This is a genomic window from Acinetobacter sp. YH12151 (genome assembly GCF_013418355.1).
GTDB classification, from domain to species: domain Bacteria; phylum Pseudomonadota; class Gammaproteobacteria; order Pseudomonadales; family Moraxellaceae; genus Acinetobacter; species Acinetobacter pseudolwoffii.
Genome location: NZ_VPCG01000014.1, coordinates 1 through 57,671 on the forward strand (window position 1 = coordinate 1; position 57,671 = coordinate 57,671).

Sequence of the window (57,671 nt, forward strand, 5' to 3'; positions counted from 1 at the left end):
TTGATGCCATTTTTCTTTATACTGTCACTGAGGCAGGTTGGACATTTGATTTCTAGAGTTATTCGCATTTCTCTATTTTATCAAAATTCAACCTGCTTTGTTTCAGCATACTTTTTGAAACACCACCCAAAAAATATATCCTGAAAGGGCAAGCTGAAAGCAGTCATATCGAAAGAGCAGGTGATGTTGCGGTGTATGGCCAACAGTTGATTCATTTGTCTAATCAAAGGGTTAAGCTCTTGCCAATGGTCACATTACAGCAAAATAAGACCAAACAGCTGAGTTCTGCATTATTGTTGACTGAATCTAAAGCACAAAATCAAACACTTGTATTGCAAGATGGTGAATCTTGGGAGGCGCTGACCAATAGTGCTGAACGTCATGTGTATATGAATCGGATTTTATCGGCAGAGCTGAGTAGCAACGCTTTAACGCTTAAAAGTTATAGCGCTGTTCCTGTTCGAAATTTACAAATTCGCGCCAAAATCCGTCATTCAGATGATTGGGTTATACTTGCAGATTTAGATGAGCTTACGCCATTTTCCACTGCAAAATTTAATATTAAATACGCCAATCTCAACTTTTTAAGTCATTGAAATGAGAAGGACATAACCTCACTTTAATTTCGACCAAGAAAATAAAATTACAGTTATGTCCATTGAAGAATTTATCATCTTTGTCTATTTAATTATAGATGAGCTATATCCAATTGTTGTTAATAAACCACTCAGAACTCGTGGCTTTCCACCCGCTCTTACCGATATTGAAATTATCACAATGCAAATTGTGGGTGAATTCCTTGGAATGGATACAGATAAAAGTATCTGGATGTATTTTAAAAACAACTGGTTAGCTTGGTTTCCAAAACTGGGGTCATATCCTAATTTTTGTAAACATTGTGCAAACTTATGGCAGATCAATCAGAAAATCATAGCTCGCTTAACTACATATTATGGTCAGGATAATATTCATTTTATTGATGGATTTCCTATTCCTGTCTGTCGCTATAGTCGAGCAAAAAGACATAAAAACTTCAAAGAACATGCAGGCTTTAGTTATTGTGCAGCTCAACAGGAAAAATACTATGGTTTTAAGGGACATATCGTGATTAATTTTGATGGTATGGTCACAGGCTACACTTTTGCCCTGGCGAATGTTGATGAGCGTGATATTGCACCAGAAATTACAACACACATTCATGGATTATTGGGAGCAGATAAAGGCTATTTAAGACCAAGCTTAATCGAATACTATAAATTTCAATATGTTGATTTACAGACACCATTTAGAAAGAATATGCTTGATCTCAGACCTAAAGAATCAATGAGAGTGTTGATGAAGGCTAGAAGAAAAATTGAGACCGTCATTGGCCAGTTGGTAGATCGCTTTAATATCCAAAAAGTAAGAGCAAAAGATTTATGGCATTTATCACATCGCTTTATCAGAAAGATTCTGTCACACACCGTCTGCGTTGTTTTGAATAAGAAGCTTGGCCATTCGCCAATTCAACTCGAAAAACTCATTTTAAGTTGAGATTGGCGTATTAAATTGAATGATCAATCCCGCTTCCCGCTTGCAGATGGCAGTGGTTCAATTCAGTTGGCAGGTTTAAGTCAGACCACGCTGATACCAAGTGATATTTTCGATTTACATGTGACTTCTGAAACAGACGAGCATGTGAAAAAGCTCAATAAAATTCAGGCAAAATGGAAAATCTATTTTGGTAAATATGACGAACCAGGCAAATGGTGTCGAGTAACGCCTGTCTATGCGCGTGAATGGGTCATCATGATGACGAACTTAGCATACATGCTCAGTACCCCTGAATTTGAAAACCTCTGGTTTAATCATAAAGCAGTGATGGGCCATGATTTCTTTGGTAATGCAGGTCAAGTCGATGGGCCAAACGGTATTTATATGCCTGAAGACTATGTTCGTATCTACAAAGAGATTTTAAATCGTAACGAGATTAATCTTGGTATTACCAATATGGGTGGTGGTCTTGGTGGCGGTACCGTGCTGGGTGTCGATACTTGGCTATTCTATGGTCACTATCGTTTATCAGGTTTTCGTATTATTGCGCATGAATTCGGACATCATTGGGGGGGACATAATAGCGCATGGGCGATGTCATCACATGGCTTCGAGCCGATGGTGGATTGGTTGAACTTCTACTTCCAGCGCCGTCCTGGTTCACTGCCTTATATGGATCCAAATGTTAACGCATTCCACCTCACTCCCGATGCAGCGCTGTGCCAGGGGGTTAATCAAAACATTGTGAGGGGTGTAGCATCAACAGCACCTTGGAATAAAGTTGACGAATACTTTAAAAATAATCCAATGCCAATACAGTAGGTAAAAGGTATAAAAAAGCTCCTCAATCGAGGAGCTTTTTTGAATCAAGGTAGCAGCTTATTTTTCAATAATCGCTGTAACACCCTGACCACCGGCAGCACAGATCGATACCAGTACACGACCTGAACCTTTTTGAGCAATCAGTTTGGCTGCCGTCGCAATAATACGACCACCAGTTGCTGCAAAGGGATGACCGGCTGCAAGTGATGAGCCTTTCACGTTCAGTTTTACACGGTCAATTGAACCGAGTGGCGCATCCAGACCTAAACGCTCTTTACAGAATGCTGGATCTTCCCATGCCTTTAAAGTAGACAGCACTTGAGAAGCAAATGCTTCATGAATTTCATAATAGTCGAAGTCCTGAAGTTTTAGGCCCGCACGTTCCAGCATGCGAGGAACAGCATAAGCAGGTGCCATCAATAAACCTTCTTTCTTCTCGACAAAATCAACTGCTGCAGTTTCCTGAAAAGTCAGATAAGCCAAAACTTCATGACCATTGGCTTTTGCCCATTCTTCAGACGCTAGCAGAACGCAAGAAGCACCATCTGTCAGTGGGGTAGAGTTACCCGCAGTCATGGTACGCGCATCGCCCTTACCAAACGCAGGTTTAAGCTTCGCCAGTTTCTCGACTGAAGAATCAGCACGCAGGTTATTGTCACGCTCTAAACCCAGGAATGGCGTGATCAGATCATCAAAGAAACCTTCTTCATAAGCTGCTGCCATTTTCTGGTGTGAAGATGCAGCAAGTTCATCTTGCGCTTCACGGGAAATACCCCATTCCAGTGTGGTAATCGCCTGATGATCACCCATAGACAAGCCAGTACGTGGCTCACCATTTTTAGGTGCGTCCATCAATTCTTTGACATTAATTTTGGTCAAGGCTTTTAAACGGTCTTTGGCAGTTTTGGCAATGTTCAATTCAAGCAGCGCTTTACGCAAGCCGTCACCCAATGCAATGGGCGCATCAGAGGTGGTATCTACACCACCGGCGATTCCTACTTCAATTTGGCCCAGTGCAATCTTGTTTGCCACTAAAAATGCAGCTTGTAAACCCGTACCACACGCCTGCTGGATATCATAAGCTGGGGTTTCTGGTGCCAGTGCCGTATCCAGAACACATTCACGAGTCAGGTTAAAGTCACGGCTATGCTTCAGGACAGCACCTGCAACCACTTCACCGACACGTTGACCTTGCAGATTAAAGCGCTCTACCAGACCATTTAATGCTGCGGTCAGCATGTCCGAGTTAGAGGCAGTAAAATAGGCACCATTCGAACGTGCAAATGGAATACGGTTGCCACCAAGAATAGCAACGCGGCGAACTGTGTTTTGGCTCATATTATTATCCTGTTGAACAGAAGGCTGTGTTTTTGAAACTGAATCTGTTTGAGTTGATGTCGTCTGACTGCTACTGCTCGCTGTACGACGGGTACGCGGAGTTTTAGCCGGACTTTTAGCTGCAGCAGCGGCTGTATCCGTGTTTTTAGTGCTACGCTTAGCACGCGTTGATGATTTTGACACAGCTGGAGATGCGGAATTCTCGACTGCTGGATTTTCTTGAGTTGTTTTGCTCATAAGGCTTTTCCAAGCAAATTGATCGTCTTCTTGTGGCTTACATTAGCATAGATGAGTATATGCTGTATTGACTACAATGACATTGCAGACTGCGCTCAGGTCAAGTCATCTGCCAGATATCTCAAGTATGATTGGGTAGAATCTGGTAGATCTATTGCAATATAAGTATCTGGCATTATATTGAAGTTAAAGGATAACTTTAGATCGATCAAAAATTAATTTGTATGAGAGATAATAAACATGACTGATCAGTACCAAAATTTCGCAAAGTCTCCTATTGGTAAATTTGTCATTAAAAATCTGGGCCTGCCATCCCCAATTTCCCTAGACCGTTTCGAGTCTGCAACGCCAGTGGTAAAAGGCGCTGTGTTATTCGGTGCTGCACCTGCGAGTGTATTGACCGGTTCTATTGCTCAGGTGCTGGCAAATATTCATGCCAATAGCTATGCAGGCAATAATGCGGAACTGCAACAGGCAGCGGCGAAATCGGGTCTGAACCTGAATGCATTTAATACTGGCGATAAAGAATCCAAGTTTAAAGTGGTTATTTTTGATGCTTCTGGTATTGAAAATTCAGAGCAGTTGAAATCACTTTATGAATTCTTTAATCCGATTGCGCGTCAGATTCAAAGTTCTGGTCGTGTGGTCGTGATCGGCACAACACCTGAATCTGCAAAATCTGTGAGTCAGGCCATTGCACAACGTGCGCTCGAAGGTTTTGTCAAATCTGTGGGCAAAGAATTTAAAAAGGGTATTGCAGCCAACCTGATTTATGTCGATGCAGGTGCCGAAGCCAATCTTGAGTCTGTGCTACGTTTTGCAATTTCTCCACGCTCTGCCTATGTGTCTGGTCAGGTTATTCGTGTATCGGCAGCAGCACAAGTAGACTTGGACTGGAGTAAGCCACTGGCAGGAAAAACGGCAGTAGTAACTGGAGCAAGCCGTGGTATTGGTGAGGCGATTGCTCATGTGCTGGCACGTGATGGCGCACATGTGATTTGTCTGGATGTCCCACAACAGCAGGCAGATCTGGATCGTGTCGCTGGTGAAATTGGCGGCTCTACACTAGCGATTGACATTACTGCAGCCGATGCGGGTGAGAAAATCAAACAGGCGGCAGCGGCGCAGGGTGGTCTGGATATTATCGTGCATAATGCCGGGATTACCCGCGACAAGACTTTGGCCAATATGAAGCCTGAGCTTTGGGATCTGGTCATTAACATCAACCTGTCAGCAATTGAACGCGTCAATGATTACTTGCTCTGCAACGATGGTCTAAATGCAAATGGCCGTATTATCTGTGTATCTTCTATTTCAGGTATTGCAGGTAATCTGGGTCAAACCAACTATGCAGCCTCTAAAGCAGGTGTGATTGGTGTGGTGAAATTCACAGCACCGACATTAAAAAATGGTATAACCATTAATGCTGTGGCACCGGGTTTTATTGAAACGCAAATGACAGCAGCAATTCCATTTGCCATCCGTGAAGCTGGACGCCGTATGAATTCCATGAGTCAGGGTGGTCATCCTGTTGATGTGGCAGAAGCGATTGCGATGTTTGCCTCGACTGCCTCTTCAGGTTTGAATGGCAATGTGGTGCGTGTGTGTGGTCAGAGCCTGTTAGGGGCTTAATTTAGAATCCCCCTAAATCCCTCTTTGCAAAAGAGGGGACTACTCCTCCCTTTGTTAAAGGGAGGTTGGGAGGGATTTATTTAAAAAGATATTCTTCCTTCTTTTAAAAAGAAGGACGTCATAAAGATAAATATTCCAAAGGTTCAGTATGAATACTCGCCATTTTAGTCAACTTCCAAAACCTTATTTAGCCTATCCAAAAGTGATTCAGGGCTTGATTTTAAAAAAGCCAAAAGCTGAAAAAGTTCTACCGCAAGTTGAATATGTGGTGGATTCATTCAAGGTCGATCAAAAGCATCTGAAAGCCTATAATGAAGTTTGTGGTTTTAAAAATAATGGCTATATTCCAGCCATTTATCTAACAGTTCTTTCACAAAGCCTGCAAATGCATATGATGACGGCTGAAGCTTTTCCTTTTCCGGTTCTCGGTCTGGTGCATATCCGCAATCAGGTCAAACAGTATCGTAAAATCGGAGTCAATGAATCTCTCACATTGTCTTGCAAGTTTGGTGAATTGCAGCCGCATGATAAAGGTGTACAGTTTGATTTCATCACCACAGTAAAAGTCGGTGATGAAGTGGTGGTGGAAGCCTTGACCACTTATCTGTCCCGTCAAAAGAGTAAAGGCAAAGCTGCAGCCAAAATCGTCGAAAACAAGACACCCGATTATGAGCTGAATGCTGAATGGGAAATTCTAGAAAATACGGGTCGCCGTTATGCCATGACATCCGGCGACTTTAACCTGATTCATATTCATGCCCTAATGGCTAAGGCATTCGGATTTAAACAGGCGATTGCGCATGGTATGTGGACCAAGGCTAAAGCTTTGTCCAGCCTGGCATTGCCCGATGCCTATGAAGCAGATGTCTGGTTTAAACTGCCCTTATATCTGCCTTCCAAAGTGCAATTCTTAACCGCGAAAGCAGCTAATGATACGGAAATCCTGATTCGTAATAGCAAAAATCAGAAGCCGCATGTCACAGGAACTGTGACCGCAATTTAAAGTACGATAAAAGCCTGAACCTGATTTAGGCTTTTTTGTTTTTAAGAAATCAATATTCTATGGATAGAATGATGCAGCCACTCAAAGATTATTTATTTGCGGATACAGCCCATTACCAAGGAACGGTAAATGAAAATTTCCGTGACCTTGCCCATCAGTTTAGTCGCCTACAGCATGCTCGCACAGAGCAGGGTGGTGCGGCACTTGTTGTCTATTTTCAGGGACAAAAAGTCGTCGATATTTATACCGGGAAAAAATCGGAATCTGAGGCTTGGCAAACCGATACCATGTCGCTGTGTTATTCGACGGGCAAAGGTGTGCTGGCGACACTGGCACATATTCTGGCCAGTCAGGGCCTGGTTGATTATGACCAGCCTGTTGCAGAATATTGGCCTGAATTTGCGCAAAACGGTAAAGAAAATATTACTCTGGCGCATATGCTGAGTCATCAAAGCGGATTGTTTGATATCCGTAATATCATTGCCGACGCCACTGAAATGGCCGACTGGCCGCAGATGCTAGACCGAATTGCCGCGGCTGAACCACGTTTTCAAGTTGCAACAGATGCGGCCTATCAACCGCTGACCTTTGGCTGGCAGGTCGGTGGTGCATTAGAAAAAGCGACAGCTAAAACTTTAACTGAACTGATGCAGGCATATCTGGTTCAGCCTTTGATGTTGAATGGTGCTTATTTCAGTGTGCCGACCAATGAATTAGCTCGGGTAGCACTGCCGATTTTTAAAGCTAAAGCAGCCAAGTCTCAATCGCAGCCTGCGAAAAAAACAGGATCAAGAAAACCGAATCTGATGGAGCGGGCTTTGATTTGGAGTGGACAAGATCCGCAGGATTTTCAGGATGCGATGATTCCCAAAGGAATGAGGAATTTCAGTTTCTTTAGTGAGCAAGGCCTGCAAGCAATCATTCCATCCGCCAATGGAGTATTTACCGCAGAGAGTCTGGCAAAAATTTATGCCATGCTGGCCAATCGCGGCGAATGGCAAGGACAGCAATTGATCTCGCCTGAAGTTTTTCAGCGTCTCAGTCAGATTCAATGCAAAAAACGCGATCGAGTCATGCCTTTGCCGATGCACTGGCGATTGGGTTATCATCGGGTGCTTACTTTAGGTAAAGCTTCGCAAGGTTTTGGTCATATGGGCTTTAATGGTTCGGGAGCCTGGTGTGACCCTGAGCGCAATTTAAGTTTTGCCTATACCCATAATTTCCCGACAGGTTCATTGACCGGAGATTATCGTCTGTGGGGTTTGACACAGGAAACCTTACGCTGTGCTGATGCCGTCCTGACTGGACGTAAAGGTTGGCGCTAAATATCCCTGATTGGGGAGTTTAGTAAAGTCCTTAAAATATGTTATTTTGGCGTGACTCCCAGTCTGTGGTATGAAGTGATGAAAAAAGTGCTGATGATTCCTCTGGTCGCAAGCAGTGCCTTGTTTGGCTGCCAGGATCAAAACCAATCGACGGCAAATACTGCTATTGAGGCTAAAGCTCAGATTCCTGCCTGGGTCGGGAATTATCAGGGCACCACACCCTGTATGGGATGTTTTTCAAGTTGTGACGATTGTCCGGGTATGGCTGTTGCTTTGAGCTTGCATGATGATCGGACTTTTACGTTATCACGTGAAAGCTTGAGTGGGCATAACCCGATTGAAACCATTACTGGGCCGATTCGTTTTCAGGATGATACGCAACAAAAGATTGAACTGCTGAATGTCGATACCCGCAATCTGGTTTATGTGGATCTGAAAAAGCAGGTTCTGGAAATTCGTGAAGATCAAACAGGCAAACGCTACCAGATGCAAAGTGACTTTATCCTGTTTGAATCGGTCTGATTTTAAGAAAATATATGTTTTATATCCCTTTTTCAATGATTTTGATCAAGGGATTTTTATTGTTTATAAACCGGCATTCATTTCACTATTTACTAAAAAAACAGTATGCTTAGACCTGTAAAAAGGAGCATACATGTATCAAGTACTTGCGCGAAAATACCGTCCTCGTAATTTTAATGAATTGGTGGGGCAAAACCATGTTTCACGTGCTTTAACCAGCGCGCTCGAACGTGGCCGTTTGCACCATGCCTATTTGTTTACAGGAACGCGTGGTGTCGGAAAAACCACGATTGCACGTATTTTGGCGAAGTGCTTGAACTGTGAGACCGGTATCACCTCGACACCGTGTGAAGTCTGTGCGACTTGTAGCGCCGTCAACGAAGGACGCTTTATCGATTTGATCGAAATCGATGCGGCCTCACGCACCAAGGTTGAAGATACTCGCGAGCTGCTCGACAATGTGCCTTATGCACCGACTCAAGGTCGTTTTAAAGTTTACCTGATTGATGAAGTGCACATGCTGTCCACGCATTCTTTCAATGCTTTATTAAAGACTCTGGAAGAGCCACCTGCGCACGTCAAGTTCCTGTTTGCTACGACCGACCCACAAAAGCTGCCAATTACAGTAATTTCACGCTGTTTGCAGTTTACTTTGCGCCCATTGGCTGTTGATGAAATTACCGAGCATCTGGCCCAGATTTTAGGCCAAGAAAGTATTCAGTCGGATCAGGATGCCATCTGGCAAATTGCCGAATCTGCTCAAGGTTCTTTGCGTGATGCCTTGTCTCTGACCGATCAGGCGATTGCCTATGGTCAGGGTGCGATTCAGCATCAGGATGTCAAAGACATGCTGGGCTTGATTGACCGGACCATTATTTATGATCTGATTCTGGCGATTCACCAGAACCAGAAAGCACAGGTCAGTCAGTTGTTGCTGCAATTCCGTCAGCAGGCTTTGGATGTGTCACTGGTTTTAGATCAGTTAATTTCGACTTTGCATGAACTGGCTTTATTACAATATCTGCCAGATTTAAGTCTGAAATATAGTGCTGAAATCAATCAAAAGATTATGCAATTATCCGGTTTGATTTCGGCGCAGGATTTGCAACTGTATTATCAAGTCGCATGTAAAGGACGCGCTGATTTACAGTTGGCGGTGACTCAGGAACAAGGTTTTGAGATGACGGTGCTACGCTTATTGGCATTCCGTCCCTTACAGCCAAGCGAGGTTCCAGTCGTTCATGAAGCCGCAACTCAACCAATAGCAGCTTCTCCTACACGTCTACAACAGCCCATTCAGACACAATTGCAGTCTGAAACAGTCACAGCAAAAACATTTGAAGCGGAACCGACCTTCGATGATTTCTCTCTGGACGATGAGACGGATGAGGAAGCTTATACGCCATCAATGCCTGAACCATCTTCAGATGATTTTCTCCATGAAGAAAAGTCCACTAATGATCATGCACCTGAGCCTGTTCAACAGGGAGTAATTCAGACAGCGATTGAGGAAGTACAGTCTAGTGATCAGATCGTTTTTGATCCAAATGACGACAAAGGCCTGTTTGGTTTTGATGAAATCGAGAGTAGCGTAGAAGCACCGGCGACAAGCAGCAGCTCGGATGATTTCCTGCTTGAAGAGTTTATTCCTGTAGATGCTGTTACTCATGTCGAAGCAGCACAAGAAATATCTGCTGATGAGGAATTTAGTCTTGCCTCACCGGAATTGGAACTTTCACAGGAAACGATTGCTCAGCCTGTGATTGAAGAAGTCGCTCCGATTCAGACTGCGCTACCGGATGACATTTCCCAAGATTTAAATACGCAGAATCTGATGCCACAGGATATTTTAAAAATCCCTGAGCAAATGTTAGAGGGTGAGTGGAGCGTCGAAAAATGGGAATACTGGTTCCGTAACAGCCAGCTTTCTCCAGCAGTGCAGGAACTGGCACAGTATGGTGTCATGAGCGGACAGATTAATGGCCAATCCGTTTTTCATATCCCTGAGCAATACCAGCAACTTTTGACACAACTGCAACATACTCTGGAAGCTGCTTTACAACAGCAGTGGCCGCAAACTCATTTCCAGGTGAAATTTGAAAGTGTGGACCAGCTAACACCCTATACCATGCAGCATCAGCGGAAGGCTCGTGCCTTTAAACGCGCTGAAGAGCTGTTACAGGCTGAACCTGCGGTACGTGACCTGTTGCAGCAGTTCGATGGTGAATTGCAAAATATTCAGCTGAAATAGACTGGATTTTAAGGCACAACAAATCGAGATAAGGCATCCCGCATTTCGGCTGAAATCGGGGTGCTTTTTCGTGTCTCACGATCGACAAATACATGAACAAAATTACCCTGAGCTGCAGCTGTATCCGAATTGCGTTTAAAAATGGCCAGATCGTAGCTCAGTGATGAATTTCCCATGCTTTCAATGGCCACGCCCACTTCAATAATTTCCGGATAAGACAGTTCCTGATTAAACTGGCAGTTGGAGCTGACCACCAGCCCAATCATCGGAGAGTATTTCGGATCAAAGGCCGCTTCCTGAATCAGCAGGGCATTGGCTGCGGTGTCAAAATAACTGTAATAAGTCACATTGTTGACGTGGCCATACAGGTCATTGTCTGCCCAGCGGGTCTGAATGGGCAAGAAAAAGGCATAGTGTTCGCGTTGTTTGATCGTGGCTTTCATCAGGATTCGCTCTCAGCTAGACAAGGCTTAGTGTGGAAATAGATTTAGGCATAAATCGCCTGGTAAATCTGGTAAGCGTCATCCAACTTGAGTTCGCGTGGATTGTTCTGCAACAGCCGGCTTTGTTGCATGGCATCTTCTGCCATAACCATCAACATCTGTTCTGGTACATTTAACTGCTTTAATTTTAAGGTTAAGCCGCTCTGTATCAGATGATTATTAAAATGATCAATAAACAGATCGGTCAGTCCATCATGACAACCTTTACTGTGGGGATCTAACCAGGTCATCAATTCGGCATAGAGCTGTTTGGCTACAGGTGCATTAAATTTTAAGACTTCGGTCAGCACCAAAGCATTGCTATGTCCATGCGACAGATGAAAATGCCCACCGAGTGGATAAGCCAGCGCATGTACGGCAGCGACCGGTGCGTTGGCAAAGGCTTGTCCAGCCAGCATGGAACCGACCAGCATATTTTGACGCGCATCTAAATCATATCCGTCTTGCAGTACGTGCGGCAGATTGGCATTCAGCAATCTTAAAGCCTGTTTGGCCAGCATATCCGAATAAGGATTTTTCTTGTGTTTTGAGGTATAGGCTTCAATGGCATGTACCATGGCATCGATTCCGGTGGCAGCGGTAATCTGTGCCGGCAAATTCCGAGTGAAAGTCGCATCCAGAATAGCAATATCGGCATAGAGAATAGGCGCGACAATGCCGCTTTTGGTGGTTTCACCTGTAGTAACAATCGAAATTGGTGTGACTTCGGAGCCCGTTCCGGCTGTGGTGGGAACCAGAATTAGAGCTAAACGTGGCCCGGTGGCATTATCGACGCCATACAGATAGGAAAGCGTCTGATGCTGCTCAGGATGCGCCAAAATCGCAATCAGCTTGGCCACATCCATCGAGCTGCCACCACCAAAGCCTAGCACCACATCAATCTTTTCCTGCTTTGCAAAAGCTGCTGCTTCAAGCACTACGTTATCGGGCGGGTCAGCCTGAACATCTGAGTAAATCACATAATCCAGACCGGCAGATTCAATAATATCCAGAATCGGCAGATGTAATTGCTGCTTCAGCATACCCGGGTCAGTCACCAGTAGAAGACGTTGATAACGGCCATTTTTTAGGATTTTAAACAATTCCTGAATCGTGCCTAGTCCGGCAATGATATTGGGGACGGTTTGAAACTGAAAACGATTCATGGCGATATCCTTGATTTTTTTATTGCAAATACGAGATTATTCTATGGTTGTAAGATAGGAATCAGTATATAAATAACTTAACATAAGAATCCTTAAAATAAAGTAGCTCTGAGGTTGTTTATGTCATCCAGAACGCCATACAAGGTGTTATGTGTTTGTTTGGGGAATATTTGCCGTTCTCCCACGGCAGAAGTGGTACTCAGACATTATTGTGATGAACAGCAACTGAATATCGTGGTCGATTCTGCTGGAACCAGTAATTATCATCCGGGCAAGGCCCCAGACCTGCGTAGCCAGCAGCATGCACTGAAACGTGGCTATGATCTGTCAACGCTTCGCGCACGTCAGCTGACTCCGCATGATTTTATTGATTATGATCTGATTCTGGCGATGGATCTGGAGAATTTATCCAATATCCAGAACATACAGGGTCTGGCAGAAACTCAGTTTGGTCATGTACGTGCACGCGTGGCACTGATGAGTGAGCATGACCAGATCTATCCGAAACAGGCTTTACCCGATCCCTATTATGGCGAAGCGGATGGCTTTGAGCGGGTGCTTGATCAGTGTGAGTCCAGCAGCCAGGCCTGGATTGAGATTTTTAAACAGAATTTAAACAAGGTTTAAGCAATGCAGATTCAAACCCAGGTTCAACTTAAACCTTTTAATACCTTAAATTTAGAAGCAGTTGCTGCATACTATGCCCATATTCAGTCCACCACTGATCTGATGGCTGCACTGGATTTTGCGGAACAGCAGCAACTCAATGTGCTGATCCTGTCAGGCGGCAGCAATATGTTGTTGCCGGAGCAGATTGATGCCCTGGTTCTGCATATGGATATTCATGGCATTGAAATACTGGATGCTGATGATCAGACGCAGCGCTTACGTGTAGGCGGTGGTCAAGGCTGGCATGACTTCGTGCTCTGGACTACCGCACAAGGTCTGTATGGTTTACAAAATCTGGCTCTGATTCCTGGACGTGTCGGTGCTTCGCCAGTACAGAATATTGGCGCCTATGGCGTTGAAGTCGGCGAGTTTATTGATTCCGTCGAGGTCTATGACCGTCAGCTGAAACATTTTGCTTCGATTCAGGCAGCCGATTGCCAGTTTGCCTATCGGCATAGTATTTTTAAAGATGATCCAAATCGTTATGTGATTACCCATGTGACTTTTAGCTTGCTTAAACAGCCAGATTTGAAACTGAATTACGGTGATCTGAAGACTGCGGTTGGTGATCAACTCACAGCAGAAAACCTGCAACAACAGGTCATCCAGATTCGCCAGAGTAAATTGCCTGATCCGCAAGAATTCCCTAACGTGGGCAGCTTCTTTAAAAATCCTGTGGTTGATCAGGTGGTCTTTGACCAGATTGCTGCATCTTTCCCGAATTTACCCCATTACCACCAAGCCAATGCGCAAGTTAAACTTGCAGCAGGCTGGTTAATTGATCAGGCTGGCTGGAAAGGCAAACAGTTGGGCCCTGTCGGCATGTTTCATAAACAGGCATTGGTCTTGGTGAATTATGGTCAAGCCTCTCTCACCGATGTACGTAAAACTTATCGTGCGGTACAGCAAGCGGTTTGGGATAAATTCCAGCTGATGCTGGAACCTGAACCTGTATTGTTCGATAAAAATGGTCTGATCCGCTCTCATCAGGAAGAGGAATAACATGAAGAACACCCATTGGATGGTACGTTTTCTACAAATTGTCACTGGACTGTTTGTACTATGCGGCTGTCTGCTGGTGTTTATTTATACGCCTTTTTACTCAAAAATCATCGTAAAGGGTTTAAATCACTTTGCATCAGTAGAACTCAATGAAGTTGCGGCTCAAAGCCAGAAAATGGCTGCACTCAGCGAACATGAAAATCTGGAACCTGGGTCTGACTTGTGGATTGCCCGACAGGCATATTTAAAGGTCATGGAACAGGATATTCAGCAAAATAACTCGGCTAATCTGCTTCTGATTCAGGCGCGTTATAAAGCGCTACAGAAGGTGATTGAAGACTTTCAGCGCGAGCAGCAAGATCAAAAATTAGAGCAAAGTCCATCTGCCCAGGTACCGTTATTGCCCTCACAGGAAGATGCAGAACCAGTCGATCCGGCAGCGAATGTCCGGGAATTACTGGAGTGGGATAGGAGTGAAAACAAGGAACGCATTGAGCAATATATGGAGTTTCTGACGACACATCCACTTGAGCAGGGTGAAGCCAGTTCGGTACAGGAAACCGATGGAGAGGAAATCCAGCAGGACTTGGCTTTACTACAAGAGCAACAGCAGGCTAAACCGGCGAATAGCTCCCAACCTTATGCCATTGTGGTATTGGGTGGTGGCTTAACCCTAGATGACCAAGGCAAAGAGATCATCGTAAATAACTATACGCGACTACGTCTGGAAACTACGCTGGCAGTAGAGAAACATTATCAGTTGCCGATTGTTCTGAGTGGGGTCGAAGCGCCGTATATGCAGCGCTGGTTAAAAAATCATGGTGTCGATGCCAAATTACTGGAAGATCGCAGCATGAACACCTGTGAAAATACCCGTTTCAGTTCATTATTATTACAAAAGAAAGGTGGAGCGCCTACAGTGATTCTGATTACGGATCGTTATCATATGCCGCGTACCCGCCGTTTATTTGCGTTAAATGGCATACAAACCATTCCGGTAGAAGCGCCGATGCCAACGTCATTGACACGATGGCGTCCAAGTGCACAAAATTATGATCACAGTCGTCGTGCCAATTATGAAATGTTGGCGACCATGCGCGATATGTGGTTTGGATCCAGTGACTGTCGGGAGGTGCCATAATGTCTGATATCCCATTTTTAAATCCTACCATTCTGAAACAGCTGGATTTACCCATTCCGAGTCGGGATGTTACGCCTCAACTCTTGCCACCTTTAAACCTGAATCGTAGTGATGAACCGCCGATTGAGCTGCAGTCCTATCGCAAGCTTTATGGTTTTGATTTACTGGTTTGTAAACACTGGCAGGGCTATGTACAGATGCCTTTATTCAGGTTGCATGTACAGGTGTTTGAACCGAATCTGGAAAATACCCGCTTTGACAAGATTCAGGGAACTGCTTTTCTGCTACATGGTTATCTGGAACATAGCGGCATTTATCAGCCTATTGTCAAAGAGCTTTTGGAACAGGGTTTTAGCGTATTGACCTATGACCTGCCCGGACATGGCCTGAGTGATGGTTCACCTGCCAGCATTCAGAATTTTGATCATTATCAGCAGGTTTTGCATGCCGTACATCGTTATGTGCAACATGCTTCACAATTACCCAAACCTTGGGTTGGCATCGGGCAAAGTACCGGCGGTGCGATCTGGATGCACCATTTACTGGAGTTTGCGGAACGTCGCGAAAATCCTTTTGTTGAGCGGGTCTTGCTATTATCACCATTGATTCGTCCCGCCAAAACTGCTTGGTGGCATAATTCGGTCGGATTGGGCATTATTAGCCGAATCAAACGTGAAGTTCCCCGACATTTCAGACGCAATAACCATAATCCGGAGTTTTTGCGTTTTATCCGGCTTAAAGATCCATTACAACCGCGAATGATGGGTATGGACTGGATTTTGGCGATGTCACGCTGGATGCTGGAAATGGAAGCGCGTCCGGCCTGTCGTATTCCGGTCTGGCTGGCACAGGGTGCACAGGATCAGACCGTAGACTGGCGCTATAATATCGAATTTATCCGACGTAAATTCCGTCTCCAGACCTTACTGATGCTGGAAGAAGGTTCGCATCAACTGATCAATGAACGCGCGGATATTCGTGCTGCATTGACCGGCTTGATTCCTGCCTTTCTACATGCACAGGGCAGTAAAACCTATTATTGATCTACAATTCAATGTGAAAAAAGGCGTTTGATTAAACGCCTTTTCTAATTTAACTGTATTGAGTTAAAATTTATCCAGTTTAGCCAGGTTCCACATCCGGAAGTAGAAGTTCTCCTCATCCTTATTTTCACAGGATAATAATTCTCCCTCTTTCAACCAAAAATGAATCTGCGCAAAGTTCTTTATTTCGTGATTATTCACACGTTGTGCCAAGTGATGTGCCTTAATCGCCGAAGGGTGTTTCAGGCCTGCAGAAGCAATCAGTTCAGACAAGGCGTGTAAGGTGTTTTTATGATAATGAAATACGCGCTCTGCTTTGGTGGGCACATGTAAGGCCTTTTGACGATCTTTATCCTGTGTGGTGACACCGACAGGACACTGGTTGGTATGACAGCTTTGAGCCTGAATACAGCCGACGGCAAACATAAAACCACGTGCCGAATTCACCCAATCTGCCCCAATCGCGAGCGTGCTGGCAATATCAAATGCACTAATAATTTTACCACTTGCACCAATTTTGATTTTATCTCTTAAACCTGCACCAACAAGGGTATTATGCACAAATAGTAAACCTTCTCTTAGGGGTGCACCGACAAAGTCGATTAACTCAATGGGTGCAGCGCCCGTTCCACCTTCAGAGCCATCGACGACGATGAAATCGGGATAAATCTGGGTGTGCAGCATGGCTTTGACCATACTCATAAACTGCCAGGGCTGCCCCAGACATAGCTTGAATCCGACCGGTTTTCCGTTGGAAAGTTCACGTAATCGTTGGATGAAATTCATCATTTCAATCGGGGTGCTAAAGGCGGGATGACTAGAGGGTGATACGCAATCATGTTCACGGCTGATGCCCCGGATTTGGGCAATTTCTTCCGAGATCTTGCTTTTAGGTAAAATACCGCCATGTCCGGGTTTAGCCCCTTGTGATAACTTGATTTCAATCATTTTTACTTGCGGTAATTTGGCTTGTGCCGCAAAGCGTTCCGGATCAAACTGTCCATCTAAGGTACGGCAGCCAAAATAACCACTGCCAATTTCCCAGACCAGATCGCCCCCATATTCAAGATGATAGGGGCTGATACTGCCTTCACCGGTATCATGGAAAAAATCACCTTTTTGAGCGCCGAGATTCAGCGCACGGATTGCATTGGCACTCATACTGCCAAAGCTCATGGCTGAAATATTTAAAATGGAAGCAGAGAAGGGCTGTGTACATTGCTCATTGCCGATCAGGATACGGAAAGTTTGTGGATCGGCCACCTTACATGGCGTCAAAGAGTGACTGACAAATCTATAATTGTCTTCATAGACATTGAGAATTGAACCGAAAGGTTTATCTGAATTTTCATTTTTCGCCCGCTGGTACACCAGACTACGTTGCATACGGGAAAAGGGCAGTGCATCGCGGTCGGCTTCAATAAAATATTGACGAATCTCCGGACGAAATTCTTCGAAGATAAAGCGGAAATGTCCCATGATGGGGTAGTTTTTCAGAATAGAATGCTTGTTTTGCAGTACATCATACAAACCCAACAGGCTCAGGAGTATACTCAGAATCCACAGGGTATTCACCAAAGTTTGCGGCATAAAATAATAGATATAACGCGGCGAATAACCGATATGGAATGTGGTAAAAATCACTGCAATCAGAATGCAGGCAAACCAGACTGAATGGCGAGAAAAGAAAGTATTGAGCAGCTTGTGCCGTACTAATTGAGCAGGGTTAGCCATTGTAAAATTAAGTCCCTATTTCTACTTCTATAGGGCTTTATGATGTGCAGAGCCAGGTATCTTATGCAAGCATAGAATTGTTATTCAATTTTATAAACTTGCCAAAAATCATACCCAGACAGGCAATCAATCAGTAGCAATTGCAGATAAATTTTGCGGAAAAATTCCTATAGAAAAAATATGCAAAGCACATATATTCTATTTATTTCACAGGCAGAGTGAATGCTTTTATAGTCGATTTATCACCCATACAGGAGTTATAAACCATGACAAAAAAATCCATTCGCTTTAATAATGCCGAACTGGCTTGCTCATGTCTCAGTTCTGTTTAAATATTGAGGTTTCATCCAATCTGCATTTCGGGGTATTAGAGAAAAGCAGGTTGGTACAGCGGTAGACCACCAGAACAATCATAAAAATACAAGCATAATTCTCCAATCCCCAATCTGGGGATTTTTTTATTCTGGAATTATTAAAGCTGAATGAAATCCATTTGGTTAAGGGTTTTCCTCATCCATCTGGCTAACTGCATTGGACACCATACTGGGTTCAATATGTTTAATCTTTTTACCAAAGCTGCGCAGCCACCACACCAGTTGTGAAGTAAAAGGAACCGTTGCACTAATCAGCGACATACCATTGTCCAGTTTTTCAATCTTCTGATCTTTACTGAGCTGACTTTCCTCAAAATAATGTGCATCCGATTCCGACATGCTCAGTTTTAGCATGACATTTTCAGTAGGGTGATTGAAATCCACCCGGAAGCCCAATGCACCAGAATCGATATAGTCATCAATATCAAAATTCACCGGATGCAGGGCACGTGAATTGAGAACTACTGCCGATTTAAAACGGTGCAGGGCAAAGGTCTGAATATCAGATTTGTCATGACGGGTACAGACCAGATAAATGATGGAGCCTTTTTGCACCAAAGCCAGTGGATTGAGGATATAAGTCTTTTCTTCGCTGTTGTGACCGCGGCCCTGATAGACACATTCCAGCTGTTTGTCCTGCAACAAGCCTTCATATACCGCCTGCTGTGCAGTCTTATCCACGAACGGTGGAATGAGCGGTTGGGTGGCTGGCACAATCCGTACCCGATTAATCCATTGGCGGACATTGTTTTGCGAGGACAGACTGCGGCGTGCCAGATCAAACCAGGGATTCATTTCTTCGATCAGGCTCGGTGGCAGCAAATGTTTTAAATGTTCTTCGACCATCATAAAGGTGACCGCCTGTGAGCTGGTCATATGCGGCAAGCTTTGCAGCGGTGCATCTGAGCGCCAACGCCAGCCTTGTGGTGTGGTCTTGCTGCTTTCGATTGGAAAGCGCTGCGCAATCTGGTTCAGGTCACGCTGAATGGTACGCAGGCTGATATCAATTCCTTCGCGATTCAAGATTTCCTGTAATTCACGTGTTCCCATCCATTTGCCGGTAGAAAGACGCGACAAGATTTGCCATTGGCGATACAGGCTATTCGAGGTTTCTTTTTCTTGTGCTGACATAATTTATTTTGCTGGCGATAAAGAGGATGGGATTTAGGCTTAGACTAACACAATAAAAAAACTCTCATTTTTTCGCAAGTCTTTCTGCGCAACAATTGTCCTACAAACTAAAAACAACTTGGTAAGAAATGGCATTGAGTTCAGGGTGCATTTATTAGATTAATAGTAGTTGCAATATAGGTTCAATGGCATGGATATTGCTTTGATTTAATTATAATAGATGATAAGACGAGGTTTGTATGCTTAAAGGAAATCGGGATACAAATGTAATTGAAAAAATTGATAATTTTAGTTCCCAAAATCTTGGGAAAAATTTTATAGAGGCTAAAACAGCAACGGTATCGACTACAGCAAATCCACAACTTTTATTTCAACAGTTGTCTTCAAAATTCTTTAATGAAATGCAGGATGAGCAAGTCATGTCCAGTCAGGCAAGTCAAAGACTGGAAGAATGGTTATCCCAACACACGCTGGATGAATTGAATGCTCTGAATCAGGTGGCAAAAGAACATTTTTTACATCATGGCATTAGCTTTACGGTTTACGAAGATAAAGAGGGGGTAGAGCGAAGCATTCCTTTCGATATCATTCCACGAGTGATTGACCGCAAACAGTGGAATATGGTGGCTCTGGGGTCGGCACAACGCGTGCGCGCACTGAATCTGTTTTTACATGACATTTATCATCAACAGGATATTTTAAAAGCCAATATCATTCCTGAACTCCAGATTTTGACGCATGAGGCTTATCAGCCGCATATGTATCAACATAGCCTGAAAGGCAGGATTTATAGCCAGATTAGTGGCATTGATGTAATACGTGATTCCAAGGGCAAATTTTATGTCTTGGAGGACAATCTTAGAACGCCATCGGGTGTCTCTTATATGCTGGAATGCCGTAAGATTAGCCAAAAGCTGATGCCGAAAATATTTGAACAGTCCAAGATTGCTGGAATTGAGCAATACCCCCAGCTTTTAAAAGAAATCCTGATCGAAAATGCCCATGTCGACAAACCCTTTGTCGTAGTGCTGACGCCAGGGCGTTTTAATAGTGCTTACTATGAGCACGCCTTTCTCGCAAGAGAAATGAATGTACCATTGGTAACATCACGTGATCTTTTTGTTGATGACTCGAAGGTTTATGTAAAAACTATACGTGGTCGCCAAAGAGTCGATGTTATTTATAGACGGGTCGATGATGCTTATCTCGATCCATTATGCTTTAAACCGGAGAGTACCCTGGGTGTACCTGGCTTAATGTCAGCTTATTTACAAAATAATGTCCTGATTGCCAACGCACCGGGTACAGGTGTCGCAGATGACAAATCGATTTATCCATATGTCGATAAAATGATTCATTTTTATTTGGGTGAACAGCCAATACTAAAAAATGTTCCGACGTATCAATGTCGTAATCAGCAAGATTTAAGCTATGTGTTGGCCCATCTGGACCAGCTGGTGGTAAAAGAAGCTCAGGGTTCGGGTGGTTATGGCATGCTGATTGGGCCACAGGCTTCGAAACAGCAAATTGAATTTTTCAGGGAGAAAATTTTAGCTGCGCCGCATTTGTATATTGCGCAGCCAACTTTGGACTTATCGGTTAGTCCGACTTTGACCAATTTTGGTATTGCTGAACGTCATATTGACTTGCGCCCATTTGTCTTAAGCTCGCCTTACCGTACTGAAATTGTGCAGGGTGGCTTGACACGTGTAGCGATGCAGCCCGGTTCACTGGTGGTGAATTCATCACAGGGTGGCGGTATTAAAGATACCTGGGTAGTCGACAATTTACATTCATAATATTCCAAAGAAGGAAAATGTCATGGTTTTGCTGAATAGCAATGCACAACATATTTTTTGGTTAGGGCGTTATTTATCTCGCACTCATTTTTTATGTGCGCGCTTTCCATTTTTAGAAGACGAAGCAGCTGTGGCCTATGCCCATGCTTTTTGTTTACCCGCTTTTGATGCCAGTTCCTTAAATGAATTGGTACTAGATTCAACTCAGACCGCATCTTTTAGCCAGCAGTTTAAAGTGGCTAAAGATAATATTCAGGAACTACGCGGAGTATTGTCTGCATCAGGCTATGCAGAACTAATGAAACTGATCAAAACTGCAGACAAAAATGCTGGTTATATTTGTGAAGTGGTGACTGAATGTGAAGATATTCTGGAAGCTGAATCTGCCGATATTTTTCTGTTCTTTAGCCTGGGACAATGTGTCGAACAGCTCGATCATCAGTTACGACTCGGTGAAGAAACCAGTACGACACTGTGCAAGATCGATGATGTAGTCAGAATTCTAGTGGAAATGGGCTGGGGTGACCTGGAGCAATACTGGGAACAGTTGCGTACAGAACCGAACCGGATTCAGTTCTATCAGTTTAGCGACCATATCCATCAACTGTTTGAGGCAGATGTATGAAATTGATGGTGAATCACCAAACGCATTATATGTATACAGCTGAGGTGAGGAACAGTATTCAGTACATCAAAATGATGCCTTCGAGCAATGCGCATCAACGGGTGCATTCCTGGGATATTAGTGTACCGGGGAATAAAGAAATCCGAAAAGATGCCTTTCATAATCTGTGGATGACCTGTAACCAGCGTGAACCTTATTATTCCTTAACGATCATGGCGCAAGGGATTGTCGAGCTGAATCCCGCGCATCAGACTGGACTGAATGATTCAATCAATCCCAATATTTTTTTACAGCCAACCGAATCAACGCAATGTAATGCAGCAATGAAAGATTTTGCACAAGCTCATGTCCCTGCATTAAGCCGTCAACGTCTGATTGAACTGGCACAGGCCTTGCTAGAACATGTCCCTTATATTTCCAATAGCACCTCAGTGCAAGGCTCTGCCATAGATGCCTTTGAAGCACGTCAGGGGGTCTGTCAGGATCATAGTCATATTTTCATTGCCATGTGTAAATATCTGGGCTTAGCTGCCCGTTATGTTTCTGGCTATTTATATGCACAAAATGCTTCACATCTGGCCAGTCATGCCTGGGCAGAGGTGTTTGTAGAGCAGACATGGTATTGTTTTGATGTGAGTAATCTGCTGTTTAGTCCAAGCTCGCATATTTATGTGGCCATTGGGCGGGATTATTGGGATGTAGCACCGGTACGCGGTGTGAGGGAGAAGGGCGGAGTGGAATCCATGCATTCCATTGTTCAGGTACTAGGATGTTAATAAGGACAAAAGAATGACGTATTGTTGTGCGCTACGTTTAGAGCAAGGTATGCTTTTTATTAGTGATACACGGACCAATGCCGGAGTAGATCATATTTCTGTCTTTCGCAAACTGTATACCTTTGGTATTCCTGGGGAGCGTATGATCGTCATACAGGCCTCCGGAAATCTGGCCACAACACAAGCCGTAATTGGGCGTATCAAAAATCAGCTCGAACTGAAGCAGGAACCCAATATCTTGAGTCTGCACACCATGTTTGATGTCGCTGAGCTGGTTGGAAGTATGCTGAAAAAAGTGATTGCGAATGTTACGAGCGATATTTCGGAACAAAGCAATTACTATTGCAATCTGCTGGTCGGGGGGCAACTTAAAGATCAGGATATGCAGCTCTATCATGTGTATCCGCAAGGAAATTTTATCTGTGCCACGCGGGATACGCCGTATTTCCAGATTGGCGAGAGTAAATATGGCAAGCCGATATTGGATCGCGCCTTGACTTATGATATGCCGCTGGATGAAGCTCTGCGTTGTTCGCTCATTTCATTTGCATCGACCTTACGTTCCAATGTATCGGTCGGTATGCCACTCGATGTGCTGGTGTATAAAAAAGACAGTTTAATGATGCCGAGGGGTAAACGTATTGCCGAAGATGATGAATATTTCACGTCGATCAGCCGGCAATGGTCAGACACCTTGAAAAAAGGACTGGCAGCGCTACCTGTTCCATCGAATGAATATTTTCTGTAAAAGGTATTCTGGTTCAGTTTTTTCGCGTACAGTATGAACTTCTGTGCACCAGCATAATAAAAATAGATAAGTTAGCGCATGTACCAATTTTGTTACGCCAGTAAAAGTACGTCTTCTAAAGTTGATTTGCTTGAAGATCTGACCAATATCCTGAAAGAAGCACGTGATTTTAATCATCGCTATCAAGTCACAGGCGTGCTGTATTTTGCCGATGGTTATTTTTTTCAATGTCTGGAAGGTGAGTGTTTAACCTTAAAAAGTCTGCTGCTCGAGAGACTCAATAAAGATCCTCGCCATCATGATATTAAATTGTTTGAGACCAAGGAAATCGAATATCCGAGTTTCCCCGACTGGTCGATGAAGTATATTTCTAAACGCAGTCAAATCCAGCAATTCTGTCAGGACATGGGATTTAATGACTTTAATCCTTTTGCCTTTCAGCAACATCATGTCGATGCTTTATTAGAGCAATTGAGTTTAGAGCAGGCTGAAGAACAAAAATCAGCTTAAATAAAAAGCCCAACTTCTACTGGACTTTTTTGGCTCTGAGGATCAACTCAAATAACTTTACGTAGCGGACGATGACTGAGTCTGCATAACAGTTCATAACCAATGGTGCCATTGGCTTCAGCAACATCATCGACCAAACGGGTATTCCCCCAAAGTTCGACTTGAGTACCAGGTTTTACCTGCATCGCAGTTACATCAATCGCGATCATATCCATTGCTACACGACCAATGACACGCGTTTGCTGGCCATTAATCGCCACATAGTTCTGTTTCGGGAAAGCACGAGGGTAGCCATCACCATAGCCAATTGAAACAATCGCAAGTGTCATGTCTTGCTCAGCTGTAAATGTTGAACCATAACCGACATGCTCACCTGCCTTGATATGGTTGAGCGCAATCACTTCGGCAGTAAAGGTCATGACTGGTTTTAAATCCAGATCATGCACATCACGATCTGCAAATGGAGTCGCGCCATAAAGCATGATCCCGGGACGGACAAAATCAAAATGCAATTCTGGATATTTATAAATGGCTGCTGAGTTACAGCATGAACCCATCAATGGTGCACAGTCATTTTTAATTTCTAAGAATTGACGGATTTGTTCATCATTCAGCGGGTGATCAGCATCGGCATTGGCAAAATGCATCGCCAAAACACAAGTAAAACCTTCAGCTTTGAGTTGATTGATCACGTCTTTGATTACATCAATTTTAAAGCCAAGACGGTTCATCCCGCTATTCAGCTTGACCCAGACTTTCAGGTCTTTGGCGATATAAGCATCTTTATGTGCCAAGAGCCAATCGACCTGTGCCTGCTGATGCACAATCACTTCAATATTCTGATCAATCACGATTGGCATTTCGTCTGCAACAAAAACACCTTCGATGAGCGTGATCGGCTGTTGATAACCCAGTTCACGAATTTCCAGGGCTTCTTGTAAGCATGCGACACCAAAAGCATCGCTTGCACTTAAGGCTGCCAGGCAGTCTTTAACTCCATGTCCGTAAGCATTGGCTTTGACCATACTGACGATTTTAGCGGTTGGGGCAAGTTGTTTGACACGGTTTAAATTATATTGCAGTGCTGCACTGTCAATATAAACGGTAGCTTGGCGCACCCTAAATTACTCCTGGAGGGACGATGGAAATCTGATGATTGAGCTTGTTTACTCTTCATCATCATACTGAGCATAAAACTCAGGTGAGAGATTACTAAAACGGGTATATTGACCTTCGAAAGCCAGACGTACCGTACCAATCGGGCCGTTACGCTGCTTACCAATAATAATTTCAGCAGTGCCGGCTTCCTTTGATTCCTTGTTATAAACCTCGTCGCGGTAAATGAACATGATCAAATCGGCATCCTGCTCGATTGCACCGGATTCACGTAAATCGGACATCACCGGGCGTTTATTGGGGCGGTTTTCCAGGGCGCGGTTTAACTGGGAAAGTGCAATCACAGGGCACTGCATTTCTTTGGCTAAGGCTTTTAAACTTCGTGAAATTTCCGAGATCTCGCCGACACGGTTGTCGCCCATACCGGGTACTTTCATCAACTGAAGATAATCGACCATGATACAGCCGAGTTTGCCACCATGCATTTTGGCAATACGACGGGCACGGGAACGTAATTCAGTTGGTGGCAGGGCAGAGGAATCATCGATATACAGGTTTTTTTCCTGTAAATGCACAATGGTACTGGTCACTTTTGACCACTCATCGCTGTCCATTTTGCCTGAACGCAAATGCCCCTGATGCACACGGCCAAATGACGAAATCAAACGCATGGCAATCGAATCCGCTGGCATCTCCATAGAATAGACCAGCGCCGGCAGGTTGTTATTAAATAAAACGCTTTCGACCAGATTCATGGCAAAAGTGGTTTTACCCATGGACGGACGCGCTGCGACAATAATCAGGTCGCCGGATTGCATGCCTGAGGTTTTATTATCCAGTTCCACAAAACCTGTGGTTAAACCGGTAATGCTACCTTCCATTTGTGATAATTCATTCAATTTATCAAAAACATCGGCAACGACAGAGTTAATCGGTTTAGGCCCTTGCGCCTTGGCATTGTTATTATGTTGTTCTGCAATCGAGAAAATATTGGTTTCAGCCAAGTCCAGAATTTCACTGACGGTACGGCCTTTGGTGTCATAGGCATTTTGTAAAATTTCAGAGCTGACTTTAATCATGCTGCGCAGGGTAGAGAATTCTTTAATTTTGCCTGCATAGGTTTCCAGGTTGTAGAAACTCGATGGCGAGTCTGCCATGAGCTGCATCAGATATTCTTCACCACCAATGGCATCCAGCAAGTTCTGCTTGATCAGCCAGTCATGCACCAGTACCGCATCATAAGGTGAGTTTTCTTTAGAGAGTTGATCAATGGCGCGGAAAATATATTTATGTCGGGTCGCATAAAAATCATTTTCAGTCAGCACATCACCGACCTGTTCAAAAGATTCGGCAACGGTCATTAATGCAGCAAGTACGGCTTGTTCAATCGCTAAATTGTGCGGTGGAGTACGAAATTCCTTGAGATTGCTGTTCTCAGTACTGATTTCGATATTAGCGCTGGTCGGCTTTTTGCTGGCATTCGCCTGTGACATATAAATCCCTGATTTTAAATACAATGGTTAAACATTATCGGAGATGAATAGCTTTTATTCACTACGACATGAAATCATACGCGTTCTGAAATCAAATGCGAAGGGTAAATTTTCATTTGTATGGGTAATAAAATAATTTTTAAGCAGGAGATACCTGTCATTTTTTTATAGATAAAAAAAGAGCATGCTTTCGCATGCTCTTTTTGAGGCGAGAAATTACTCAGCTACGATAGTAACCAGAACTTCTGCAGTAACATCATGGTGCAATTGGATTGCGATGTTAAATTCGCCAGTGTGACGAAGTGCGCCATTTGGAAGACGTACTTCTGCACGGTCTACTTCTAGACCAGCATTTGTCAACGCGTCAGCGATGTCACGAGTACCGATAGAACCGAATAGTTTACCTTCGTCACCAGCTTTCGCAGTGATTACGATATTTACTTCGTTCAATTGGTCAGCACGTGCTTGAGCAGCAGCTAAAACATCAGCTTCAGCTTTCTCAAGTTCAGCACGACGAGCTTCAAAAGCAGCAGTGTTTGATTCTGTTGCAGCAACTGCCATACCTTGTGGGATAAGGAAGTTACGGCCATAACCAGCTTTAACTGATACTTTATCGCCTAGTTTACCTAGGTTTTTAATGCGTTGTAATAAGATAATATCCACAGCTCAACCTCACTTATGATTGTCAGTGTAAGGGATCAAAGACAAGAAGCGAGCTTGTTTAATAGCTAGCGCCAATTGACGTTGGTAACGAGCTTTAGTACCTGTAATACGGCTAGGAACAATCTTGCCATTTTCAGTGATGTACTGTTTTAAAGTGTCGATATCTTTGTAGTCGATGTACGTAACGTTCTCAGCTGTAAAGCGGCAGAACTTGCGACGACGGTAAAAACGTGCCATGTTATGTTCTCCTTAAGCTTCAGCAGAGTCTTGAGCGTGTTGTGCTTCTTCACGTTGAGCTTTACGCGCACGTTTTTCTTCAGCACTTTTCGCCAATAGTGACTCTTCAGTGATTGCGTTTTCACGACGGATGATAAGGCTACGAATGATTGCATCGTTATAACGGAACAATTCTTCAAGCTCATCAAGAGTAGTCTGACCACACTCAACATTCATAAGAATGTAGTGAGCTTTGTGGATCTTGTTGATTGGGTAAGCCAATTGACGACGGCCCCAGTCTTCAAGACGGTGGATTTGACCTTCAGCTTCTTTGATGTGAGTTAGGTAGCGTTCTACCATACCAACGACTTGATCGCTTTGATCAGGGTGTACTAAAAGTACGATTTCGTAATGACGCATTGTCAGCTCCTTACGGTTTGGACAGCCCCAATTTAAGTAAATTGAAGCAAGGAGTCACAACCAAGGTTGTGTCGCAGTGTTTGCGAAGGGTGAATTGTAGAGATTTTCGAGGATAATTTCAACCAGATAAGCCATTTTTGTGAAATTATATCTATTGCCAGATTCTCTTATCAAAAAATCGTTATATTTTTAATCAGGCTTAAACTGCTTAAATTTATTAAATATACTGTTGATCATATCAACCGACTCTTTCTAGGCAGGAATTGGCCTAAACCTATGAATGTGACTCTAAAACAAAAATGAGTGAATTTCACAGAAGATAAGAAAGGAGGGGACGAGCGCTTAAAGCTGAAATTTTGATTCTGCAAACAGATGCTCGGAGTGGGGGGATAAAATCAAAATAAAAAAAGATAGAGGCGAACTCTCTATCTTTTTAAAAAAACACTATCTGTGTAGATGGCGCAGTTGAAGTAAAGCTAAATACAATACTGATCACGGTAATCAGGATGACAGAGAACAGAAAATATTTCTTTGCCCAAAGCTGATCATTTTCAGCTTTAAATCCAATGACACCGATATACAACCAGTAAATGCACAATAGATTTAAAATGACTGCATACAACCAATTGGCATAGCCATATACAAATAATGCATTCATGGTCAGGGTGAATAACACCACATACAAAAGTGATTCGATCTTGGTACGATGAATCGAGCGCGCCACAGGCAAAATGGGAATGCCTGCATTTTTGTAATCATCAAAGCGGTAAACCGCAATTGCCCATGAGTGAGGCATTTGCCACAACGCATAACCTAAAAAGATCAGTAATGCACCCAGGTCAAATTGATTGGCCACAGCGGTATAGCCAATGACAGGCGGAGCTGCACCAGAAATACTGCCGACTACAGTTTGATGAATTGTGGTTCGTTTTGTCCATAGGCTGTAGAAACCAACATATACAACAAAACCAATCACCGCGAAAAGAAAAGCGTACGCATTTACCCAGAACCATAAAATGCTAAAACCAATGAGGCCTAAGACCAGAGCAAAAGCCAGGGCAACAGGTTCAGAGATGGTTTTGATGACCAGAGCACGATTTTGTGTGCGCTGCATTTTTTGGTCGATGTCCTGGTCAATCACGTTGTTGACCACACATCCTGATGCTACGACAAGCGTAGTACCGAGAAGGGTAATAAGCAGGAGAAGGAAATCTACAGAACCTTGAGTGGCTACGAAGTAGCCACCCAAAGTGGTAACAAAGTTACCGAAGAGAATTCCTGGCTTAGTCAGGAATAAATACTTTTTCAACATGACGACCAGTTTAGATCATCATGTTGTAGTGTAGGTAATTCATGATCCATACAGAACCTACTAAAAGAATAGCGATGGTTAAGATGGTATACACGAACGCAATCACGTTCCAGCGTTGCTCTGAAGAAGAGTTCATATGCAGGAAGTAAATTAACTGCACAAGAATCTGAGCAACCGCAGTAATCGCAATTACTGCAATCAAGATACCGCGTTCAAAACCGCCTGCCATCACCATACCGAATGGAATTACGGTAAGGATGACAGAAAGTACGAAGCCAATTGTATATTGCTTAACGTTACCGTGTGATGCACCAGCTGAGTTGTGATCGTGACTCATTACAGAACTCCCATCAAGTAAACTACGCTGAATACACAGATCCAAACGATGTCAAGGAAGTGCCAGAACAAGCTTAGGCAAGCTAGACGACGCGTGTTTGCAAGAGTCAAACCATATTTCTTGATTTGAACCATTAACACGATCATCCAGACCAGACCAGAAGTTACGTGAATACCGTGCGTACCTACCAAGGTAAAGAACGCAGATAAGAACGCACTTGTGCTTGGACCGTGACCCGCATGAACTAAGTGATTGAACTCATATAGTTCCATGCCGATGAAGATAGCACCGAATACCCAAGTAATCGCTAACCAAGTCAGTACTTTTGCAACGTCTTTTTTGTATGCAGCAAGAACTGCAAAACCAAAGGTTACAGAAGAGATCAAGAGAGCGAAGGTTTCAGTCAGAACGAAACCTAAAGAGTCGCCAAACAGGTCTCTCGCACTTGGAGTACCCACAGGAATGTGGCTACTTAAAACAGCGAACGCAATGAAGAGTGTACCGAACAGGACAAGGTCACTCATCAAGTAAGTCCAGAAACCAAAGACGGTGATGTCAGTATCATCGTGATGATGCTCATCGTGTCCGTGGTTATCGTGATGAAGTACTTCAGCCATTGTCTTAGTCCTTCTTCAAGTGTTTTTCAAGAATCGCATAGCGTTCGTTTTCAATACGCTCAACTTCAGCAGCAGGAACATAGTAATCCACTTTCTTGGTGAAAGAAGACACGATGAAGCTAATGATAGAAGCAATGAACGTAACAACTACTAACCACCAGATGTGCCAGATTAAACCGAAGCCCATTACAGTGATGAACATCGCGATAACGAAACCAGCAGCACGATTCGTTGGCATATGGATATCTTCATACTTCGTTGGTTTTGCATATGCAACACCATTTTCTTTCTCAACCCAGAAAGTATCAATACCATTGATCTTTGGAAGATGAGCAAAGTTATAGAACGGAGCAGGAGAAGATGTCGACCATTCAAGCGTACGGCCATCCCATGGGTCGCCAGTCAAATCTAGACGTTGGTCACGTTGTAAGAAACCAACCACGATTTGCATAACGAAACATACGATACCAAGTGCAACAAGAACTGAACCGAACATCGCGATATTTACATATGGGTCCCAATCTGGGTTGTCAAATGTATTCAGACGACGAGTCATACCCATGAAACCAAGGATATAAAGTGGCATGAATGCAAAGTAGAAACCGAAGAACCAGAACCAGAATGCTGCTTTACCCCAAGTTTCATTCAGTCTCCAACCGAACATTTTCGGCCAGTAGAAGATGATACCTGCGAACATCGCAAATACTACACCACCAATAATTACGTTATGGAAGTGAGCGATCAGAAATAAAGAGTTGTGTACCAGGAAGTCCGCTGGTGGAACCGCCATCAATACACCTGTTAAACCACCGATACCGAAAGTCACAAGGAAGCCAAGTGTCCATAGCATTGGGGTAGTGTAAACAATACGACCCTTGTACATGGTGAACAACCAAGAGAAGATCTTCACACCTGTAGGAATCGCAATAATCATGGTCATGATACCGAAGAACGCGTTAACGTTGGCACCTGCACCCATAGTAAAGAAGTGGTGAACCCATACAACGAATGACAATACTGTGATTGCTACTGTTGCATACACCATGGATTTGTAACCGAACAATGCTTTGCGCGAGTAAGTCGCAACAACTTCTGAGTAAATACCAAATGCTGGTAATACCAAGATATACACTTCTGGGTGACCCCAAGTCCAAATCAGGTTTACATACAACATTGGGCTACCACCCAGGTCATTTGTAAAGAAGTGGAAATCGAAGTAACGGTCAAGCGTTAGCATTGCAATTGTTGCAGTCAACACCGGGAAAGCCGCAATAATCAATACTGCTGTACATAAAGATGTCCAGGTAAAGATTGGCATTTCCATGAGTTTCATGCCAGGCGCACGCATTTTGATGATGGTAACAAAGAAGTTAACACCCGTTAATAGCGTACCTAGACCTGAAATTTGCAGTGCCCAGATGTAGTAGTCCATACCTACGCCTGGAGAATATTCGATACCTGACAGTGGAGGGTATGCCATCCAGCCTGTTGCAGCGAATTCACCTAACGCAAGTGAAACCATCATCAGACCCGCAGCGCCGGCAAATAACCAGAAGCTGAGTGAGTTCAATAATGGGAATGCAACGTCACGTGCACCGATTTGAAGCGGTACAGAGATGTTCATTAAACCAACTACAAGACCCATTGCCACGAAGAAGATCATGATCACGCCATGCGCGGTAAAGATCTGGTCGTAATGCTCAGGGTGTAAATAACCTTCGCCGCCACCTTTTGCAAGGAACTGCTGAAGACGCATCATGATCGCATCGGCGAAACCACGCACCAGCATGATCACAGATACGAAGATATACATGATACCAATTTTTTTATGGTCTACAGATGTGAACCATTCGTTCCACAAGTAGCCCCATTTTTTGAAGTAGGTAATACCAGCAACAACTGCGATAGCACCCAAGATCATCATTGCAACAGTTGCCAATACGATTGGATCGTAAGGAATTGCATCTGGACCTAACTTACCTAAGAAGCTCATGTCTTATTCTCCTTGAGAAGCAGTCGCATGTTCACCTGCTACATGAGCTTCAGAAGCAGATGCTTCCTGAGCAACAGCATCAGTCGCTGCAGCTTCTACAGGAGCTGTATGATCAGCACCGTGGTAGTTACTCATATAGTTGTGAATCACAGATTCAAACAAACCAGACTCGACAGAAGAATAATAAGTCACAGGATGTGGCTGAGTCTTATATGGGCCTTCTGCTTGTGCAGTTTCAGCAAGTCGTTTCTCTAAATCTGTTCTTGCATTACGAACCATTGCATCAATTTGTTTTTGTGAACGGTTGCCGTCACGTAAGGTCGCAAATTCAGCTTGGTCTAAAACAGTTTTTTGAACTGCAACAGGATTTACTGAAGTACCATTACCTGATTGAACTGCAGCAACCCATTCAGCGAATTGAGCATCAGTCACAGAATGTGCACGGAAGCGCATTTGTGAGAAGCCATAGCCTGAATAGTTTGAAGAGAAACCACGATAACCTTCAGCTGGACTCGTTTCATCAGCTAAGAAGTTAAGGTGAGTTTGCATGCCTGCCATTGCATAAATCTGACCACTTAACGCCGGGATGAAGAAAGAGTTCATCGTGAAGTTAGACGTGATACGAAGGCTTACCGGAGTTTTCTCTGGGAAACGCAATTCGTTAATTGTTGCAATGTTTTGCTCAGGATAGATGAAGATCCATTTAAATTGTTCAGCAATAACTTGAACAGTTAATGGTGCTTTATCTGCTTCAATTGGACGGTATGGGTCATACTTGTGGGAACCCCACCAAGTTAACCAAGCTAAAATACCAATAATAATGACAGGAATACCCCATACTACAATTTCAATTGCAGTAGAGTGTGTCCATGTAGGTTTATAGTCTGCGTCTTTATTCGATGCACGATATTTCCAACCGAACCATAATGCCATGATGATTGATGGAATAACCACCAACAGCATTAAGTAAATCGCAGTCATCATCAGGTTACTTTGACCTGCTGCAACTGGACCTTTAGAGTTCAGAAGTACCATATCACCACCACACCCGGTCAAGAGTGCAGTCATCGCAGATAAAGACAATACAGCTAAAATCGTTTGTCTCATTTTACAACCTCGGTGAAGAGTCCCATTCCCTAATTTAATATGGGATAGCGATTAAAGTGCACATGACGAAAAAGGCTGATTTTTACAAAACATCCTATTAATCATAATACACCGCTACGTTGTAGGGCATTATGCCTGAGATTGACGAACTAAGCTATATCTAAAGCCGCTTTAAATGCCTGTAATAAAAACCGATTTTGTTGCTCGGGATTTAGGGATATTTATAGGAATTTTATTTCAATTTCAAAGTTATGTAAGAAAGAATGGGATGAATATCATCCCATTTTAAGTGATTCAAAATTATTGTTTTACCACTTGAGTTTTTGCCAGTTTATCGTGCAGGGTCTGACGTTTTTTACCCAATCCGAAGGCCCAGTCAATCATTAAACTCAAGGGCATGAAGATGATATTCAGAAATATAAAGAATACGCTACGAATGGTGAAGGCACGTAATAAGCTAACTTTCTCACCAGATTCAGCATCTACAATTTTGATTTTCGTCATTTTTTTGCCAATACTTTGCCCAGATTTGGCAATAAGGTAGGCTTGAATCACCAGCATGATCAGTAAATAGACCGCAGTTGCAATCCAGGCTTGTTGAGAAAACATCTCAAACATCTGGGTTTGCAGTTGCTGCGCCATGGTAGGATCAGCATCACTGTTGAGTATCACATTCATGAACTCTTGGTTCAATTCTGCAAAGCGGACTTCCTGTTCAGGGGTGAAGAATCCAGTCAGAATAAAAGTCGCTGGTAACCAGAGTAACACGTCTACAATTTTGGCCAGAATACGGCTGGGAATACTGGCAAGTGTATTTTTTTGCGTAGTTGCTTGGGTGCGTGGTTGCGTACCAGACACTGTTATAGGCGGGTTGTTCTGGAAAGGCGTGTCAGGTGTTGCGGTTGGTACGACATAACCCTCAGGTTGATATACCGATTTTCCCTGGGTAAGCTCACCTAAAGCTTTCCACTCTGCCATGCCTTGATGCCATGCCAAATCAGTTAGCATGACTTGCTGATTGGCAAGCATTTGATTTAATTGCTCGAGCGTATATGGACCAGCTTGTTGATTGTTTCGTGCCAAGTAAATCTGCATATAGACTGAATCTCAATATATAAATTTGAACTGATAATAGGTTGAATTAAGATTGTATTGAATTCTATTTTGAAAACAAACACCATCTTATCGTTAAGATTATAGATAAATTGAGTATTTTCAATCCTATTTATGAAGAAAATGCTTCAAATCAAAAACAGTGTAACAAGGATCGGGTGGTTTGAGTGCATCATTCAACATATCCGATTCGCTTTAATTATTGCCCTTTAAAAATGATTTTACTGTTGGCATTTGTTTGTCATTACAATTTGAATGTGGAGAAACAAAATACAAAAACTTATATTTTTAAAACTTTCAGAAGAGCGTTTTGAAATATAAAAGAATATTCATCCCATAAAAAAAAGACCCTGCGAAAGGGTCTTTTTTTATTTAAAATCTATTATGCAGTTGCCACTTTTTCTTTAGCCAGGAAGAACCAGGTATCCAGGACTGAATCCGGGTTTAAAGATACAGACTCAATGCCTTGTTCCATGAGCCATTTCGCAAGATCAGGATGGTCTGAAGGACCTTGACCACAAATACCCACGTATTTGCCTGCACGGTGACATGCCTGGATTGCAAGAGCAAGAAGCGCTTTTACAGCAGGGTCACGTTCGTCGAACAAGTGCGATACGATACCAGAGTCACGGTCTAGACCAAGCGTTAGCTGGGTCAGGTCGTTTGAACCGATAGAGAAACCATCGAAGTGTTCAAGGAATTGATCGGCCAACAATGCGTTGGTTGGTAATTCACACATCATGATCACTTTAAGACCATTTTCACCACGTTTAAGACCGTTCAATTCCAATAACTCGATCACACGTTTTGCTTCAGCCACAGTACGCACAAATGGAATCATGATCTGTACGTTGGTTAAGCCCATTTCATCACGAACTTTTTTCAATGCACGGCATTCAAGCTCGAAGCAGTCACGGAAGTTGTCAGACACGTAGCGGCTTGCACCACGGAAGCCCAGCATCGGGTTCTCTTCTTCTGGCTCGTACAACTTACCGCCGATCAAGTTTGCGTATTCATTTGACTTAAAGTCAGACATACGCACGATCACTGGTTTATCTGCAAATGCAGCAGCAAGAGTAGAGATACCTTCAACCAGTTTTTCTACATAGAACTCGATTGGAGAAGCATAACCAGCAGTACGCGCCATCACAGCAGCACGTGTTTCACGTGGCAAGCTGTCAATATTCAACAATGCTTTAGGATGCACACCGATCATACGGTTGATGATGAATTCTAAACGTGCAAGACCAATCCCTTCGTTTGGAATTTGCGCGAAGTCGAATGCACGATCCGGGTTACCGACGTTCATCATGACTTTGAACGGAAGAGCAGGCATTGATTCGATCGAGTTGGTTTGGATTTCGAAATCCAGCGCACCTTCATAGATGAAGCCCGTATCACCTTCAGCGCAAGACACAGTCACTTCCTGACCGTCAACCAGTACTTCAGTGGCATTACCACAGCCTACAATCGCAGGAACACCAAGTTCACGTGCAATGATTGCAGCATGACAGGTACGACCACCACGGTTGGTAATAATCGCAGCAGCACGTTTCATCACTGGTTCCCAATCCGGGTCAGTCATGTCAGATACCAGCACGTCACCGTCTTGTACTTTGTCCATTTCTTTGATTGAAGTCACGATACGGACTTTACCAGAACCGATACGTTGACCGATTGAGCGACCTTCACAGATCACAGTACCACGTTGTTTGAGGAGATAGCGCTCCATGGTGCCGACATTTTCACGGCTTTTTACTGTTTCAGGGCGTGCCTGAACGATGTAGATTTTTCCATCATCGCCATCTTTTGCCCACTCGATGTCCATTGGAGAACCGTAGTGGTTTTCAATGATCAGCGCTTGTTTGGCAAGTTCTTGGAGTTCTTGGTCGTTTAGAGCGAACTGTTGACGCTCAGCTTTTTCTACATCTACGACAACCACTGATTTACCTGCAGAAGCTTCTTCACCATAAATCATCTTCTGGTGTTTAGAACCCAAGTTGCGGCGTAAAATCGCGTGTCGGCCTGCATTTAACAGCGGTTTAGAAATATAGAATTCGTCAGGGTTGACTGCACCTTGAACGACCATTTCACCCAAACCATAAGACGCGGTAATAAACACTGCATCACGGAAGCCTGATTCAGTGTCCAGGGTAAACATCACACCTGCAGCACCCGTTTCAGAGCGAACCATACGTTGGATCCCTGCTGAAAGGGCAACCACGTCATGCGCGAAGTTTTGATGGACACGATAAGAAATTGCGCGGTCATTATATAAAGATGCAAAAACTTCTTTGATCGCGATAAGCACGTTATCAATACCGCGAATATTCAAGAAAGTTTCTTGCTGTCCAGCAAAAGAAGCATCTGGTAAATCTTCTGCTGTCGCTGATGAACGAACGGCAACCGCGATATCAGGGTTGCCGTTAGAAAGTTCTGCAAATGCTGTACGAACTTCTTGTTCTAATTCAGAGGTAAGTGGAGTATCCACAATCCATTGGCGGATTTTTGCACCGGTTTCAGCAAGAGCATTCACATCATCCACATTTAGTGCTGCAAGCTCTGCATTAATTTTAGCGTTTAGGCCACTTTGCTCGAGAAATTCACGATATGCTTCAGCTGTAGTTGCAAAGCCACCTGGCACCGATACACCAGCATTGGATAAGTGGCTGATCATTTCGCCCAAGGATGAGTTTTTCCCACCCACGAGTTCAACGTCGTGCTTCCCTAATTTTTCCAGACCAATTACGCGCGCTTCCAAAGTTGTTACTCCACTTTTGCAGTATTAATCACTATCTTGGCATGAGAGTATAGCAAATCATCTAGGTTTTTGATTTTACTAAGCGACAGTCATGTAAGATCGGTTTACTATAAAGATTATATAGCACTAAGACAAATGGTGGAGGAGAATTTTAATGTCAGAAGGTAAACAAATTCAGCGTAGTGTTTTCTTTATCTCGGATGGCACGGCAATTACCGCTGAAACGCTTGGACACTCACTATTAGCGCAGTTTCCAAATGTAAAGTTTGACATTCATATTATCCCTTATATTAGCTCTGAAGAAGCCGCAACCAGTGTGGTTGCAGAGATCAATGCGCGTGCTCTGCAAGACGGTGAAAAACCACTGGTTTTTGATACTTTAGTCGACCCTTATGTGCGGGAGATTATTAATACCGCAAATGCCGTAAATCTTGATGTATTTGAAGGGCTTATCAGTAAGTTGTCGGATGAGTTGCAGGTGTTGCCTACAACTTTAGTCGGTCAAACCCATGCGGTGACTGATACTGCCTCCTATAAAGCCCGTATCGATGCGGTACATTTTGCCTTGGACAATGATGATGGCGCGCGTACGCGTCATTATGATAAAGCCGATCTGATTCTGATTGGGGTGTCGCGTTCGGGTAAAACACCTACCTCCATTTATTTGTCTTTGCAATTTGGTATTCGGGTGGCCAACTATCCACTAACAGAAGAAGATCTGGACGATAATCGCTTGCCAGCGGTACTGCGTCCGCATAAAAACAAGCTGTTTGGCTTGATGATTGATGCAGACCGTCTCGTCGCGATTCGCACTGAACGTAAGGCCAATAGTCGTTATGCCAGCTTTAGCCAGTGCCAGATGGAGCTGCGTGCCATTGAAGGAATCTATATTTCGGAAGGAATCAAGTACCTGAATGTCTCTGAAATGTCGATTGAAGAAATCTCGACACGTGTCTTGCAAATGACGGGTTTAAAACGTCGAATTGGCTAAAAAGCCAAACAGAGCCAAACTTTGATTTGGCTCTGTTTTATAGCTAAAAAATACCAATAAATGCTTATTTATAGAAATAATGTATGGTTTTTATAAATTTAAAAAATATCAAGTATCATAATGAAAAATACAAAAGAGCGTTATTTAATCAATTTGTTGAATAAGTACACTATTAATCCTGGGTGTAGAGTTCTAGATTTCATCAATTTTTCATGTTGAGTTGCCAACGTAGCTTATTCTTCTGCTAAATAAGTATGAATAATAATATCGACCTGATGCTGATCTCCATTGATACAGCAAATACTGTTTTCAGTAATTCTTAGGATTGGCCAGGTAATCAGCTGGCAATTTTCCCGCTGTAGCGCGGCATAATAATGATCTGACTTGAGATAGGTGTTAGGAGAAGATGCAAGATTTGGCATTAACTGGCGTCTTAACCACAGATTTTGTACCTGATTTTCCAGAAATCTGAGGGAAAGCAGACTCTTAATCCGGTTGTTAAATAGACGGCGATTTTTTCCAATTAAAGGATGATTAATAATGCGTTGCAGAATGCGGTCTGACCCTGGCAGCACAAAAGCAGGATTAATCTGAAAAACTTTCACCGAACCGGCATGTTGACTAATTTTATCCAGCTGGGTAACGGTAAACTGGTCTGTGCCAATAATTGCAATATCTTTGTTTGAATAATCCAGTTTCATAAGCTCGGAAGAAGCGATATTTATTCCGGTAAACAGCTGGAAATATTCGGGATGATTTTCAAAAATGCCAGCGTGTAGATCTTGCTTGGTGGCCATTAGACTTCCTTGAATTTATTTAATAATTGATTTTCTTTGTCCTATATATAAACAAAAACCAGAAGCAGGGTAAAGGAGAAAATTTAACTTAGACAGTCATCTATTTGACAGAAATACAGCGGCTTATTTTTTTCTAAGTCAGGGGAGATAAATATGATTAAAAAGCGGTGGTGTTAAGTAAGAGAGAAGAATGAATAGAAAAAGTTTGGATGAAGGCGTTAAACAGGTTGTTGCTATTTTATTTGAAAGTTATACAACATCTACCCATTGCTGAGAATAGGTAGATGTCGCTTTCATTTATTGCCCGTTTTTAAGCTGCATCAACAGCTCAAAGTTATGCAGACGCTTGTCAGTGTCATAGATGTCACAAGTGAAGATAAACTCATCAACATCATATCTGGCTAAAAGTGATTCCAGCCCAGCTTTCACAGTTGCTTTGGAGCCGACCTGTGCCATGGCAAAGAAATTATCGACTGACATTTTTTCCGCAGGTGACCATAGACCGTCCATTGAATCTATCGGCGCTTTCAGTTTTAAGGTCTGACCACGAATCAATGACAAAACCCGCTGATAGGCACTGGTCGCCAGATATTCTGCTTCTTCATCGCTATCTGCCACACAGGTTGGGACACCCATTGAAACATAAGGTCGATCCAAGTATTCGGAAGGCTCGAAGTTTTCACGATACAGCTGAATCGCCTGACCGAGCATACGCGGGGCAAAATGTGAAGCAAAAGAATAAGGCAGGCCAAGTTTTGCTGCAAGTTGTGCACTGAACAGACTCGATCCGAGTAGCCAGACCGGAACATGCGTGCTTTGACCGGGAGTCGCAACAATACGCTGATTCGGCTCTGGATCTTTAAAATATTGCAAAATTTCCAGAATATCTTGCGGGAACTGATCTTCAGTTTCCTGACGGCCACGGCGCAGGGCACGCATGGTCATCTGGTCAGTTCCAGGAGCACGGCCCAGACCGAGTTCAACACGATCTGGATATAAGGTCGCTAAAGTTCCGAATTGCTCAGCCACCACCAGCGGCGCATGATTCGGGAGCATAATCCCGCCTGAGCCTAAAGTTAAGCTTTTGGTGTTCGCCAGTAAATAGCCTAAAAGAACGGCTGTGGCTGAACTGGCAATGCCATCCATATTGTGATGTTCTGCCAGCCACATTCGGCTATAACCCAGTTGTTCTGCTGCCTGGGCAAGCTCCAGCGCGTGGTTCAGCGCGAATTGAATAGTCTTATCGTCACGAACAGGAACCAGTTCGAGGATAGAGAACCGGGTATCGTTAAGTGTACGCATCGTATTACTCTTAAATAGACATGACTAAAAGCATACGACTTTGCATTGTATTTGTATATCGAAAAAAATCGATATAAGTGTAAACGAAAATAACAGGCAAAAAAATAAGCATCCGAAGATGCTTATTTAAGGAGGGAAGCTTAGAGAGTGCAGCCTTAACGACGACGGTTGTTATAGCGATAGTCATTCGTGCGGTAGTTTTTTGAACTGTAGCGACGGTCATAGCGGTCATCATAACGGCGATCCTCACTGACTTTTTTACCCAGTGCTGAACCACCCGCAGAACCTAGTGCTGCACCGATATAACCGCCATTGGTACCCGCCATATTTCGGCCGACTGCATAACCGGCACCACCACCGAGGGCACCACCGATAATCGCACCATTACGGTCACGTTTGTTTGCCGCAACAGCTGCACCAGCACCACCACCAATCGCAGAACCGATGGTTGCACCGGTTGTACCACCCATTTTATTACCCACGGCTGCACCAACCACACCACCAAGTGCTGAAGCTAAAGCTGTATTGGTGGTATTACCGGCATTGGCTGCTGTCATACCCATGGCTGAGGTTGCTACAACAGCGATCATTAGAGATTTATAGTTCATGAGTACACCTTTTCGTATATCTAGCTGTATTTGTTGATAAGATCAATTTAATCTAGCAAGCGTCAAACAGCATGAAGGCCGTGTTGACGAATTGTGATTTTTATCTCCTTAATTTATTCATGATTTTGAGTGAATAATTTTATGTATTACATGAATTTGACTGTGTTTGAAAAGCATAAAAAAAGCACCCGAAGGTGCTCTTAATGACGAATGTCTGAGGTCTAACGCATTGATCAGTTATAACGGTAATGACGTTTTTTCTTGTAGTGGCGTGATTTGGCTTTTTCTGCAGTTTTGTCTTTGGAAATCTTGTTACCTAATGCAGCACCACCGGCAGCACCCAAGGCTGAACCGATATAACCGCCATTGCTGCCGCCCATGTTTTTACCTACGGTATAACCTGCACCGCCACCCAAAGCACCACCGATTGCAGATTCAGTACGGTTCTTTTTGCTACTTGCCACTGCTGCGCCGCCTGCACCACCTAAGGCTGCGCCAAGTGTAGCGCCAGTATTGCCGCCCATATTCTTACCGAGTGCTGTACCTGCAACACTACCTAAGGCACTTGCTGCTGCAACACGTGCTGTGCTGTCTGCATGTGCATTTACTGCCATCATTGAACCAGTAGCTAAAACTGTACTCATTAAAAGTGCATTGAGTTTCATGTCATCACTCCGTGTCCATCTACGGGACTGTCGTTATTTCGATGTGGAAAATGTAACAAATCATGCCCAGAATAATATGAAGATGTTTCTCCATAATTTACTGCTTTATTTGATGAATTGTAAAATCTGCAAGAAATAAGCATAAGATCGATTATAAAAAAGGCAATTCCACTATTTTTAATCTTATTTGTTAACAAATGCTGCCGAGAGAGAATGATAGCGGCGTGGACTTACTCAATAATGATGTTCATTAGAAGCCAGAATCGTTAAACTAGGCGCAATTTTTTGATTTCGCTGTGCTAAATCGGTTTTTAGTTGCAGCCTATGTTTTGAGATTTTTTAAAAAATGAAAGAATCGTTACGTTTACGATTAGACCAACTCTCTGACCGCCACGAAGAGCTGACAGCATTATTGGCTGATATAGAAGTAATTTCAGACAATAAACGTTTTCGTCAGCTGTCGCGTGAGCATAATGACCTGACAGAAATCACCAGCGTTTGGAGCAAGTATAGACAGGCTGAAGAAGATATTGAAACAGCTCAGGCCATGTTGTCGGACCCGGACTTTAAGGAAATGGCACAAGAGGAAATCAAAGAAAATAAAGCTTTGATTGAAGCGCTTGAATCAGACCTGAATATTCTGATGATTCCAAAAGATCCAAATGATGCCAACTCTGCTTATCTGGAAATTCGTGCCGGAACCGGCGGCGATGAAGCAGCGATTTTCTCGGGTGATCTGTATCGCATGTATAGTAAATATGCAGAAAATCAAGGCTGGCGTATTGAAATCCTGTCAGAAAATGAAGGTGAACACGGCGGTTATAAAGAAGTGATTTGCCTGATCAATGGTGACGGTGTATATGGTCGCTTGAAGTTTGAGAGTGGTGCGCATCGTGTACAACGTGTGCCAGCAACCGAATCGCAAGGTCGTGTACATACGTCTGCTTGTACCGTTGCGATCTTACCGGAAGTCGATGTCGATACTTCGGTAGAAATCAATTCCTCGGATTTGCGGATTGATACTTACCGTGCCTCAGGTGCTGGTGGTCAGCATATTAACAAAACTGATTCTGCGGTACGTATTACCCATTTACCGACAGGCACGGTAGTGGAGTGTCAGGATGAACGTTCGCAGCACAAAAACAAAGCCAAAGCGATGGCACTTTTGGTGTCTCGTTTAGAAAATGCCAAACGGGCTGCGGCAGATGCTGCAACCTCTGAAATGCGCCGTGATTTGGTCGGTTCAGGGGATCGTTCAGAACGTATCCGTACCTATAATTACCCTCAAGGTCGTATGACCGACCACCGTATTAACCTGACTTTATACAAGCTGGATGCGGTCATGGAAGGTGATTTGACCGAATTGCTGGACAGTCTGCATCGCGAATATCAGGCCGATCAGCTGGCCATGCTTGCACAGCAGAATGGTGGATAATGAATATTTTACAAGCACTGGCTTTACGCGGCGAAGCTGAAAGTTATGAGCGTCAGGAAAATGCCTGGTTGCTGGAACACATCACCAAGATTGATTCATTTGATCTTTTGATGAAAAAAGATCAGGAATTGACGCCTGAGCAGGAACAAGCTTATAAGGATGGTCTGGCACGAATTGCTGCTGGTGAACCTTTGGCTTATGTCACGGGTTCACAACCATTCTGGACTTTGGATCTGAAAGTCAGCAAAGATACGTTGGTGCCGCGTCCTGATACTGAAGTGCTGGTTGAAACCGTGTTAAAGTTAGATTTGCCTGAAGATGCCCGTGTGGTGGATTTGGGTACAGGCACAGGTGCAATTGCCTTATCGCTTGCATCGGAGCGTCCTGAATGGGTGATTGTTGCATCAGATATTTATGCGCCTACGCTTGAAGTAGCCAAATATAATGCAGAACAACATGATATTGAGAATGTAGAATTCGTTCTGGGTTCGTGGTTGAAGCCATTTGGCCGTCAGTTCTTTGATGTGATTGCTTCAAATCCGCCGTATATCGATCCGGATGATGCACATATGCAGCATCTGGCAACCGAGCCGCAACGTGCACTGGTTGCGGATAAAAAGGGCTTGGCTGATTTGGAAGACATTATTATTCAGGCTAAAAAGCATTTAACCGTCAATGGCTGGGTGGTGCTTGAGCATGGTTATGATCAGGCTGATGCCGTGCAGCATCTATTTAAGCAGGCCGGTTATAAAAAGGTCCGTACCGTAAAAGATTATGGCGGTAATGATCGGGTGACTTTGGGTCAGTGGCCGCATTAATTTTTAATCCTTCTTTATGAAAAGAGCGACCGATTTGGTCGCTTTTTTTTTGGTTTTTTAAATTCTTAGATTAACATCTGAAATATCCAGTATTTTTAATGACATTCTATTACTATCCTATAAAGAAAAAAGTGATGCCAGAGCATCACTTTTGTTAAATTCTTTAAAAGAATTACATCGGATAGTCTTGCAGGCAGTCATAGACTTCGACTTGATCTAAGCCACCGGTTTCCATTGCCAGACAAAGCGCTACAACTTTCACGGTATCTGCCAAGTATTGTTCATCTTTGAGCGCAATACCTTGTTGCAGGGCGACAATGCGATCTGCCGGAATTTCTAAGGCTGCCGCAGTTTCAGTTGCATCAACACGGTTAAAGAACTGAACCACAACATCTTTAAGCGCTGAGTCAGAGGCACTTAAAATAGCTTGATTAAGCTGTTCAGAGATTTGATCAGCTGAATGAACTAAAGCATTGGCGAAGTTTTGAACAAGATTCTGTTCAAGAACATCAGTCATCTTTAACATGAAAATACCTTCAACTTAGGAGAAAATTTGGGAGTACAGCTAATAGCAAAGTGCTATAAATTGAGTGAAAAGTAAGCTATTTTCAGATGAATTGCAAAGCTTTCTGGATGACTGTGTAGTCCTGCTAACATATGCTGCAGGGCTTGAAATTTATAATCACAGTAAAAATATGAACTTAAGTTTCAATAAAATTTTATTAATATTTTTTAAGTATTATTTTATATAAATTATCTAATATTGTTTTGACGATAAGCTCCCGGACTGACTCCAGTCCATTTCTTAAAGGCACGATGAAAGGCGCTGGATTCCTGGAAGTTGAGCTGGTCACTGATGTCTTGCAAGCTTTGCTCAGTACGCGTCAATAATTCGATTGCGGTATCCCGGCGTATTTCATTTTTTAATTGCTGGTAGCTGACCCCTTCGCTTTTTAAACGCCGTTGCATGGTCGCCTCGGACATATTCATTTTTGAGGCAAGATCATTCAGTTCTAGCCATTCTGACGGTGAAACTTGCAGAAGCTGTCTGCGAATCTGGGTGCTGAGTGCATAAGGATTTTTAAAACGCACCAATAAATTGTGAGGCGTTTGTTGAATAAACTGATACCAGGATTGAGCATCCTGCTTAATCGGCAGTTGCAGATAGCTTGCATCAAACTGCACATAGTTTTCATTGGCCTGATATTCAATCTGTTCACAAAAACGGACTTTATAATCAAAATCATCGAGTGGTGCAGGACATTTTAATTGAATCTGATTCAGCAAAATCCGTTGTCCACTTAACCAGCAGATCAAGGTATGAATCAGCATCAGATAGGTCGCATAACTAAACATGCGTTTTGTAGATTTTAAATCATAAATCACGATATAGGCATAGTGTTCCTCAACGAGAAGCGTGCTTTGCAGATCGTCCAGAATCAAGTTGAGAAATTGCAAAATGTGTTGTAGCGCCCTTTCTAGTGTATCTGCCTGCATAAGCATTTTTGAAAGCAATTTAAAGCTGCCACGGCGCATGGCATGACTGTCCATGCCAAAAAATTCGTCATTCATGCTGTCTGCAAGCACTGTCCATAATTGGGCAAACTGGCTTACCGACACGCGCGCTTGAGGTGCATTGAGTACTTCGGCTGGAATATTGGCTTTTTTCAGAATAGTAGAGATATCAAATTCTAATCGTTTGGCATCGAGCAAGGCTTCCTTGACCAAGTCGATCGAAATAGTCCCTTTGCTATATTCCAGTGCAGGCTTATGCATGTTCAGTGTGACATCCTCATTTTTATTGTCCAAATACCTCAGGCAAGATGCAATATTTGGAAATTGTACAGAATAAAAACTCTGTTTACTCTGCATATTAAGTCGTATCTCAAATAGAAAATTATCAGGGAAGAAATATGAAAATTCAGGGAAAAGTCGTTGTGATTACCGGGGGAGCATCGGGTTTGGGTGCAGCGACAGCCACGCATCTGGTTGCACACGGTGCCAAAGTGATTCTGGTCGATATGAATCAAGAGCAGGGTGAGGCATTACAGCAACAACTGGGTGAGCAGGCTGAATTTGTACAGCTAGATGTCACCGATGAGCAGGCCGTAGAAACGTTCTTTGCACATGTCGAAAATGCGTATGCTCAACTGAATGGTTTGATCAACTGCGCAGGTATTGCACCTTCTGCCAAAGTGCTGGGGCGTAACGGTATTCATGAATTGGCGATGTTCCAAAAAGTGCTGAATATTAACGTGAATGGCACATTTAATATGCTACGTCATGCAGCGGCGTTAATTGCAAAATATGAACTGCAATCTGGTGAAGAAGAGCGTGGCGTGATTGTAAATACCGCTTCGGTCGCCGCTTATGATGGTCAAATTGGCCAGACCGCTTATGCTGCTTCCAAAGGTGCAGTGGTGGCGATGACTTTACCTTTGGCTCGTGAACTGGCACGTGAAGCCATTCGAGTGATGACCATCGCCCCGGGCATTATGGAAACCCCGATGCTAAAAGGTATGCCGCAAAATGTTCAGGATGCTTTGGGACAAATGGTGCCATTCCCATCACGTTTGGCTAAACCTCAGGAATTTGCCCAGCTGGTGGGGCATATTTTTGAAAATAGCTATTTAAATGGTGAAGTGATTCGTCTGGATGGCGCGATTCGCATGCAGCCTAAATAAGTCTTCGATTTATATAGGACATGATGATTTGCACAGCTGCCAGTTTCTCATTGAATTTAAATGACTTTGTTTAAGCATGCATTTTCTTTTGAAGGATCAAAAGAAACAAAAATCCTTTGCGAAACTGAAGATACATCCCTGTATCTCAGTTTCGCAGGCGACATCCATGCCGCCTTAACTGACGTTCCAACGATCTCAATAGTAAAAAGCTTGAAGTAAATAAAATAGATATAGAAAGGGAAGTTCAATGATTTTAAATGATGAACAAAAAATGATTCAGGACATGATGCGCAATTATTCGCAGCAGAAACTGAAACCAACAGCGGCCTTACGCGATAAAACAGCACAATTTCCTGCACAAGAACTCAAAGAACTGGGTGAGCTTGGCGCACTGGGTATGACCGTTGCTGAAGAATGGGGCGGTGCAGGTCTGGATTATGTTTCTCTGGTTTTGGCACTTGAGGAAATTGCCGCAGGAGATGGGGCAATTTCGACTATTATTAGTGTGCAGAATTCTTTGCCTTGTGGGATTACCCAGCGTTATGGCACCGAAGCACAGAAACAGCAGTATTTAACTAAACTGGCCACCGGTGAATGGCTGGGTTGTTTCTGCTTGACAGAACCTCAGGCCGGTTCAGATGCCAGTTCTTTAGAATGTAGGGCCGAACGTGATGGCGATGAATGGGTACTTAATGGCACCAAGCAGTTTATTACCACGGGCAAACATGCACAGATTGCATTAGTCTTTGCTGTGACAGATAAATTGGCAGGGAAAAAAGGCATTTCATGTTTTCTGGTACCGACCGATGCACCGGGTTATATCGTGTCACGCCTAGAGGAGAAAATGGGTCAGCATTGTTCCGATACCGCGACGATTGTTCTGGATAACTGCCGGATTCCGGTGGAAAACCTGCTGGGTCAGGAAGGTGAAGGCTACAAAATTGCCTTGTCCAATCTTGAATCTGGTCGTATTGGTATTGCAGCACAATCAGTCGGGATGGCTCGGGCTGCGCTGGATGCAGCGGTGGAATATGCCAATGAACGTAAAGCCTTTGGTGTAGAAATTGTGCAGCATCAGGCAGTGGCTTTCAGGCTGGCAGATATGGCGACACAAATTGAAGCGGCACGTCAGCTGACCTTGCATGCGGCAACTTTAAAAGATGCTGGTTTAGCCTGCTTAAAAGAAGCCTCAATGGCAAAACTGTTTGCATCAACCATTGCAGAACGGGTCTGTTCCGATGCGATTCAGATTCATGGTGGCTACGGTTATGTCTCTGATTTTCCAGTAGAGCGTATTTACCGTGATGTGCGCGTGAGCCAAATTTATGAAGGTGCATCGGATATTCAACGTTTGGTGATTGCGCGTGAAGTCTGTCAATGTTGAGTTTGATTAAAAATAGACTTTGGTCGATGTTCAAATCTGGCATTTCGGTTGATGGATATGAAAATTGCCAGGATCAAGCAACCCTGATTAGCTAAAGACAGACAGTACGCAGAAGATAAATAAAGCAGCATGATTCATGTCTTAGTCATCAGGCATGAATCAGATGTGAAGAAACTATGCTGATGGAATCAGCAGGAACAACAACGATAAGTGGACACACTCAGGCAAGGTCGCCTGAAAATACAACAGGATAGAGGTTGTCGTCATGAAGACACTAGAACAAGCATATGTTGATTTCAATTTTGAAAATATGGTTCAGGAACATCTGGCTGGAAATGCAGAGTCCATCAATGCCTATACTGAATGTTGTGGACGTTACCTTGGCCAAAACCGAACCGCACTGATCTGGGAAGGCAAAAATGGTCAAACAGAGCAGTGGACATTTGAACAATTGGCAACTGCTTCAGGACAGCTGGCCAATTATATGCATTCTCTGGGTTTAAAAGCAGGAGATTGTATAGCTGGACTACTGCCAAGAACACCTGCACTCTTAATTACTATTTTGGCCACCTGGCGGATCGGTGCTATCTATCAGCCTTTGTTCACTGCCTTTGAAAGTAAAGCAATTGAGCATCGTATGAGTACAGCCGCTACTCAACTGATTGTCACCGATCAAGAGCAGCGCTTGAAACTGCATGATCTGAATATTCCAAATATTCTGACCGTACATCAGGCAGTGGCAGATCATTATCCGGATGCTGACTTTTGGACCGAGTTAAAGCAGCAGTCAGAAGAGTTTGAGCCAGTGAGTGGCCAATTTAATGATATTTTTCTGATGATGTTTACTTCAGGCACCACAGGCTTGGCAAAATCGGTTCCTGTACCTTTAAAAGCGTTGTTGGCCTTTAAAGGCTATATGCTGCACGCCGTAGATCTGCGAGAAGAAGATTCCTTCTGGAATCTGGCCGACCCAGGTTGGGCCTATGGACTATATTATGGCATTGCGGGCCCGCTCAGTTTAGGTCATAGCATCATTATGGATGAACGTGGATTTAGCGTCGATAATGCTGTACATATCATTGAGAAATATAAAGTCAGTAACCTGACTGGCTCGCCAACCGCATTCCGGATGTTCTTTGGCTTTAAAGAAAAATTTGATGCAGACATCAGTTCGCATTTGCGTGTGGTCAGTAGTGCAGGTGAACCGCTTACGCCTGAAGTGATCCAGTGGTTCAATCATGATTTAAATGTGAATATTTATGATCAATATGGACAGACTGAACTCGGTATGGTGATCGCCAATCATCATGGCTTGGAGCATCATAAAAAAGTGGGTTCAGCTGGATTTGCGATTCCGGGGCATCGCTTTGCGGTATTGAACGCAGAACATCAGGAAGTCGAAAAAGGCGGGATTGGAATCTTGGCAATTGACTGTTCGGCTTCACCCTTGATGTGGTTTAAAGGCTATGCCGGTCATAATCGAAAGTCTTTTGTCGGGCAGTATTATTTAACCGGCGACACTGTAAAACTGAATGAATATGGCGGTATTGATTTTATTGGACGTGCGGACGATGTCATTACAACCTCAGGCTATCGGGTGGGGCCTTTTGATGTGGAAAGTACCTTGCTGGAATGTGAAGAAGTGCTTGAATCTGCAGTCGTCGGTAAACCAGATCCAGAACGAACAGAAATTGTAAAAGCCTTTGTGGTACTTAAATCAGCCTATCCAGCCACTGAAGAACTCATGCTGAAGCTGCAAAGCTATGTGCGTTCACGCCTATCCAAGCATGCCTACCCAAAAGAGATTGAATTTGTCGGGTGTTTACCTAAAACGTCGAGTGGAAAAATTCAGCGAAATTTACTCAAACAACAGGAAATTGCCAAACTTCAAGAAATGAAGCGAGTCAGTTAGTTTTTTTGATTGAGTGCTAAAAGGCTGCCATGGCAGCCTGTGGTTTTTTGACAAAATACAGCATTTTCTAGTTAAATTTTAAATTAGAGATAGGACTGATTTTTACAAGATTTTATTTTCAAAAGTACGAATTAAATTAAGCGAAATACATTGTTGATGTAATTACATTGAAATTACGACAAGGTTTAAGATTAAATATATCAAAAATTTAGCCTCTTAATCTTAAGAGGCTAAATGTATCCATTACCAAATATTGGTTTGTAAATTTACTTTTTGGTGTTCCGCATGTGGCTCACCCGCTTCACCGGTAACGCCACCTTTTAAAGCTTTAAAGAGCTGGGTGACTTTGTTGTCGGTCACATTCCAGTATTCAGCGCTGACCGCTTCAGCAATCAGTACCCGTACAGTCGGATCATCCTTGCCATCAAACCAGTTTTCTGCCCATGGATTCCACAACTGTTCAATCAGAATACGATCGGTACTAATCTGGGCATGGGCACTGATTGACACATAAATACCATCTGATGGTTTTGCAAAAGACAATCCAATTTGACCACGGCCTGTTTCTGCTGCTTTGACCAGATCATTGGTATTACGCAGGATGAAATATAAATTTTGACGTTCATTCATCTGTTCGGAGTTCAGCATGGTCATTGGCTGGGAATGGATTTCATGGGTGTCAGTTAAATGGCTGATCATGGTGTAACGGACATCCTTGATCAATTCCCATAATTTTTCACGATTATCATGTTGAGTATTGTTATGCTCGGTCATGTATGTTCTCCATACGATTTTATGAAAACTTGAAAAGATTGCTTGGTATTTTCAGATTAATCATATTTATAGACAGATGCCTGAGGTCTCACTGAACTCATACATTTTTATACGCAAATGCAGGCAGAGACTACAGAGTCGCTAAACAAGACAGCTTAATGTACAGGGTAATTTAATAGCAAAGATTTTAATAACAGCAGGTCTGACGCCTTTTATAAACTGGAGAGCCATTTGCCGGAACTGTTTAATTGAGGTGATTCAAAAAAATCATGCCAAGCCCTAGTGGCTGCAGCTTGATACCGAGCGTTTAGCTGATATGCTATTTGGCTCAGCGATGGCCAAACCATTTATTGATGTGCTGTGAATTGACTGTGAAATTGATCTTCCAAAGATTTTTAGCCTTTAGAAACATCAGTAAAGCCAATTTTGCGATCATTGTTAAAAATTTTCGAAACAAGGAAAGACGTTGTCTACATTTAATATGGATGCCATATCCCCAGAATTCGAACTCACCGATGCTGAATTACATTTGTATAGCCGTCAGATTCTCTTAGATGACTGGGATATTGACGCTCAAGAACGGTTAAAATTTTCTAATGTCTGCATTGTTGGTTGTGGTGGAATTGGCTGTGCACTGGCAGAACTTTTGGCACGTGCCGGTGTAGGAAAAATTACCCTAATCGATCCAGATACGATCGAGATGAGCAATTTACAGCGACAACTTGCATTTACACCGCAGGATCTTGGACTTTACAAAGCAGAAATTCTGGCGAAACGACTGGGCCAAATTAATCCAAACGTACAGGTTGAATATATTAATCAGGCCTTAACGGCTGAAAATGCAGTCAGTGTGATTCGGCATCAGGACTTGGTGCTGGATGGTTGCGACCAGTTTGCGACACGTTATCTGGTTAATCAGCGCTGTGTAGAACTGAATGTACCTTTGTTGAGTGCCTCGGCGATTGGCCTGCAAGGGCAACTTTTTATGCTCGAAGGGGATTCGGCCTGCTATGCCTGCCTGTTCCCACCCGAGAATCAGGCCGATGAAAGTCTGCGCTGTGCAGATTCCGGAGTACTGGCGACCACGCCTAACGTGATGGCCAGCTTGCAAGCCCATCATGCCTTGTTATATCTGGGTTTGGGATTGATGCCACTCAGACAAAAACTGCTGTTATGGGATGGATTGAGTTTTAAGCAGCGGATTCTCGCTTTCGAAAAAGATACAGATTGTCCGATCTGTCAGGCAAGATAAGCCTGCAAATTAATATTTTTTTGCTACACTGCATGTAATTAATTTTTCCTAAGACATTATGAAAAACAATATCTGGTTAGATGGAATACGTTCAGTTGCCCGCATGGGAGAAACAGCGGTCGTTGCGGCAAAGGCGGGCTTTAAATATGCTACTGAAAAGCCAAGCAATGCCAAACTCATGCGGGAGACTTTTGAATCTCTGGGTTCAACTTATATCAAGCTGGGGCAGTTTATTGCCAGTACGCCGTCTCTATTTCCGCGTGAATATGTAGAAGAATTTCAGGGCTGTCTGGATCAGACTCCACGCTTGCCGTTCAGTTATATCCAGCAAGTGTTGGCCTCTGAATTTGAAGGGCGTAATCTGGATGAGATCTTTGCCTCGATTGATGAAACGCCATTGGCCTCTGCGTCTATTGCACAGGTGCATGCGGCCAAGCTGGTGTCTGGCGAAGATGTCGTGATTAAGGTACAAAAACCGGGTGTGGAAACCATTTTATACACCGATTTAAATGTACTGCACTGGGCGACCAAAGTGCTGGAAAAAGCCGTGCCCAAAGTCAAATTCGCTTCGCTGGCCGATATTGTTGATGAAATCAAAACCCGGATGGTACGTGAAGTTGATTTTATCGAAGAAGCACAGAATCTGGATGATTTTGTCAATTATCTGAATATCACCAATAATAAGGCAGCGACTGCACCTAAGGTTTATCATCAGTATTCGACCCGTCGTGTGCTGACCATGCAACGCTTGTATGGTGTGCCATTGACCGATTTTGAAGTGGTCAAAAAAGTATCCAAAGATCCATCTCAAGTACTCATTACCGCAATGAACACCTGGTTTGGCAGCCTGATGATGTGTAACAGTTTCCATGCCGATCTGCATGCAGGCAACCTGATGCTGCTCGAAGATGGCCGTGTCGGTTTTATCGATTTTGGCATTGTTGGCCAGCTCAAACCTGAGGTATGGACGGCATGTATGGCATTTATGGATTCATTGCAACATACCAATTATGAGTTGATGGCACAGAACATGCTGAAAATGGGTATGACTGCTGTGCAGATTGATACCAAAGTTCTGGCAGCGGATCTTGAGCGTTTATTCAGTGGCGTATTGATGGCAAACCCTCAGGAGCTGTTAACATCAAATCCGGCTGATCTGAACGATATCATGGTGGATATGGTGGCTGTGGGTGAACGTCACGGCATCCGCTTCCCGCGCGACTTTGCTTTGCTGTTTAAGCAAATGCTGTATTTCGACCGTTTTATGCGAATTTTGGCACCATATACCGATATCTATGCCGATCAGCGTTTGCAAATGATTCAGGACATTGATCCGAATTTACTGTTAAAGCATTAATTTAATCCCTCCCGACCTCCCTTCCTTGCGCAAATTTTAAAGCAGCGCTTTAAAATAGCTCAGGGAGGAGTGTTTCACTGCTTGATAAAGTATAAGCGATAAAAGTTCCTCTTTATAAAAGAGGGATTTAGGGAGATTAGTTGTAAATATCATATTCTCGAGCAATCCAATGGACGCCATTATTATTGAAGGTTTAAAGGTTGAAACAGTCGTGGGCTGCTTTAACTGGGAGCGTCAAATTATTCAGCCTTTAATGCTGGATTTGACCATTCAAACCGATTTAGAACAGGCATCAAATTCAGATGCTCTTGCAGATACGCTGAATTATGCAGAAATTTGTGAGATTTCAGCCAAGGTCATTCAAGAAGCTCAGCCTGAATTGATTGAACATGCAGCAAAGTTAGTGCTGAATGCACTTTTTACTACCTTTACAGCAATTGAATCGATTAATATTACGATCCGTAAGCCTGCCATTATCGCGCAAGCCAATTCTGTAGGGATACGTCTTGAACGCCACCGAAACGATTTTCGCTCTAGCATTAGCGAGTAATTGTCATCCTCAGCAACATTTTCAAGCTGCACAGCAAGGTATTTCTGAATGGGGAGAAGTCCAGCTCTCTCCCATTTATAGGATTCCTTGCCGGGATGGCATCGGCGCCGATTACTGGAATGCGGCATGTCTATTAAAAAGTTCGGTGTCGAGTGCAGAAATTATTGAGCTGCTTAAACAGCTGGAACAGGCATCAGGGCGGACACGTCCATCGCATCAAATTACCCTGGATGTAGATCTGATTGCCTGGGGATCAGATCTTCGACATATGCAGTTTAATGAAAAAAAATTGCCCCTGGCTTTGGATGTAAAAGTTCCCATGTTTGATATCTGGCAAGACCCTGTATTCGAGCATGAGTTACATTGTTTCCCAAGAGTTGAACAGCTGATTTAAATCAAATCACCTAATTTTTTGCTGATGTAATTTATGCAATACGAATGTTTAAAAGCCTGATCAAGCAAGATCAGGCTTTGTTATGATTTAGTTTTTGTATTTAGATCAAAAGAAAAATTCAGCGAAGATGGGGCAGATGAGATTAGAAAAAATTTAAACATAAAAATATGAGAAATCTTGGCTTATGTCATTTTAATCCTCGTGATTCTTTATATCATCCAATGGGGATTTCATGGTTTTCCGACAGGTAATTCATATGTGATTGATTTGAAGCCATAGAATTTATTTTAAGTTCGGTAAAAATCCTCAAAGCAGTAAAAATGCATCATCGCGCTTTTACTTTTTCTTGTTATAAAAAATAATCAGCAATACGATAATGATCACCAAGATGGCAAGAATGATCGCAGTTTCCATAACAATACCTCTCAGACATAGATCTTAAGGTTTAAGCGTCTAAATTAAAACTGAACGTAAATTAAAATAAACTCAAGTTTTGTTAGAGCCGTTAGTTTTTCGAAAAAACATTTTTCAGTGATGTTAATAGAAGAACCGCTCAATCCTATTCTGTATTTAACTAAAAAATAAACCCATATTTAGGCAACAGACACATTAAATAATGATCCGATCCACGCACTGAATAACATGGCGATAATTCCCCACAGCATCACCCGAACTGCACCTCTCCAGACGCTCACTCCACCGGCATAGCTCGCCAGTGTACCCATCATCCCCAAACTTAAAACGCCAATCAGCATGACGCCTTTATCCAGATAGTGTTCCGGTAGAATCATGATTGAAATTAAAGGAAATAATGAACCTACCGTAAATGCCATAGCCGAAGAAAATGCAGCGAGAAAGGGCTGAGCCGAGGTATGTGCTGAAATACCAATTTCATCCCGGGCATGGGCATCCAAGGCATTATGGTCGGTCAACTGTTCAGCGACCTGTTGTGCCAAAGCGGGTTCCAGACCTCGTTGTATATAAATCGTTTTGAGCTCATTTAATTCATGGGTGGGATGGCGTTGCAGTTCGCGCTCTTCCATGAGTAGATCATTGGTTTCAATATCTTGCTGGGATTTTACTGAAATATATTCACCAGCTGCCATTGATGCGGCGCCAGAAATCAATCCGGCAACACAGGTCACCAGTAAAATTTCAGTGGATGCTCCACTGGCTGCGATACCCACCACCAGACTGGTGACCGAAATAATCCCGTCATTTGCCCCCAGTACAGCTGCACGAAGCCAGCCCGCACGTTCGATATAATGTTTTTCAAGATGGTATGAATGGCGCACAATGAAGCCCTTTTTTATTATCATTATGATTATAGTAAATTTAAGTCATGTATAGATAGTAGGATTGAATCGATCTGAAAATTACCTTGAATGATCAGATCATAGTGCGCTTGGTTAAGTATTTTATCAATCCAAAATAAAACCGAGGTGAAATTCATTTATTCAAAAGACCAGACGGACTTGATGTATAATTGATATCCAAGGGATCAAATTTATTTAATAAAAACAATTATATAAAAATTATAGCTGAGTGAGCTGGTTTAAAAAGAGAATTATCATGAAAGAAAAAAATGAGAGCCATAAATGTTTGGTGTGCGGCAAGCACTTTCTTCTGAAAGATCTTACTCCGATGGGAACGGTCAGAAAAGTCATTACTGAAGAGATTGGCAAGGATATTCCAGTCTGGACGCCGCAAGATTATATTTGTCAGACAGATCTAACCCGCTATCGCATGCAGTATGTACATTCATTATTAAGTTTGGAAAAGGGTGAGGTCACAGATCTTGAGGTCGAAGTGATTCATAGCATGCATCAGCATGAACTGATCACCAAAAATGTGGAAACGGAATTAGAGCAAAAGTGGACCTTGGGTGAAAGGCTGGCCGATAAAGTTGCAACTTTTGGTGGAAGCTGGGTCTTTCTGATCTGTTTTGCAATTTTTCTAGGTCTATGGATTACGATAAATACTGTGGTGATGGTGACTCAGCCTGCAGACCCTTATCCATTTATTCTATTGAATTTAATCCTTTCCTGTCTTGCGGCGATTCAGGCACCTATTATTATGATGAGCCAGAACAGACAGGAAGCAAAAGACCGCTTACGTTCGCAAAATGATTATCAGATCAACTTAAAAGCTGAACTGGAAATTCAGCATTTACATGAAAAATTAGATCATCTGCTGCTGCATCAATGGGAACGGTTGGCGCAAATCTAGGAAATCCAGTTAGACCTACTTTCTGAAATGAGCAAAAAAGATTAAAAGGATGCTGTGGAGAATCTCTATCATTTTATAGAGCTTATAAGTAATAAGATCGCCAGATGCCTTGAGTTTATTATCTCGCTCAAGATTTGAAGCGTAATAAAAAGCCCACCAATGAGTGGGCTAAAATTGAACTAGTTTCATTTAAATAAAATAGCTGGTTTTGGTCATCAACTTGGAAATGGCCGTCATGGTCATTTTGACCGGAACAGGCAGGTCTACACCGCCAGCGTTTAACGCTGTATCCCGATGATGCAGTTCATCTTCGTTCATCTGTTCCAGAATACGGCGAGAACGTTCATCCTGCGGCGGCAACTGGCTGATATGATGCTGCAAGTGCATGCTCACCTGACGTTCAGTTTCTGCGACAAAACCCAGACTGTATTTATCACCGGCAATTCCGGCCAGCGCGCCCATACCAAAGGACAGGCCGTACCAGACCGGATTGAGCAGACTGGTATGGCTATCCAGTTCTTTCAAGCGGTCTTCACACCAGGCCAGATGATCCTGTTCTTCAACTGCCGCCTGTTCCATCTCACGACGCACATTCGGAAGTTTCGCCGTCATGGCCTGACCATGATAGAGCGCCTGTGCACACACTTCACCACTATGATTGACCCGCATCAAACCTGCCACATGACGGGCATCGCTCACCGTCAATTGTGTTTCTACCGGTTGGGCTGGATTTTCACGTTGTGCCGATGTCGTGCCCGGGACGAGACTGCGTAATGCCTGATCAAAAGAATGAATCAGCTTGTCGACACCTGTATATTGACGCATGAATTAATCCTCCAAGGGTGTTTTCGCGGTTTTGATCATGGGTTTGAGTCGGAAAAGCAGCCATAGGGTAAACAGGCCGCTCAACACTGCGGTAATACAAAAAAGTATTTTAAGATCAAGCTCTAAAATACTTAAAATAATAATCGAAAATATAGCAGAAGATACCATGAAAACGGCATTCAGAATGTTATTTGCTGCAACCACACGCGCACGATGTGAGCGGGGAGAATGCGCCTGCATCATGGCATAAAGCGGTACGATATAAAAACCGCCACTAATCCCGAGTAAGGTCACTGCCAGCATCACATGGTAATAACTCCAGCCTTGCTGAAACACATCAGCCAGACCGATTAATTCACCGGTACGTGCTGGAACAAAGGCCAGACTCGCGGCCAGATATAGGGCAAAGATCACCAGACCGATTGCGCCAAATGGCACCATCTTGATATTGACCTGGCTGCCACCGATTTTGCGGCATAAATATGAACCTAGCCCGATTCCGACAGAAAAGAAAGTTAAGAGCAGGCTGGCAACATTTTCAGAGGCATGCAGATTTTGCAAGGTCAGTTGAGGGATTTGAGTCAGATAGGTTGCGCCGTAAAACCAGTACCATGAGTTACCCAATAAAATGGTAAAGACTAATGGCAAACCCTGGGCATATTTTAATGTTTGCAAGCTGGTAC

The 57,671-nt window shown here is 43.3% G+C and carries 54 protein-coding genes and 1 pseudogene (1 of these 55 running past the window's edge); 28 read left to right on the forward strand and 27 right to left on the reverse strand.

Annotated features, from left to right (window positions below; translation table 11 throughout):
• The first annotated feature begins 239 nt into the window (after positions 1-239).
• From FTU82_RS07055 to FTU82_RS07065, 3 genes and pseudogenes are all read left to right on the forward strand, one after another.
• A complete protein-coding gene (locus tag FTU82_RS07055) occupies positions 240-596 on the forward strand; it encodes a hypothetical protein (RefSeq protein WP_257221931.1) in 357 nt (118 codons plus the stop codon).
• 55 nt (positions 597-651) lie between these two features.
• On the forward strand, positions 652-1,533 hold the full coding sequence (locus FTU82_RS07060; RefSeq protein WP_159515998.1) for an IS982 family transposase: 882 nt from the start codon (positions 652-654) through the stop codon (positions 1,531-1,533).
• 3 nt (positions 1,534-1,536) lie between these two features.
• Positions 1,537-2,355 (forward strand): annotated as a pseudogene (locus tag FTU82_RS07065) (hypothetical protein); the annotation flags it as partial.
• A gap of 57 nt (positions 2,356-2,412) precedes the next feature.
• Here the strand turns inward: FTU82_RS07065 and FTU82_RS07070 are convergent.
• Positions 2,413-3,930, reverse strand: coding sequence for an acetyl-CoA C-acetyltransferase (locus tag FTU82_RS07070; protein ID WP_159516011.1), 1,518 nt, complete (start codon positions 3,928-3,930; stop codon positions 2,413-2,415).
• A 240-nt stretch (positions 3,931-4,170) separates the two neighbouring features.
• On the opposite strand from FTU82_RS07070, the gene FTU82_RS07075 reads away from it, so the two are divergent.
• From FTU82_RS07075 to dnaX, 5 genes are all read left to right on the forward strand, one after another.
• Positions 4,171-5,562 (forward strand): 3-oxoacyl-ACP reductase, encoded by a 1,392-nt coding sequence (locus FTU82_RS07075; protein WP_005097268.1) that lies wholly within the window; start codon positions 4,171-4,173, stop codon positions 5,560-5,562.
• A 148-nt stretch (positions 5,563-5,710) separates the two neighbouring features.
• On the forward strand, positions 5,711-6,565 hold the full coding sequence (locus FTU82_RS07080) for a MaoC/PaaZ C-terminal domain-containing protein (protein ID WP_100535292.1): 855 nt from the start codon (positions 5,711-5,713) through the stop codon (positions 6,563-6,565).
• 71 nt (positions 6,566-6,636) lie between these two features.
• The gene (locus FTU82_RS07085) at positions 6,637-7,890 is read left to right on the forward strand and encodes a serine hydrolase domain-containing protein (RefSeq protein WP_373683705.1); all 1,254 of its coding nucleotides are present in this window, start codon (positions 6,637-6,639) and stop codon (positions 7,888-7,890) included.
• A 78-nt stretch (positions 7,891-7,968) separates the two neighbouring features.
• Positions 7,969-8,412, forward strand: a complete 444-nt coding sequence (locus FTU82_RS07090; protein WP_034608473.1) for a copper resistance protein NlpE N-terminal domain-containing protein — start codon at positions 7,969-7,971, stop codon at positions 8,410-8,412.
• A gap of 133 nt (positions 8,413-8,545) precedes the next feature.
• The gene (gene dnaX, locus FTU82_RS07095) at positions 8,546-10,663 is read left to right on the forward strand and encodes a DNA polymerase III subunit gamma/tau (RefSeq protein ID WP_005097263.1); all 2,118 of its coding nucleotides are present in this window, start codon (positions 8,546-8,548) and stop codon (positions 10,661-10,663) included.
• A gap of 8 nt (positions 10,664-10,671) precedes the next feature.
• Here the strand turns inward: dnaX and FTU82_RS07100 are convergent, their stop codons facing one another.
• Together FTU82_RS07100 and FTU82_RS07105 are read right to left on the reverse strand one after the other, a co-directional pair.
• The gene (locus FTU82_RS07100) at positions 10,672-11,106 is read right to left on the reverse strand and encodes a thioesterase family protein (RefSeq protein ID WP_005170474.1); all 435 of its coding nucleotides are present in this window, start codon (positions 11,104-11,106) and stop codon (positions 10,672-10,674) included.
• 44 nt (positions 11,107-11,150) lie between these two features.
• The gene (locus FTU82_RS07105) at positions 11,151-12,311 is read right to left on the reverse strand and encodes an iron-containing alcohol dehydrogenase (RefSeq protein WP_180001130.1); all 1,161 of its coding nucleotides are present in this window, start codon (positions 12,309-12,311) and stop codon (positions 11,151-11,153) included.
• Positions 12,312-12,431: 120 nt separating this feature from the next.
• Here FTU82_RS07105 and FTU82_RS07110 point away from each other — a divergent pair, with 120 nt between their 5' ends.
• Genes FTU82_RS07110 through FTU82_RS07125 form a run of 4 tightly spaced genes read left to right on the forward strand, consistent with a single transcriptional unit; the run spans position 12,432 to position 16,166 of the window.
• The gene (locus tag FTU82_RS07110; protein WP_180001131.1) at positions 12,432-12,938 is read left to right on the forward strand and encodes a low molecular weight protein-tyrosine-phosphatase; all 507 of its coding nucleotides are present in this window, start codon (positions 12,432-12,434) and stop codon (positions 12,936-12,938) included.
• Positions 12,939-12,941: 3 nt separating this feature from the next.
• Entirely contained in the window at positions 12,942-13,982 is a 1,041-nt protein-coding gene (murB, locus tag FTU82_RS07115) for a UDP-N-acetylmuramate dehydrogenase (protein WP_180001132.1), read from the forward strand.
• A gap of 1 nt (position 13,983) precedes the next feature.
• Positions 13,984-15,123 carry a YdcF family protein gene (locus FTU82_RS07120; RefSeq protein ID WP_180001133.1) on the forward strand — a complete coding sequence of 380 codons (1,140 nt, stop codon included), beginning with the start codon at positions 13,984-13,986 and terminating at the stop codon, positions 15,121-15,123.
• Positions 15,123-16,166, forward strand: coding sequence for an alpha/beta hydrolase (locus FTU82_RS07125; RefSeq protein ID WP_180001134.1), 1,044 nt, complete (start codon positions 15,123-15,125; stop codon positions 16,164-16,166). Before FTU82_RS07120 ends, FTU82_RS07125 begins: the two co-directional genes overlap by 1 nt.
• A 63-nt stretch (positions 16,167-16,229) precedes the next feature.
• Here FTU82_RS07125 and FTU82_RS07130 read toward each other — a convergent pair whose 3' ends face one another.
• Together FTU82_RS07130 and FTU82_RS07135 are read right to left on the reverse strand one after the other, a co-directional pair.
• Positions 16,230-17,900: an FMN-binding glutamate synthase family protein gene (locus tag FTU82_RS07130; RefSeq protein WP_005097253.1), complete on the reverse strand. Its 1,671-nt coding sequence runs from the start codon at positions 17,898-17,900 to the stop codon at positions 16,230-16,232.
• Between the two features lie 497 nt (positions 17,901-18,397).
• The gene (locus FTU82_RS07135; RefSeq protein ID WP_005097252.1) at positions 18,398-19,405 is read right to left on the reverse strand and encodes a YafY family protein; all 1,008 of its coding nucleotides are present in this window, start codon (positions 19,403-19,405) and stop codon (positions 18,398-18,400) included.
• A 239-nt stretch (positions 19,406-19,644) separates the two neighbouring features.
• Between FTU82_RS07135 and FTU82_RS07140 the strand changes: the two genes are divergently transcribed.
• The 5 genes from FTU82_RS07140 to FTU82_RS07160 all read left to right on the forward strand — a co-directional run bounded on the left by FTU82_RS07140 (position 19,645) and on the right by FTU82_RS07160 (position 23,863).
• Complete coding sequence (locus FTU82_RS07140) at positions 19,645-21,204, forward strand: circularly permuted type 2 ATP-grasp protein (RefSeq protein ID WP_180001135.1); 1,560 nt, start codon at positions 19,645-19,647, stop codon at positions 21,202-21,204.
• Positions 21,205-21,226: 22 nt separating this feature from the next.
• Positions 21,227-21,829: an alpha-E domain-containing protein gene (locus FTU82_RS07145; protein WP_005097250.1), complete on the forward strand. Its 603-nt coding sequence runs from the start codon at positions 21,227-21,229 to the stop codon at positions 21,827-21,829.
• Positions 21,826-22,605: a transglutaminase family protein gene (locus FTU82_RS07150; RefSeq protein WP_074383227.1), complete on the forward strand. Its 780-nt coding sequence runs from the start codon at positions 21,826-21,828 to the stop codon at positions 22,603-22,605. Before FTU82_RS07145 ends, FTU82_RS07150 begins: the two co-directional genes overlap by 4 nt.
• A gap of 13 nt (positions 22,606-22,618) precedes the next feature.
• Positions 22,619-23,353 carry a proteasome-type protease gene (locus tag FTU82_RS07155; RefSeq protein ID WP_180001136.1) on the forward strand — a complete coding sequence of 245 codons (735 nt, stop codon included), beginning with the start codon at positions 22,619-22,621 and terminating at the stop codon, positions 23,351-23,353.
• 78 nt (positions 23,354-23,431) lie between these two features.
• Positions 23,432-23,863, forward strand: a complete 432-nt coding sequence (locus FTU82_RS07160) for a BLUF domain-containing protein (RefSeq protein ID WP_100329597.1) — start codon at positions 23,432-23,434, stop codon at positions 23,861-23,863.
• A gap of 47 nt (positions 23,864-23,910) precedes the next feature.
• Here FTU82_RS07160 and alr read toward each other — a convergent pair whose 3' ends face one another.
• From alr to ppsA, 12 genes are all read right to left on the reverse strand, one after another.
• Positions 23,911-24,981: an alanine racemase gene (alr, locus tag FTU82_RS07165; RefSeq protein ID WP_100355351.1), complete on the reverse strand. Its 1,071-nt coding sequence runs from the start codon at positions 24,979-24,981 to the stop codon at positions 23,911-23,913.
• A gap of 48 nt (positions 24,982-25,029) precedes the next feature.
• A complete protein-coding gene (gene dnaB, locus FTU82_RS07170; protein ID WP_005097243.1) occupies positions 25,030-26,472 on the reverse strand; it encodes a replicative DNA helicase in 1,443 nt (480 codons plus the stop codon).
• A gap of 216 nt (positions 26,473-26,688) precedes the next feature.
• Positions 26,689-27,135, reverse strand: a complete 447-nt coding sequence (gene rplI, locus FTU82_RS07175; protein WP_004645413.1) for a 50S ribosomal protein L9 — start codon at positions 27,133-27,135, stop codon at positions 26,689-26,691.
• Between the two features lie 9 nt (positions 27,136-27,144).
• Positions 27,145-27,372, reverse strand: a complete 228-nt coding sequence (rpsR, locus tag FTU82_RS07180) for a 30S ribosomal protein S18 (protein WP_005097242.1) — start codon at positions 27,370-27,372, stop codon at positions 27,145-27,147.
• A 12-nt stretch (positions 27,373-27,384) separates the two neighbouring features.
• Positions 27,385-27,771 carry a 30S ribosomal protein S6 gene (rpsF, locus tag FTU82_RS07185; protein ID WP_004278789.1) on the reverse strand — a complete coding sequence of 129 codons (387 nt, stop codon included), beginning with the start codon at positions 27,769-27,771 and terminating at the stop codon, positions 27,385-27,387.
• A 433-nt stretch (positions 27,772-28,204) separates the two neighbouring features.
• Positions 28,205-29,083 carry a heme o synthase gene (cyoE, locus tag FTU82_RS07190; RefSeq protein ID WP_005097240.1) on the reverse strand — a complete coding sequence of 293 codons (879 nt, stop codon included), beginning with the start codon at positions 29,081-29,083 and terminating at the stop codon, positions 28,205-28,207.
• A 10-nt stretch (positions 29,084-29,093) separates the two neighbouring features.
• A complete protein-coding gene (locus FTU82_RS07195; RefSeq protein ID WP_005097239.1) occupies positions 29,094-29,420 on the reverse strand; it encodes a cytochrome o ubiquinol oxidase subunit IV in 327 nt (108 codons plus the stop codon).
• A complete protein-coding gene (cyoC, locus tag FTU82_RS07200; RefSeq protein WP_005097238.1) occupies positions 29,420-30,037 on the reverse strand; it encodes a cytochrome o ubiquinol oxidase subunit III in 618 nt (205 codons plus the stop codon). The genes FTU82_RS07195 and cyoC overlap by 1 nt, the downstream gene beginning before the upstream one ends.
• Before the next feature lie 4 nt (positions 30,038-30,041).
• Positions 30,042-32,030: a cytochrome o ubiquinol oxidase subunit I gene (gene cyoB / locus FTU82_RS07205; protein WP_074383225.1), complete on the reverse strand. Its 1,989-nt coding sequence runs from the start codon at positions 32,028-32,030 to the stop codon at positions 30,042-30,044.
• A gap of 3 nt (positions 32,031-32,033) precedes the next feature.
• Positions 32,034-33,137 (reverse strand): ubiquinol oxidase subunit II, encoded by a 1,104-nt coding sequence (gene cyoA / locus FTU82_RS07210; RefSeq protein ID WP_005097235.1) that lies wholly within the window; start codon positions 33,135-33,137, stop codon positions 32,034-32,036.
• Between the two features lie 300 nt (positions 33,138-33,437).
• The gene (locus FTU82_RS07215) at positions 33,438-34,232 is read right to left on the reverse strand and encodes an RDD family protein (RefSeq protein WP_180085873.1); all 795 of its coding nucleotides are present in this window, start codon (positions 34,230-34,232) and stop codon (positions 33,438-33,440) included.
• Between the two features lie 400 nt (positions 34,233-34,632).
• The gene (ppsA, locus tag FTU82_RS07220) at positions 34,633-37,011 is read right to left on the reverse strand and encodes a phosphoenolpyruvate synthase (RefSeq protein ID WP_005097232.1); all 2,379 of its coding nucleotides are present in this window, start codon (positions 37,009-37,011) and stop codon (positions 34,633-34,635) included.
• A 154-nt stretch (positions 37,012-37,165) separates the two neighbouring features.
• Between ppsA and FTU82_RS07225 the strand changes: the two genes are divergently transcribed.
• Positions 37,166-38,002, forward strand: a complete 837-nt coding sequence (locus FTU82_RS07225) for a pyruvate, water dikinase regulatory protein (protein WP_005097231.1) — start codon at positions 37,166-37,168, stop codon at positions 38,000-38,002.
• Between the two features lie 233 nt (positions 38,003-38,235).
• Here FTU82_RS07225 and FTU82_RS07230 read toward each other — a convergent pair whose 3' ends face one another.
• The 4 genes from FTU82_RS07230 to FTU82_RS07245 form a co-directional block, all read right to left on the reverse strand.
• Positions 38,236-38,799 (reverse strand): flavoprotein, encoded by a 564-nt coding sequence (locus FTU82_RS07230; protein WP_180085871.1) that lies wholly within the window; start codon positions 38,797-38,799, stop codon positions 38,236-38,238.
• A gap of 297 nt (positions 38,800-39,096) precedes the next feature.
• Positions 39,097-40,101 (reverse strand): LLM class flavin-dependent oxidoreductase, encoded by a 1,005-nt coding sequence (locus tag FTU82_RS07235; RefSeq protein ID WP_005097228.1) that lies wholly within the window; start codon positions 40,099-40,101, stop codon positions 39,097-39,099.
• A 155-nt stretch (positions 40,102-40,256) separates the two neighbouring features.
• Complete coding sequence (locus FTU82_RS07240; RefSeq protein ID WP_005097226.1) at positions 40,257-40,709, reverse strand: hypothetical protein; 453 nt, start codon at positions 40,707-40,709, stop codon at positions 40,257-40,259.
• 233 nt (positions 40,710-40,942) lie between these two features.
• Positions 40,943-41,374, reverse strand: a complete 432-nt coding sequence (locus FTU82_RS07245) for a glycine zipper 2TM domain-containing protein (protein WP_180085869.1) — start codon at positions 41,372-41,374, stop codon at positions 40,943-40,945.
• Positions 41,375-41,720: 346 nt separating this feature from the next.
• Between FTU82_RS07245 and prfA the strand changes: the two genes are divergently transcribed.
• Positions 41,721-42,809: a peptide chain release factor 1 gene (gene prfA, locus FTU82_RS07250; protein WP_005097224.1), complete on the forward strand. Its 1,089-nt coding sequence runs from the start codon at positions 41,721-41,723 to the stop codon at positions 42,807-42,809.
• The gene (gene prmC / locus FTU82_RS07255) at positions 42,809-43,627 is read left to right on the forward strand and encodes a peptide chain release factor N(5)-glutamine methyltransferase (protein WP_005097223.1); all 819 of its coding nucleotides are present in this window, start codon (positions 42,809-42,811) and stop codon (positions 43,625-43,627) included. The genes prfA and prmC overlap by 1 nt, the downstream gene beginning before the upstream one ends.
• 172 nt (positions 43,628-43,799) lie before the next feature.
• On the opposite strand, the gene FTU82_RS07260 is transcribed toward prmC, so the two are convergent.
• On the reverse strand, positions 43,800-44,153 hold the full coding sequence (locus FTU82_RS07260; RefSeq protein WP_005170516.1) for a hypothetical protein: 354 nt from the start codon (positions 44,151-44,153) through the stop codon (positions 43,800-43,802).
• Positions 44,154-44,380: 227 nt separating this feature from the next.
• Entirely contained in the window at positions 44,381-45,403 is a 1,023-nt protein-coding gene (locus tag FTU82_RS07265) for an AraC family transcriptional regulator (RefSeq protein ID WP_180085866.1), read from the reverse strand.
• 137 nt (positions 45,404-45,540) lie between these two features.
• Between FTU82_RS07265 and FTU82_RS07270 the strand changes: the two genes are divergently transcribed.
• From FTU82_RS07270 to FTU82_RS07280, 3 genes are all read left to right on the forward strand, one after another.
• A complete protein-coding gene (locus FTU82_RS07270; protein ID WP_005097220.1) occupies positions 45,541-46,311 on the forward strand; it encodes a 3-hydroxyacyl-CoA dehydrogenase in 771 nt (256 codons plus the stop codon).
• A 247-nt stretch (positions 46,312-46,558) separates the two neighbouring features.
• Positions 46,559-47,695, forward strand: a complete 1,137-nt coding sequence (locus FTU82_RS07275; RefSeq protein ID WP_180085864.1) for an acyl-CoA dehydrogenase family protein — start codon at positions 46,559-46,561, stop codon at positions 47,693-47,695.
• 265 nt (positions 47,696-47,960) lie between these two features.
• Positions 47,961-49,607 carry an AMP-binding protein gene (locus FTU82_RS07280; protein WP_180085862.1) on the forward strand — a complete coding sequence of 549 codons (1,647 nt, stop codon included), beginning with the start codon at positions 47,961-47,963 and terminating at the stop codon, positions 49,605-49,607.
• A gap of 243 nt (positions 49,608-49,850) precedes the next feature.
• Here the strand turns inward: FTU82_RS07280 and FTU82_RS07285 are convergent, their stop codons facing one another.
• A complete protein-coding gene (locus FTU82_RS07285; RefSeq protein WP_005097216.1) occupies positions 49,851-50,381 on the reverse strand; it encodes a pyridoxamine 5'-phosphate oxidase family protein in 531 nt (176 codons plus the stop codon).
• A gap of 481 nt (positions 50,382-50,862) precedes the next feature.
• Here FTU82_RS07285 and FTU82_RS07290 point away from each other — a divergent pair, with 481 nt between their 5' ends.
• From FTU82_RS07290 to FTU82_RS07305, 4 genes are all read left to right on the forward strand, one after another.
• Positions 50,863-51,633 carry a HesA/MoeB/ThiF family protein gene (locus FTU82_RS07290; RefSeq protein ID WP_034608477.1) on the forward strand — a complete coding sequence of 257 codons (771 nt, stop codon included), beginning with the start codon at positions 50,863-50,865 and terminating at the stop codon, positions 51,631-51,633.
• Between the two features lie 58 nt (positions 51,634-51,691).
• Entirely contained in the window at positions 51,692-52,990 is a 1,299-nt protein-coding gene (locus FTU82_RS07295) for an AarF/ABC1/UbiB kinase family protein (RefSeq protein ID WP_180085860.1), read from the forward strand.
• A gap of 169 nt (positions 52,991-53,159) precedes the next feature.
• Entirely contained in the window at positions 53,160-53,540 is a 381-nt protein-coding gene (gene folB / locus FTU82_RS07300; RefSeq protein ID WP_074383219.1) for a dihydroneopterin aldolase, read from the forward strand.
• On the forward strand, positions 53,497-53,934 hold the full coding sequence (locus FTU82_RS07305) for a 2-amino-4-hydroxy-6-hydroxymethyldihydropteridine diphosphokinase (protein WP_180085858.1): 438 nt from the start codon (positions 53,497-53,499) through the stop codon (positions 53,932-53,934). Before folB ends, FTU82_RS07305 begins: the two co-directional genes overlap by 44 nt.
• A gap of 593 nt (positions 53,935-54,527) precedes the next feature.
• On the opposite strand, the gene FTU82_RS07310 is transcribed toward FTU82_RS07305, so the two are convergent.
• Positions 54,528-55,229, reverse strand: a complete 702-nt coding sequence (locus tag FTU82_RS07310) for a VIT family protein (protein WP_180085857.1) — start codon at positions 55,227-55,229, stop codon at positions 54,528-54,530.
• 277 nt (positions 55,230-55,506) lie between these two features.
• Between FTU82_RS07310 and FTU82_RS07315 the strand changes: the two genes are divergently transcribed.
• Positions 55,507-56,163, forward strand: coding sequence for a DUF1003 domain-containing protein (locus tag FTU82_RS07315; RefSeq protein WP_180085855.1), 657 nt, complete (start codon positions 55,507-55,509; stop codon positions 56,161-56,163).
• Between the two features lie 189 nt (positions 56,164-56,352).
• Here FTU82_RS07315 and coq7 read toward each other — a convergent pair whose 3' ends face one another.
• Both coq7 and FTU82_RS07325 read right to left on the reverse strand, forming a co-directional pair.
• Positions 56,353-56,988, reverse strand: a complete 636-nt coding sequence (coq7, locus tag FTU82_RS07320) for a 2-polyprenyl-3-methyl-6-methoxy-1,4-benzoquinone monooxygenase (protein WP_005097206.1) — start codon at positions 56,986-56,988, stop codon at positions 56,353-56,355.
• 3 nt (positions 56,989-56,991) lie between these two features.
• Positions 56,992-57,671, reverse strand: the 3' portion of a protein-coding gene (locus FTU82_RS07325; RefSeq protein ID WP_180049056.1) for an MFS transporter. The gene runs 640 nt beyond the window's last position; the window shows 680 of its 1,320 coding nt (coding positions 641-1,320); the start codon falls outside the window, past its right edge; it ends in the stop codon at positions 56,992-56,994.

Coding starts and splice junctions, on each gene's coding strand:
- FTU82_RS07060 (WP_159515998.1), top strand. CDS start 652: ATGTCCATTGAAGAATTTATCATCTTTGTCTATTTAATTATAGATGAG.
- FTU82_RS07070 (WP_159516011.1), bottom strand. CDS start 3,930: ATGAGCAAAACAACTCAAGAAAATCCAGCAGTCGAGAATTCCGCATCT.
- FTU82_RS07075 (WP_005097268.1), top strand. CDS start 4,171: ATGACTGATCAGTACCAAAATTTCGCAAAGTCTCCTATTGGTAAATTT.
- FTU82_RS07080 (WP_100535292.1), top strand. CDS start 5,711: ATGAATACTCGCCATTTTAGTCAACTTCCAAAACCTTATTTAGCCTAT.
- FTU82_RS07085 (WP_373683705.1), top strand. CDS start 6,637: ATGCAGCCACTCAAAGATTATTTATTTGCGGATACAGCCCATTACCAA.
- FTU82_RS07090 (WP_034608473.1), top strand. CDS start 7,969: ATGAAAAAAGTGCTGATGATTCCTCTGGTCGCAAGCAGTGCCTTGTTT.
- dnaX (WP_005097263.1), top strand. CDS start 8,546: ATGTATCAAGTACTTGCGCGAAAATACCGTCCTCGTAATTTTAATGAA.
- FTU82_RS07100 (WP_005170474.1), bottom strand. CDS start 11,106: ATGAAAGCCACGATCAAACAACGCGAACACTATGCCTTTTTCTTGCCC.
- FTU82_RS07105 (WP_180001130.1), bottom strand. CDS start 12,311: ATGAATCGTTTTCAGTTTCAAACCGTCCCCAATATCATTGCCGGACTA.
- FTU82_RS07110 (WP_180001131.1), top strand. CDS start 12,432: ATGTCATCCAGAACGCCATACAAGGTGTTATGTGTTTGTTTGGGGAAT.
- murB (WP_180001132.1), top strand. CDS start 12,942: ATGCAGATTCAAACCCAGGTTCAACTTAAACCTTTTAATACCTTAAAT.
- FTU82_RS07120 (WP_180001133.1), top strand. CDS start 13,984: ATGAAGAACACCCATTGGATGGTACGTTTTCTACAAATTGTCACTGGA.
- FTU82_RS07125 (WP_180001134.1), top strand. CDS start 15,123: ATGTCTGATATCCCATTTTTAAATCCTACCATTCTGAAACAGCTGGAT.
- FTU82_RS07130 (WP_005097253.1), bottom strand. CDS start 17,900: ATGGCTAACCCTGCTCAATTAGTACGGCACAAGCTGCTCAATACTTTC.
- FTU82_RS07135 (WP_005097252.1), bottom strand. CDS start 19,405: ATGTCAGCACAAGAAAAAGAAACCTCGAATAGCCTGTATCGCCAATGG.
- FTU82_RS07140 (WP_180001135.1), top strand. CDS start 19,645: ATGCTTAAAGGAAATCGGGATACAAATGTAATTGAAAAAATTGATAAT.
- FTU82_RS07145 (WP_005097250.1), top strand. CDS start 21,227: ATGGTTTTGCTGAATAGCAATGCACAACATATTTTTTGGTTAGGGCGT.
- FTU82_RS07150 (WP_074383227.1), top strand. CDS start 21,826: ATGAAATTGATGGTGAATCACCAAACGCATTATATGTATACAGCTGAG.
- FTU82_RS07155 (WP_180001136.1), top strand. CDS start 22,619: ATGACGTATTGTTGTGCGCTACGTTTAGAGCAAGGTATGCTTTTTATT.
- FTU82_RS07160 (WP_100329597.1), top strand. CDS start 23,432: ATGTACCAATTTTGTTACGCCAGTAAAAGTACGTCTTCTAAAGTTGAT.
- dnaB (WP_005097243.1), bottom strand. CDS start 26,472: ATGTCACAGGCGAATGCCAGCAAAAAGCCGACCAGCGCTAATATCGAA.
- rpsR (WP_005097242.1), bottom strand. CDS start 27,372: ATGGCACGTTTTTACCGTCGTCGCAAGTTCTGCCGCTTTACAGCTGAG.
- rpsF (WP_004278789.1), bottom strand. CDS start 27,771: ATGCGTCATTACGAAATCGTACTTTTAGTACACCCTGATCAAAGCGAT.
- cyoE (WP_005097240.1), bottom strand. CDS start 29,083: ATGTTGAAAAAGTATTTATTCCTGACTAAGCCAGGAATTCTCTTCGGT.
- FTU82_RS07195 (WP_005097239.1), bottom strand. CDS start 29,420: ATGAGTCACGATCACAACTCAGCTGGTGCATCACACGGTAACGTTAAG.
- cyoC (WP_005097238.1), bottom strand. CDS start 30,037: ATGGCTGAAGTACTTCATCACGATAACCACGGACACGATGAGCATCAT.
- cyoB (WP_074383225.1), bottom strand. CDS start 32,030: ATGAGCTTCTTAGGTAAGTTAGGTCCAGATGCAATTCCTTACGATCCA.
- cyoA (WP_005097235.1), bottom strand. CDS start 33,137: ATGAGACAAACGATTTTAGCTGTATTGTCTTTATCTGCGATGACTGCA.
- FTU82_RS07215 (WP_180085873.1), bottom strand. CDS start 34,232: ATGCAGATTTACTTGGCACGAAACAATCAACAAGCTGGTCCATATACG.
- FTU82_RS07225 (WP_005097231.1), top strand. CDS start 37,166: ATGTCAGAAGGTAAACAAATTCAGCGTAGTGTTTTCTTTATCTCGGAT.
- FTU82_RS07230 (WP_180085871.1), bottom strand. CDS start 38,799: ATGGCCACCAAGCAAGATCTACACGCTGGCATTTTTGAAAATCATCCC.
- FTU82_RS07235 (WP_005097228.1), bottom strand. CDS start 40,101: ATGCGTACACTTAACGATACCCGGTTCTCTATCCTCGAACTGGTTCCT.
- FTU82_RS07240 (WP_005097226.1), bottom strand. CDS start 40,709: ATGAACTATAAATCTCTAATGATCGCTGTTGTAGCAACCTCAGCCATG.
- FTU82_RS07245 (WP_180085869.1), bottom strand. CDS start 41,374: ATGAAACTCAATGCACTTTTAATGAGTACAGTTTTAGCTACTGGTTCA.
- prfA (WP_005097224.1), top strand. CDS start 41,721: ATGAAAGAATCGTTACGTTTACGATTAGACCAACTCTCTGACCGCCAC.
- prmC (WP_005097223.1), top strand. CDS start 42,809: ATGAATATTTTACAAGCACTGGCTTTACGCGGCGAAGCTGAAAGTTAT.
- FTU82_RS07260 (WP_005170516.1), bottom strand. CDS start 44,153: ATGTTAAAGATGACTGATGTTCTTGAACAGAATCTTGTTCAAAACTTC.
- FTU82_RS07265 (WP_180085866.1), bottom strand. CDS start 45,403: ATGCATAAGCCTGCACTGGAATATAGCAAAGGGACTATTTCGATCGAC.
- FTU82_RS07270 (WP_005097220.1), top strand. CDS start 45,541: ATGAAAATTCAGGGAAAAGTCGTTGTGATTACCGGGGGAGCATCGGGT.
- FTU82_RS07275 (WP_180085864.1), top strand. CDS start 46,559: ATGATTTTAAATGATGAACAAAAAATGATTCAGGACATGATGCGCAAT.
- FTU82_RS07280 (WP_180085862.1), top strand. CDS start 47,961: ATGAAGACACTAGAACAAGCATATGTTGATTTCAATTTTGAAAATATG.
- FTU82_RS07285 (WP_005097216.1), bottom strand. CDS start 50,381: ATGACCGAGCATAACAATACTCAACATGATAATCGTGAAAAATTATGG.
- FTU82_RS07290 (WP_034608477.1), top strand. CDS start 50,863: ATGGATGCCATATCCCCAGAATTCGAACTCACCGATGCTGAATTACAT.
- FTU82_RS07295 (WP_180085860.1), top strand. CDS start 51,692: ATGAAAAACAATATCTGGTTAGATGGAATACGTTCAGTTGCCCGCATG.
- folB (WP_074383219.1), top strand. CDS start 53,160: ATGGACGCCATTATTATTGAAGGTTTAAAGGTTGAAACAGTCGTGGGC.
- FTU82_RS07315 (WP_180085855.1), top strand. CDS start 55,507: ATGAAAGAAAAAAATGAGAGCCATAAATGTTTGGTGTGCGGCAAGCAC.
- coq7 (WP_005097206.1), bottom strand. CDS start 56,988: ATGCGTCAATATACAGGTGTCGACAAGCTGATTCATTCTTTTGATCAG.